The 57,671-nt window shown below is 48.1% G+C and carries 62 protein-coding genes and 2 riboswitches (1 of these 64 running past the window's edge); of the genes, 3 read left to right on the forward strand and 59 right to left on the reverse strand.

Annotated elements, in window-relative coordinates; all coding sequences use genetic code 11:
* From LUCIF_RS15620 to LUCIF_RS15730, 23 genes are all read right to left on the reverse strand, one after another.
* On the reverse strand, nucleotides 1-219 hold a 219-nt coding region (locus LUCIF_RS15620), incomplete at its 3' end, for a transposase (RefSeq protein WP_503100506.1).
* 278 nt (nucleotides 220-497) lie between these two features.
* On the reverse strand, nucleotides 498-1,046 hold the full coding sequence (locus tag LUCIF_RS15625) for a 2-oxoacid:ferredoxin oxidoreductase subunit gamma family protein (RefSeq protein ID WP_122628822.1): 549 nt from the start codon (nucleotides 1,044-1,046) through the stop codon (nucleotides 498-500).
* Nucleotides 1,043-1,795: a thiamine pyrophosphate-dependent enzyme gene (locus LUCIF_RS15630; protein WP_122628823.1), complete on the reverse strand. Its 753-nt coding sequence runs from the start codon at nucleotides 1,793-1,795 to the stop codon at nucleotides 1,043-1,045. The genes LUCIF_RS15625 and LUCIF_RS15630 overlap by 4 nt, the downstream gene beginning before the upstream one ends.
* A gap of 1 nt (nucleotide 1,796) precedes the next feature.
* A complete protein-coding gene (locus tag LUCIF_RS15635) occupies nucleotides 1,797-2,864 on the reverse strand; it encodes a 3-methyl-2-oxobutanoate dehydrogenase subunit VorB (RefSeq protein WP_122628824.1) in 1,068 nt (355 codons plus the stop codon).
* Between the two features lie 19 nt (nucleotides 2,865-2,883).
* Nucleotides 2,884-3,087 (reverse strand): 4Fe-4S dicluster domain-containing protein, encoded by a 204-nt coding sequence (locus LUCIF_RS15640; RefSeq protein ID WP_122628825.1) that lies wholly within the window; start codon nucleotides 3,085-3,087, stop codon nucleotides 2,884-2,886.
* Nucleotides 3,088-3,470: 383 nt separating this feature from the next.
* Nucleotides 3,471-3,671, reverse strand: coding sequence for a DUF4264 family protein (locus tag LUCIF_RS15645; RefSeq protein WP_207857838.1), 201 nt, complete (start codon nucleotides 3,669-3,671; stop codon nucleotides 3,471-3,473).
* Between the two features lie 14 nt (nucleotides 3,672-3,685).
* A complete protein-coding gene (pduL, locus tag LUCIF_RS15650) occupies nucleotides 3,686-4,261 on the reverse strand; it encodes a phosphate propanoyltransferase (RefSeq protein ID WP_122628827.1) in 576 nt (191 codons plus the stop codon).
* A 37-nt stretch (nucleotides 4,262-4,298) separates the two neighbouring features.
* Nucleotides 4,299-4,646 carry an ASCH domain-containing protein gene (locus LUCIF_RS15655; RefSeq protein WP_122628828.1) on the reverse strand — a complete coding sequence of 116 codons (348 nt, stop codon included), beginning with the start codon at nucleotides 4,644-4,646 and terminating at the stop codon, nucleotides 4,299-4,301.
* A 13-nt stretch (nucleotides 4,647-4,659) separates the two neighbouring features.
* A complete protein-coding gene (locus tag LUCIF_RS15660; protein WP_122628829.1) occupies nucleotides 4,660-5,835 on the reverse strand; it encodes an aminotransferase class I/II-fold pyridoxal phosphate-dependent enzyme in 1,176 nt (391 codons plus the stop codon).
* A gap of 90 nt (nucleotides 5,836-5,925) precedes the next feature.
* Complete coding sequence (locus LUCIF_RS15665; RefSeq protein WP_122628830.1) at nucleotides 5,926-7,206, reverse strand: amidohydrolase; 1,281 nt, start codon at nucleotides 7,204-7,206, stop codon at nucleotides 5,926-5,928.
* Between the two features lie 85 nt (nucleotides 7,207-7,291).
* Nucleotides 7,292-8,533 (reverse strand): adenosylhomocysteinase, encoded by a 1,242-nt coding sequence (locus LUCIF_RS15670; RefSeq protein ID WP_122628831.1) that lies wholly within the window; start codon nucleotides 8,531-8,533, stop codon nucleotides 7,292-7,294.
* A gap of 2 nt (nucleotides 8,534-8,535) precedes the next feature.
* Nucleotides 8,536-9,579 (reverse strand): S-methyl-5-thioribose-1-phosphate isomerase, encoded by a 1,044-nt coding sequence (gene mtnA, locus LUCIF_RS15675; protein ID WP_122628832.1) that lies wholly within the window; start codon nucleotides 9,577-9,579, stop codon nucleotides 8,536-8,538.
* An 18-nt stretch (nucleotides 9,580-9,597) separates the two neighbouring features.
* Nucleotides 9,598-10,392, reverse strand: a complete 795-nt coding sequence (gene mtnP, locus LUCIF_RS15680; RefSeq protein WP_122628833.1) for an S-methyl-5'-thioadenosine phosphorylase — start codon at nucleotides 10,390-10,392, stop codon at nucleotides 9,598-9,600.
* Nucleotides 10,393-10,439: 47 nt separating this feature from the next.
* Entirely contained in the window at nucleotides 10,440-11,027 is a 588-nt protein-coding gene (locus tag LUCIF_RS15685; protein WP_122628834.1) for an indolepyruvate oxidoreductase subunit beta, read from the reverse strand.
* A complete protein-coding gene (iorA, locus tag LUCIF_RS15690) occupies nucleotides 11,024-12,781 on the reverse strand; it encodes an indolepyruvate ferredoxin oxidoreductase subunit alpha (RefSeq protein ID WP_243638739.1) in 1,758 nt (585 codons plus the stop codon). The genes LUCIF_RS15685 and iorA overlap by 4 nt, the downstream gene beginning before the upstream one ends.
* A 93-nt stretch (nucleotides 12,782-12,874) precedes the next feature.
* Nucleotides 12,875-13,291 (reverse strand): TIGR04086 family membrane protein, encoded by a 417-nt coding sequence (locus LUCIF_RS15695; protein WP_122628835.1) that lies wholly within the window; start codon nucleotides 13,289-13,291, stop codon nucleotides 12,875-12,877.
* Nucleotides 13,292-13,373: 82 nt separating this feature from the next.
* Entirely contained in the window at nucleotides 13,374-14,138 is a 765-nt protein-coding gene (gene surE, locus LUCIF_RS15700) for a 5'/3'-nucleotidase SurE (RefSeq protein ID WP_122628836.1), read from the reverse strand.
* 2 nt (nucleotides 14,139-14,140) lie between these two features.
* Entirely contained in the window at nucleotides 14,141-14,521 is a 381-nt protein-coding gene (queD, locus tag LUCIF_RS15705; RefSeq protein WP_122628837.1) for a 6-carboxytetrahydropterin synthase QueD, read from the reverse strand.
* Nucleotides 14,522-14,613: 92 nt separating this feature from the next.
* Nucleotides 14,614-15,897: a glycosyltransferase family 2 protein gene (locus tag LUCIF_RS15710; RefSeq protein WP_122628838.1), complete on the reverse strand. Its 1,284-nt coding sequence runs from the start codon at nucleotides 15,895-15,897 to the stop codon at nucleotides 14,614-14,616.
* A gap of 248 nt (nucleotides 15,898-16,145) precedes the next feature.
* Complete coding sequence (gene pssA / locus LUCIF_RS15715) at nucleotides 16,146-16,820, reverse strand: CDP-diacylglycerol--serine O-phosphatidyltransferase (RefSeq protein WP_122628839.1); 675 nt, start codon at nucleotides 16,818-16,820, stop codon at nucleotides 16,146-16,148.
* On the reverse strand, nucleotides 16,817-17,455 hold the full coding sequence (locus tag LUCIF_RS15720) for a phosphatidylserine decarboxylase family protein (protein ID WP_122628840.1): 639 nt from the start codon (nucleotides 17,453-17,455) through the stop codon (nucleotides 16,817-16,819). Before LUCIF_RS15720 ends, pssA begins: the two co-directional genes overlap by 4 nt.
* A gap of 283 nt (nucleotides 17,456-17,738) precedes the next feature.
* Complete coding sequence (locus tag LUCIF_RS15725; RefSeq protein WP_122628841.1) at nucleotides 17,739-18,467, reverse strand: WecB/TagA/CpsF family glycosyltransferase; 729 nt, start codon at nucleotides 18,465-18,467, stop codon at nucleotides 17,739-17,741.
* A gap of 62 nt (nucleotides 18,468-18,529) precedes the next feature.
* The gene (locus LUCIF_RS15730) at nucleotides 18,530-20,479 is read right to left on the reverse strand and encodes a transglycosylase domain-containing protein (protein ID WP_122628842.1); all 1,950 of its coding nucleotides are present in this window, start codon (nucleotides 20,477-20,479) and stop codon (nucleotides 18,530-18,532) included.
* Nucleotides 20,480-20,598: 119 nt separating this feature from the next.
* On the opposite strand from LUCIF_RS15730, the gene LUCIF_RS15735 reads away from it, so the two are divergent.
* On the forward strand, nucleotides 20,599-21,519 hold the full coding sequence (locus LUCIF_RS15735; protein ID WP_122628843.1) for a polysaccharide deacetylase family protein: 921 nt from the start codon (nucleotides 20,599-20,601) through the stop codon (nucleotides 21,517-21,519).
* A 21-nt stretch (nucleotides 21,520-21,540) separates the two neighbouring features.
* Here the strand turns inward: LUCIF_RS15735 and guaB are convergent, their stop codons facing one another.
* The 6 genes from guaB to LUCIF_RS15765 all read right to left on the reverse strand — a co-directional run bounded on the left by guaB (nucleotide 21,541) and on the right by LUCIF_RS15765 (nucleotide 26,636).
* Nucleotides 21,541-22,995 (reverse strand): IMP dehydrogenase, encoded by a 1,455-nt coding sequence (gene guaB, locus LUCIF_RS15740; protein WP_122628844.1) that lies wholly within the window; start codon nucleotides 22,993-22,995, stop codon nucleotides 21,541-21,543.
* A gap of 163 nt (nucleotides 22,996-23,158) precedes the next feature.
* Complete coding sequence (locus LUCIF_RS15745; protein WP_122628845.1) at nucleotides 23,159-23,641, reverse strand: hypothetical protein; 483 nt, start codon at nucleotides 23,639-23,641, stop codon at nucleotides 23,159-23,161.
* Nucleotides 23,642-23,708: 67 nt separating this feature from the next.
* Nucleotides 23,709-23,927 (reverse strand): 2-hydroxymuconate tautomerase, encoded by a 219-nt coding sequence (gene thmT / locus LUCIF_RS15750; protein WP_279386967.1) that lies wholly within the window; start codon nucleotides 23,925-23,927, stop codon nucleotides 23,709-23,711.
* Between the two features lie 22 nt (nucleotides 23,928-23,949).
* Complete coding sequence (locus tag LUCIF_RS15755; RefSeq protein ID WP_122628847.1) at nucleotides 23,950-24,150, reverse strand: hypothetical protein; 201 nt, start codon at nucleotides 24,148-24,150, stop codon at nucleotides 23,950-23,952.
* Nucleotides 24,151-24,347: 197 nt separating this feature from the next.
* On the reverse strand, nucleotides 24,348-26,396 hold the full coding sequence (recG, locus tag LUCIF_RS15760; protein ID WP_122628848.1) for an ATP-dependent DNA helicase RecG: 2,049 nt from the start codon (nucleotides 26,394-26,396) through the stop codon (nucleotides 24,348-24,350).
* Between the two features lie 42 nt (nucleotides 26,397-26,438).
* On the reverse strand, nucleotides 26,439-26,636 hold the full coding sequence (locus tag LUCIF_RS15765; RefSeq protein WP_122628849.1) for a DUF1858 domain-containing protein: 198 nt from the start codon (nucleotides 26,634-26,636) through the stop codon (nucleotides 26,439-26,441).
* 200 nt (nucleotides 26,637-26,836) lie between these two features.
* On the opposite strand from LUCIF_RS15765, the gene rpmB reads away from it, so the two are divergent.
* Nucleotides 26,837-27,028, forward strand: coding sequence for a 50S ribosomal protein L28 (rpmB, locus tag LUCIF_RS15770; RefSeq protein WP_122628850.1), 192 nt, complete (start codon nucleotides 26,837-26,839; stop codon nucleotides 27,026-27,028).
* A gap of 59 nt (nucleotides 27,029-27,087) precedes the next feature.
* Here rpmB and hslO read toward each other — a convergent pair whose 3' ends face one another.
* The 30 genes from hslO to LUCIF_RS15915 form a co-directional block, all read right to left on the reverse strand.
* Nucleotides 27,088-27,957 carry an Hsp33 family molecular chaperone HslO gene (gene hslO, locus LUCIF_RS15775; protein WP_122628851.1) on the reverse strand — a complete coding sequence of 290 codons (870 nt, stop codon included), beginning with the start codon at nucleotides 27,955-27,957 and terminating at the stop codon, nucleotides 27,088-27,090.
* A 37-nt stretch (nucleotides 27,958-27,994) separates the two neighbouring features.
* On the reverse strand, nucleotides 27,995-28,459 hold the full coding sequence (gene ribH / locus LUCIF_RS15780) for a 6,7-dimethyl-8-ribityllumazine synthase (protein WP_122628852.1): 465 nt from the start codon (nucleotides 28,457-28,459) through the stop codon (nucleotides 27,995-27,997).
* The gene (locus LUCIF_RS15785; RefSeq protein ID WP_122629076.1) at nucleotides 28,456-29,676 is read right to left on the reverse strand and encodes a bifunctional 3,4-dihydroxy-2-butanone-4-phosphate synthase/GTP cyclohydrolase II; all 1,221 of its coding nucleotides are present in this window, start codon (nucleotides 29,674-29,676) and stop codon (nucleotides 28,456-28,458) included. The genes ribH and LUCIF_RS15785 overlap by 4 nt, the downstream gene beginning before the upstream one ends.
* A 13-nt stretch (nucleotides 29,677-29,689) precedes the next feature.
* Nucleotides 29,690-30,346, reverse strand: coding sequence for a riboflavin synthase (gene ribE / locus LUCIF_RS15790; protein WP_122628853.1), 657 nt, complete (start codon nucleotides 30,344-30,346; stop codon nucleotides 29,690-29,692).
* A 13-nt stretch (nucleotides 30,347-30,359) separates the two neighbouring features.
* Nucleotides 30,360-31,442 (reverse strand): bifunctional diaminohydroxyphosphoribosylaminopyrimidine deaminase/5-amino-6-(5-phosphoribosylamino)uracil reductase RibD, encoded by a 1,083-nt coding sequence (ribD, locus tag LUCIF_RS15795; RefSeq protein WP_122628854.1) that lies wholly within the window; start codon nucleotides 31,440-31,442, stop codon nucleotides 30,360-30,362.
* Between the two features lie 84 nt (nucleotides 31,443-31,526).
* A riboswitch (FMN riboswitch) is annotated at nucleotides 31,527-31,658 on the reverse strand.
* Nucleotides 31,659-31,699: 41 nt separating this feature from the next.
* Nucleotides 31,700-32,347, reverse strand: a complete 648-nt coding sequence (gene rpe / locus LUCIF_RS15800; RefSeq protein WP_122628855.1) for a ribulose-phosphate 3-epimerase — start codon at nucleotides 32,345-32,347, stop codon at nucleotides 31,700-31,702.
* On the reverse strand, nucleotides 32,347-33,225 hold the full coding sequence (gene rsgA, locus LUCIF_RS15805) for a ribosome small subunit-dependent GTPase A (protein ID WP_122628856.1): 879 nt from the start codon (nucleotides 33,223-33,225) through the stop codon (nucleotides 32,347-32,349). Before rsgA ends, rpe begins: the two co-directional genes overlap by 1 nt.
* Nucleotides 33,226-33,238: 13 nt before the next feature.
* Nucleotides 33,239-35,122: a Stk1 family PASTA domain-containing Ser/Thr kinase gene (gene pknB, locus LUCIF_RS15810; protein ID WP_122628857.1), complete on the reverse strand. Its 1,884-nt coding sequence runs from the start codon at nucleotides 35,120-35,122 to the stop codon at nucleotides 33,239-33,241.
* Nucleotides 35,123-35,136: 14 nt separating this feature from the next.
* Nucleotides 35,137-36,555, reverse strand: coding sequence for a peptidoglycan D,D-transpeptidase FtsI family protein (locus LUCIF_RS15815; protein ID WP_122628858.1), 1,419 nt, complete (start codon nucleotides 36,553-36,555; stop codon nucleotides 35,137-35,139).
* Nucleotides 36,545-37,816, reverse strand: a complete 1,272-nt coding sequence (locus LUCIF_RS15820; RefSeq protein ID WP_122628859.1) for an FtsW/RodA/SpoVE family cell cycle protein — start codon at nucleotides 37,814-37,816, stop codon at nucleotides 36,545-36,547. Before LUCIF_RS15820 ends, LUCIF_RS15815 begins: the two co-directional genes overlap by 11 nt.
* A complete protein-coding gene (locus LUCIF_RS15825; RefSeq protein WP_122628860.1) occupies nucleotides 37,816-38,532 on the reverse strand; it encodes a Stp1/IreP family PP2C-type Ser/Thr phosphatase in 717 nt (238 codons plus the stop codon). Before LUCIF_RS15825 ends, LUCIF_RS15820 begins: the two co-directional genes overlap by 1 nt.
* Nucleotides 38,533-38,537: 5 nt before the next feature.
* On the reverse strand, nucleotides 38,538-38,999 hold the full coding sequence (locus tag LUCIF_RS15830) for an FHA domain-containing protein (protein WP_122628861.1): 462 nt from the start codon (nucleotides 38,997-38,999) through the stop codon (nucleotides 38,538-38,540).
* A 1-nt stretch (nucleotide 39,000) separates the two neighbouring features.
* Nucleotides 39,001-39,801 (reverse strand): FHA domain-containing protein, encoded by an 801-nt coding sequence (locus LUCIF_RS15835; protein WP_207857842.1) that lies wholly within the window; start codon nucleotides 39,799-39,801, stop codon nucleotides 39,001-39,003.
* A gap of 19 nt (nucleotides 39,802-39,820) precedes the next feature.
* Entirely contained in the window at nucleotides 39,821-40,876 is a 1,056-nt protein-coding gene (rlmN, locus tag LUCIF_RS15840) for a dual-specificity RNA methyltransferase RlmN (RefSeq protein WP_122628863.1), read from the reverse strand.
* 31 nt (nucleotides 40,877-40,907) lie between these two features.
* Nucleotides 40,908-42,236 carry a 16S rRNA (cytosine(967)-C(5))-methyltransferase RsmB gene (rsmB, locus tag LUCIF_RS15845; RefSeq protein ID WP_122628864.1) on the reverse strand — a complete coding sequence of 443 codons (1,329 nt, stop codon included), beginning with the start codon at nucleotides 42,234-42,236 and terminating at the stop codon, nucleotides 40,908-40,910.
* Nucleotides 42,193-43,014, reverse strand: a complete 822-nt coding sequence (locus LUCIF_RS15850; RefSeq protein WP_122628865.1) for a DUF116 domain-containing protein — start codon at nucleotides 43,012-43,014, stop codon at nucleotides 42,193-42,195. The genes rsmB and LUCIF_RS15850 overlap by 44 nt, the downstream gene beginning before the upstream one ends.
* Nucleotides 43,015-43,025: 11 nt before the next feature.
* Nucleotides 43,026-43,967 carry a methionyl-tRNA formyltransferase gene (gene fmt, locus LUCIF_RS15855; protein WP_122628866.1) on the reverse strand — a complete coding sequence of 314 codons (942 nt, stop codon included), beginning with the start codon at nucleotides 43,965-43,967 and terminating at the stop codon, nucleotides 43,026-43,028.
* Entirely contained in the window at nucleotides 43,960-44,415 is a 456-nt protein-coding gene (gene def, locus LUCIF_RS15860) for a peptide deformylase (RefSeq protein ID WP_122628867.1), read from the reverse strand. The genes fmt and def overlap by 8 nt, the downstream gene beginning before the upstream one ends.
* 276 nt (nucleotides 44,416-44,691) lie before the next feature.
* Complete coding sequence (priA, locus tag LUCIF_RS15865) at nucleotides 44,692-47,115, reverse strand: primosomal protein N' (protein ID WP_122628868.1); 2,424 nt, start codon at nucleotides 47,113-47,115, stop codon at nucleotides 44,692-44,694.
* A 117-nt stretch (nucleotides 47,116-47,232) separates the two neighbouring features.
* Nucleotides 47,233-47,373 carry a hypothetical protein gene (locus LUCIF_RS26150; RefSeq protein WP_165866024.1) on the reverse strand — a complete coding sequence of 47 codons (141 nt, stop codon included), beginning with the start codon at nucleotides 47,371-47,373 and terminating at the stop codon, nucleotides 47,233-47,235.
* Between the two features lie 11 nt (nucleotides 47,374-47,384).
* Entirely contained in the window at nucleotides 47,385-47,609 is a 225-nt protein-coding gene (locus LUCIF_RS15870; protein WP_122628869.1) for a heavy-metal-associated domain-containing protein, read from the reverse strand.
* Between the two features lie 69 nt (nucleotides 47,610-47,678).
* On the reverse strand, nucleotides 47,679-48,866 hold the full coding sequence (gene metK, locus LUCIF_RS15875) for a methionine adenosyltransferase (RefSeq protein ID WP_122628870.1): 1,188 nt from the start codon (nucleotides 48,864-48,866) through the stop codon (nucleotides 47,679-47,681).
* Between the two features lie 67 nt (nucleotides 48,867-48,933).
* Nucleotides 48,934-49,040: riboswitch (SAM riboswitch) on the reverse strand.
* A gap of 55 nt (nucleotides 49,041-49,095) precedes the next feature.
* On the reverse strand, nucleotides 49,096-50,292 hold the full coding sequence (gene coaBC, locus LUCIF_RS15880) for a bifunctional phosphopantothenoylcysteine decarboxylase/phosphopantothenate--cysteine ligase CoaBC (protein ID WP_207857901.1): 1,197 nt from the start codon (nucleotides 50,290-50,292) through the stop codon (nucleotides 49,096-49,098).
* Between the two features lie 12 nt (nucleotides 50,293-50,304).
* A complete protein-coding gene (gene rpoZ, locus LUCIF_RS15885) occupies nucleotides 50,305-50,511 on the reverse strand; it encodes a DNA-directed RNA polymerase subunit omega (RefSeq protein WP_122628872.1) in 207 nt (68 codons plus the stop codon).
* 29 nt (nucleotides 50,512-50,540) lie between these two features.
* Nucleotides 50,541-51,155 (reverse strand): guanylate kinase, encoded by a 615-nt coding sequence (gmk, locus tag LUCIF_RS15890; RefSeq protein ID WP_122628873.1) that lies wholly within the window; start codon nucleotides 51,153-51,155, stop codon nucleotides 50,541-50,543.
* Between the two features lie 25 nt (nucleotides 51,156-51,180).
* A complete protein-coding gene (gene remA, locus LUCIF_RS15895; RefSeq protein ID WP_122628874.1) occupies nucleotides 51,181-51,447 on the reverse strand; it encodes an extracellular matrix/biofilm regulator RemA in 267 nt (88 codons plus the stop codon).
* Nucleotides 51,448-51,493: 46 nt separating this feature from the next.
* Nucleotides 51,494-52,375 (reverse strand): YicC/YloC family endoribonuclease, encoded by an 882-nt coding sequence (locus LUCIF_RS15900; RefSeq protein ID WP_243638746.1) that lies wholly within the window; start codon nucleotides 52,373-52,375, stop codon nucleotides 51,494-51,496.
* Nucleotides 52,376-52,515: 140 nt separating this feature from the next.
* A complete protein-coding gene (locus tag LUCIF_RS15905; RefSeq protein WP_122628876.1) occupies nucleotides 52,516-53,115 on the reverse strand; it encodes a hypothetical protein in 600 nt (199 codons plus the stop codon).
* 121 nt (nucleotides 53,116-53,236) lie between these two features.
* A complete protein-coding gene (dapF, locus tag LUCIF_RS15910) occupies nucleotides 53,237-54,070 on the reverse strand; it encodes a diaminopimelate epimerase (protein WP_122628877.1) in 834 nt (277 codons plus the stop codon).
* Nucleotides 54,071-54,114: 44 nt separating this feature from the next.
* On the reverse strand, nucleotides 54,115-56,907 hold the full coding sequence (locus LUCIF_RS15915; RefSeq protein ID WP_207857844.1) for a calcium-translocating P-type ATPase, SERCA-type: 2,793 nt from the start codon (nucleotides 56,905-56,907) through the stop codon (nucleotides 54,115-54,117).
* Between the two features lie 88 nt (nucleotides 56,908-56,995).
* Here LUCIF_RS15915 and LUCIF_RS15920 point away from each other — a divergent pair, with 88 nt between their 5' ends.
* Nucleotides 56,996-57,671, forward strand: the beginning of a protein-coding gene (locus tag LUCIF_RS15920; RefSeq protein WP_122628879.1) for an Rqc2 family fibronectin-binding protein. The gene runs 1,088 nt beyond the window's last position; 676 of the gene's 1,764 nt are visible here — the first part of the coding sequence; the start codon lies at nucleotides 56,996-56,998; the stop codon falls past the right edge of the window.

The raw sequence follows: 57,671 nt of genomic DNA on the forward strand, positions 1-57,671 counted from the left end.
CAGTTCGAAGATCGTTTTGAGCAGCAAATATTTAAACATCCGAATCGGGTCAATCGCATTTCTGCCATTATCCAGACAATAGCGCTCTTTCAATTCCTCATACACAAAGGAGAAATCAACAAGTTCGCTGATTTGTCGCAGCATATTATCCTTGGGAATAATCAAGTTATAGAGCTCTATATAGGGACTTAAAACCATGGCTTGTTGTTGTTGTATCATTTGACTCACCTGCTCCCTTTGATACCTTAATTATACAGGAAAAAAGGTACAGCCTCTTCAGTTTTATTGAGAGACTATACCTTTTTTAGCATCATAGGGACTTTTTCAGTGGCCTCCAATTGACCGGAGTATCTTTCTAAATGTATTAGAATTTATAAGTTTTAAGAGCCTGTAAGTTCTTACGGATCCAAGGACTGAAGGGATTGTGAGTAGGTTTTCCGCGCCCTGAGCCCTGCACCATGAGCCGAAAGACCCCGTTAGCGGTCTTTCTTAACCGTTTAATTGGCTTTCAAATTACTGATATGTTCCACTCCACGACGGATGGCCTGTTCATTAATCGTCTTCAGTTCCGGTTTTTTGGCAAAAATCTTAGCAAATGCCTGCAAAACCGAATCCTGTTCAACGGCGCCGGTAGCGGCAACTAAGGCACCAAGCACCACCATGTTGGTAACTTTATTATTGCCCAGTTCGGCGGCAATATCATTGGCGGGCACCCTAAATGTTTGAATATCCCGGCGTTGAGCATTTCTATCGATTAGCGAACTGTTAATGATAAGAATTCCGCCGGGCCTGAGCGAAGATTCGAATTTATCCAATGACGGCAAATTCATAGCTACCACTGTAGTAGGCTCCGAAACTACCGGGGCGCCAATGGGTTCATCGGAAACAATTACCGAACAATTGGCTGTTCCCCCGCGCATTTCCGGACCATACGACGGAATCCAGGATACGTTCCGGTTTTCCAGCATTCCGGCATAGGTTAAGAGCTGCCCCATCAGCATAACTCCCTGCCCGCCAAAACCGGCCATAATCATTTCGTGGATCATTTTGCCACCCCTTCCGGTGTTTTAAATACACCCAGCGGATAGTAAGGAATCATATTCTTCTCCAGCCAGCGGGTCGCTTCAACGGGATTCATTCCCCAATTGGTGGGACAGGTTGACAAAACTTCCACCATAGCAAAACCAAGTTGGTCCATTTGCACTTCAAAGGCTTTTTTAACAGCCGCTTTCGCTTTTGCCATATTGGCAGGATTATTGACGGCAACCCGGGCAATGTATTTTGCCCCGTCGAGCGTTGCCAGCATTTCGGACATACGGATAGGCATCCCGGCTGTTGACGGGTCGCGCCCATAGGGTGAGGTGTTCGTTACTTGGTTTACCAGGGTTGTAGGCGCCATTTGCCCGCCCGTCATGCCGTAAATGGCATTATTAACAAAAATGGTTGTAATCTTTTCGCCCCGGGCGGCCGCATGCACAATTTCCGCACAACCTATGGCCGCTAAATCCCCGTCCCCCTGATAAGTAAAAACAACGGCATCATTATGAACCCGCTTCACGCCGGTTGCTACGGCCGGCGCCCGGCCATGGGCGGCTTCAAACATGTCGCAGTTAAAATATTCATAAGCTAACACGGAGCAGCCGACGGGAGCCACGCCGATCGCTCTTTCGCCAATATCCAATTCATCAATTACTTCCGCCACCAGCCGGTGAATAATTCCATGATGGCAACCCGGACAATAATGAAATGCCATGTCTTTCAGCGCATTCGGCCTACAAAATAATTTTTCCGCCACTCTACTTGCCCCCCTTGCCATTCACTATTTTTACGATTTCATTATATATTGATTTCGGGCTGGGCATCATACCGCCGGTCCGGCCATAAAAATGAACCGGCTTGGCCCCGTTTACAGCCAGGCGTACATCTTCCACCATTTGACCGGCGCTTAATTCCACCGTTAAAAAGGTTTGGGCTTTTGCCGCCAGCCGGGCCAACGGTGCGGCTGGAAACGGCCATAACGTGACCGGCCGGAACATACCGGCTTTAATTCCTTCCGCCCTTGCCTTCTCCATAGCCGAACGGGCAATCCGGGAAGTAATGCCATAAGCCACCAGGATAATTTCCGCATCCTCCGTATATAATTCTTCATACCGTACTTCCCTGCCGGCAATTTGCGCAAATTTCTTCTGCAAATGAATATTATGCTCTTCTAATTTTTCCGGCTGTAAATGCAAGGAATTGATAATATTCGGCGTTTGACGTCCCCGTAAGCCCGTAGCCGCCCAGGGTTTGGCAATATAGCCCGTCTTTTCGGCGGCAAATTTTACCGGTTCCATCATCTGCCCCAGCGCACCGTCTCCCAGCAGCATGACCGGTGTTCGATAGGTATCGGCCAGATCAAACGATAAAATTGTCAGATCAACCAATTCCTGAACTGAGTTCGGCGCTAAAACCAGCAAGCGATAGTCACCATGTCCGCCGCCCTTTGTGGCCTGAAAGTAATCTCCCTGAGCGGGCTGAATGCTGCCTAACCCGGGACCGCCGCGCATAATATTGACAATCACGCAGGGCAGCTCGGCACCGGCAATGTAGGAAATACCTTCTTGCTTCAAGCTAATCCCCGGACTTGAAGACGACGTCATGACCCGGGCGCCTGCCCCCGCTGCGCCGTAAACCATGTTAATCGCCGCTATCTCGCTTTCGGCCTGTAAAAAGACCCCTTCAAGCTGCGGCATACGCCGGGCCATATACTCCGTCAGCTCTGTCTGCGGCGTAATAGGATAGCCGAAATAATGACGGCAACCGGCAACAATGGCTGCTTCGCCAATGGCTTCATTGCCTTTCATTAATATTTTCTCTGCCACATTGATCTCTCCCCTATGTTTATTTGTGAATCTCAATGACCATGTCGGGACAAGTTTTGGCGCAAAGCATGCAGCCGATACATTTGGACTCATCGGAGCAGCTTGCCGGCCGATAGCCTTTACTATTGAAACGATTCGCAATGATTACTATTTTTTTCGGACATACGGTGGTACATAATTCGCACCCCTTACACCTTTCTTCATTAAAAACCGGTTTTGGCATGAAATTCCCTCCTGCTCGTTTATCGTTGTGGAAAAACCAAACTCTTCAATGGCCGTACCTAGGCTTTATAGCCTTCCTGGTAAATATACCCGCAACACCCGGCGTTAAATCATACTTTTCCCCGAAAGAGATTACAAAACCCCCATTTCACATTCTGAACCTATGGCGACAATATTTTCTCCCAATCTATAGCCACAATAACTTGACATTTCGTTTAAAATTCATTAAGTTTATCCTTCTCTGGAGAAATTATTGTCGAATGACAGATGACTGCGAAAAATGGGACCAAAAAACAATCTCACTTCATATCCTCCACAGAAGGATATTCGAAAAGAACCGAAAAAATCCTGCAATTCCAGTTGAATACAAAATACCCCGTGTTATTAATCACGGGGTATTTTACCGGTTTCATAAATGACAATTGTCATCTTTTCGCCTGATTTACTGACACCAAAGATATAACCATCCCGCTTTAGAGATTTGTTCAAAAAATCAACAACGTCAACCAGGACGTTCTCGGAAGGAAAAGTCCTGCTGGCGATCATATCAAGCTTTCCCTGGTTAGTATCATTGATTGTCGACACGTTGAATCACGCCTCTATTTTATGATTTCCACCAAATCTCCCGTCTTGATCTTAGCCGCGTTGCCTTCGTCTGTGTCCACGTGCATTTCCAGGTAAAAATTTTCATTGACCCGGATGAGCACCTGGTCAAAAATCAGCGCCCGTTCACCGGGAACCGCTACTTTTACAATATCTTTGTCTTTGAGTCCCAACTTCCCGGCATCAGCGGGAGTCATATGGATATGACGGCCGGCGGCAATAACGCCTTCCTCCACGGTTACGGACCCCTTCGGTCCAACCAGGGTAATTCCCGGTGAATTGCTAATATCACCCGAATCTCTTACAGGAGGACTTATTTTTAATTTCAGGGCATCGGTGAGCGCAATTTCGATTTGCGTCTTCTTGCGTTCCGGTCCTAAAATACGCACTCCCTTAAAAGAACCTTTTTCCGTTACAATATCTACCGTTTCTTCCGCAGCGAATTGCCCCGGCTGGGACAGATCCTTTTTTACAGTAAGCTGATACCCCTCACCATACAATATATCAAGGTGCTCACGGGTTACATGGACATGGCGGGCAGAGATTCCTACCGGTATTTTTACATTGGACATAATTAAAAACACTCCTTTGCGTCAACAGGTATTGTAGTTATTCAATAATCTCGGAAAAGTAAATTACAGTTACGATATCACTGGGTATTAAGGACTTATCATAGATGGACTGCAAAAATAACAGTAAATCATCTACGCTGGTTAAATCCGGATTTTCACCCTGCAAATCGTCCATTGTCAATTGAGCAATGGGTTTCACAAGCACCCGGTCGATGACGGCCGTGTATATTTTTTTCTTTTGGGCAAACCGTTTACCGACAGTAACCCAGACAATGTCTCCTTCAGCATATTTGCCGGTCTTATCGCCAAGACGGATCGTACAGGTCTTTCGCCGGCATACTAATTGGCTGTGATAATTGGCTGAATAAAAATTAAGCGCACGCATTCAACTTTCCTCCCTATCTGTTAAGTTTGCCAAACCAGGTTTGAATCCGGTGAACCGCTTCCTTTAGCCTGACTTCCGGTTGAACCAGGGCAATGCGGACAAATCCTTCACCGCACTGGCCGAAAGCTTTACCGGGAATTACCGCCACACCGGTATTTTTCAGCAAATCAATGGTGAAATCAACCGATAACTGTGCGGCGGGAACAGGTGCCCAAATATACATGGAAGCGCGCGGACGGTCAACTGGCCAGCCGGCGTTGTTTAATCCGTCAACGAGAATATCACGGCGCCGCCGGTATGTATCGGCGGTTGCTTTTACACAATCCTGAGGTCCGGTTAAAGCGGCAACCGCCGCTTGCTGAACCGGATAAAAGATTCCATAATCAAAATTGGATTTAAGCCGCCCTAATTCGGCAATTGCCTGCGAATTGCCGACAACAAAGGCAACCCGGCATCCTGCCATATTATATGTTTTAGAAAGCGAATTGAACTCAATGCCGATTTCCCTGGCACCCGGTATGGAGAGAAAACTCTCCGGTTTATAACCGTCGAATACCAATTCGCTATAAGCAAAGTCACTGCATACTAAAAATTGATATTCATGGGCCAAAGCTACCACCCGTTGATAAAATTCCGGGGTAGCGGTGGCGGCCAAAGGATTATTCGGATAATTAATAATCATCAGCTTGGTCCGGCGCAAGACATTTTCCGGTAATGAATCCAAATCCGGCAGATAATGATTGGCCGCAGTCAGAGGCATCCTGTATAATTCCGCGCCGGCAATCGACGGCCCGGCACTGAAAATGGGATAGCCGGGATCGGGAACAAGCACTACATCGCCGGGATTGGCGAAACACAAAGCAATATGGGCCAGGCCATCCTGGGAACCCATTAGCGAGTGAATTTCGGTTTCAGGATCCAGTTTTACGTTGTAATTCTTGCCGTACCACTCTGCCACGGCAGCCAAAAAGCGGGGTGTCCCTTTGGATAGAGTGTAGCCATAACTATGCGGCTCGATAACGGCATTCTTTAATGCCTCGATAATATGCGCCGCGGGAGCCATGTCCGGACTGCCAATGCTTAACGTAATTACATCGTTGCCGGCAGCAACTTCTTTTTTGCGCAGTTCGTCAACCTCCGAAAAAATCGCCGACGTTAATCCCTGCATCCGTCGAGCCGGATTAAACATGAGAATCCCCCACACTTCGCAATTATAATACCAGTCTTTTTATAGTTATTTCCCTATGAAAAGGAACAATTCCTGCCGGCGGGGCGATAATTATCGGCAAAGCCGCATTCCTCTCGCCTGGCATTCGGCATAAATCCGTTCTTCATCCAGCGTGGTAAGGCGACGGTTCTCCATCAGAATCCGCCCGTTTACAATCACCGTATGAACATCACCGGCGGAAGCGGCATAAGTAAGCAGGGAAAGCCGGTCGTGACGCGGATACCAGTGCGGAGCCTGAATATCAAAGATAGTAATGTCCGCTTTGCAGCCCGTATCCAGCTTTCCGGTCCGGTCTCCCAGACCCAGGGCAAAGGCTCCGTTTGCCGTTGCCATTTGTAAGGCAAAAGCCGCCGGCACGGCTAACGGATCCCCTGTATTGGCCTTATGCACCAAAGCGGCCAGACGGGTTTCTTCCAGCATATCCAGATTATTGTTACTGGCAGCGCCGTCGGTTCCCAAACCGACACAAATTCCCGCAGCCAGCATCTGAGGCACCGGCGCAATACCGCTGGCCAGTTTCAGATTGCTGCCGGGATTATGCGCTACCCGGACATTTCTTTCCCGCATAATCTCAATATCCTGCAGCGACACATGCACACAATGGGCGGCTAATACGCCATGGGCCAGTAAGCCGACCTCTTCCATCAGGGCGATGGGTGATGCGCCGTATTCCTTAAGACAATCTTCCACTTCGCCGGCGGTTTCAGACAAATGCGTATGAATTTCCGCACCCAGTTTTTCCGCCAGTTGAACAACTTTTTTCAGATAAGGCGGCGGGCAGGTGTATGGGGCATGCGGCGCCAGCATAACCGTAATGCGGCCGTCGCAACTGTTATGATATTCTTTGAAAAAGGTTTCACTTTCCAGTAACGCCTGCTCCGCATTCGGCGTAACTCCGGCCATCCCCCGCGCCAACACGGCCCGTATGCCGCTTTCCTCAACGGCCCGGGCTATTTCCTGCATGGAGAAATACATATCGGCAAAAGTGGTTGTGCCGGTTTTGATCATTTCGGCAATCGCCAATAAGGTGCCCCAATAAATATCATCTTGTTCCAATTTGGCTTCAGCCGGCCAAATTTTATTTTGCAGCCAATCCATCAGTTGCATATCGTCGGCATAACTGCGAAACAGCGTCATCGCCGCATGGGTATGCGTGTTGATGAACCCGGGAACGGCTAATTTATTGGTACCGTCGATAATCCGGTCGGGCTGCCAGTTAGAATCAAGGGTTCCCGCAGCGACGATCACATCGTTATCAATGCCAATATCCCCCTGATGCACCCGGTTGTCGCTGCCTAACCATTCAATATTTTTCAATACCGTCTTTCCCATCCCAATAACCCTCCGCATGCTAGATACTCTAAGCCGGCTTCGATTCCCTTTTCAGCCGGCAATTTCAATCCGGATAAAATTTCGTTCAGGCTTGAGACAAATACTTTTTCTGTTCCGTCGACAGGCTGTCAATCTGAATTTGCATGCCTTGCAGCTTTAAATTGGCAACCCGCACATTTAATTCATCCGTAATATTGTATACCTTGTTTTCCATTGACGCCCCATGCTCCGCAATATGCAGCACCGCCAACGCCTGCATGGCAAAGGACAGATCCATAATTTCCGTCGGATGACCGTCACCGGCAGCCAAATTAACCAAGCGGCCTTCCGCCAAAAGATACAGTTTACGGCCATCGGCCAAAGTATATTCCTCAATATTTTTCCGCGCTTGTTTGCGGGCCACGGCTAGAAGATCTAAATCTTCCTTGTTGATTTCAACATCAAAGTGGCCGGCATTGGCCAACACGGCACCGGATTTCATAACCTTCATATGTTCCTGACGGATCACATCCCTACAGCCGGTAAGGGTTACAAAAATATCGCCCCGGCGGGCCGCATCCTGCATCGGCATAACTTGAAACCCGTCAAATACTGCTTCGATCGCTTTAATCGGGTCAACTTCCGTTACGATCACGTTGGCGCCAAGTCCTTTGGCCCGCATGGCGACCCCCTTGCCGCACCAGCCGTAGCCGGCAATAACCACAGTCTTGCCGGCCACCGTAAGGTTGGTAGTCCGCATAATGCCGTCCCAGGTTGATTGCCCGGTTCCATACCGGTTATCAAACAGATATTTGCAATAGGCGTCATTGACGGCAATCATAGGAAACTTGAGCCGGGTTTCCGCCGCCAAGGCCCGCAGCCGAATTACACCGGTGGTGGTTTCTTCCGAACCGCCCAGAATGTTCCGGGCCATTTCGCTCCGTTTTCCGTGCAGCAGCGATACCAGGTCGCCGCCGTCATCAACGATAATGTTCGGTTTTGTATCAAGCGCTTTATGAAGGAATTCTTCATATTCCGCCGCGGTTGAATTATACCAGGCAAATACGGTTACCCCCTGTTCGGCCAGGGCGGCCGCCACATCATCCTGGGTGGATAAAGGATTGCTTCCGGTCACAGCGACATTAGCCCCCGCATTTTTCAGCACTATTGCCAAATACGCCGTTTTTGCCTCCAAATGCATGGTAACCACCACGTTTTTACCCGCCAGCGGCCGGGAAACAGACAACTCATTATTCAAAACATTTAATACCGGCATAAACCCTTTAACCCAGTTGATTTTATCCAGCCCTTGCGGGGCTAACGCACGGTCACGAATCATGGATTCCATCTTTATTCAGGACCACCTTTCTTTATTCTGGCGATTGAAATGTCATACGGCGCCCGCAGGATACCGTATTCCGTAATAATGGCAGTAACAAGCTGATTGGGAGTTACGTCAAAGGCCGGATTGAACACGTCAACCCCTGCCGGTGCAATTGGCTGTCCTCCCAACCGAGTGACTTCCGCAGCGCTGCGTTCCTCAATCGGAATTTCGTCCCCCGTCTGCTTGGTAAAATCAAACGTAGACAGCGGCGCCGCCACATAGAAAGGAATACGGTGTTCTTTGGCCAGGACGGCAACGCTGTAAGTACCGATTTTATTGGCCACATCCCCATTTAAAGTAATGCGGTCGGCTCCGACGATAACCGCCTGAACCATGTTGTTTTTCATCACCCAGCCGGCCATGTTGTCCGTTATTAGCGTAACTGGAATGCTTTCCTGCATAAGTTCCCAGGCTGTAAGACGTGCCCCCTGCAGCAACGGGCGCGTCTCGTCGGCAAATACACGGATAATATTCCCATCGGACCAGGCCTGACGGATAACGCCCAGTGCCGTGCCGAAACCGACCGTTGCCAGCGCGCCGGCATTGCAGTGAGTCAGCACGCTGGCGGGTGCCGTAAATAACTGGGCGCCGAGGACTGAGATGCGCCGGTTAACCTGGACATCCTCGGCAGCGATCTGAATTGCTTCCTGTTCCATCGCCTGAATTAAGCCGGGCACTTCTTTTGCTTGATTTTGCTCCCAGACTCGCAGCATCCGGTCAATGGCCCAAAATAAATTTACCGCTGTTGGCCGGGTGGCCTTTAACTTTTCGGCTATAACAAACAGTTTAGACGCAAAATCATCGGGCGTATGGGTGACTTCCATGGCGCCGAGAAGCAAGCCAAACGCGGCGGCCGCTCCAATCGCCGGGGCGCCGCGAACCTCAAGCCGCTGTATAGCCGTAGCCACCCGTTGCCAGTCCGTACATTCAATATACTCCGTTTGTACCGGCAGCAAGGTCTGGTTTAACAACCGTAACCGTCCCTCTTTCCATTCTACCGCAGTGTGCAAAGCAACTCACCACTTTTACTATAATTTAAATCCGCCGTATTCCGCCAGGGCATGCCGGCAACTGCAGTCGCCGGCACCGGCGATAAGACCGATAGCCGCCATAATCAGCTTTTTAATATTTTCCGCGTTGGCCTTCATCGTTTCCAATACCTCCCCATGCGTTAACGGGTTAGGGGCTATACCGGCAGCAAAATTGGTTACCATGGAAACGGTCGTATAGCAAATCTCCGCTTCCCTGGCCAGAACCACTTCCGGCACATTCGTCATTCCCACCAGATCACCGCCTAACTTGGCAAACATCTTAATTTCCGCCGGCGTCTCAAACCGGGGGCCTTCGGCACATACGTAAGTTCCCCTTGCATGCAGGGCAATGCCGGTATTTTCACTGGCCTGGAGTAATTTTTGCCGCAAAGTGGGACAATACGGCTCGGTTACGTCAACATGAACAACGCCGCGCTTACCCCCTTCATAAAAAGTGGTGATTCTGTTTTTCGTAAAATCCAGGAATTGGTCAACCAGTACAAAATCACCGGGTTTCATCGCCGGATTCAAGGAACCGACCGCGGTCGTTGCAATGATATTTTCCACGCCCAGCTTTTTTATTGCCCAAAGATTAGCCCGGTAATTAATCAGATGGGGCGGAATGGAATGCGTGCTCCCGTGACGCGGAATAAAGGCAATTGCCTGTCCGTTAAACTCCCCGATTTTGCACTGCACGACTCCGTAGGGGGTATTTATTGTTTCTTCCCGTAAATTCTTTAATATGCCGGGGTCGTATACACCGGTTCCCCCGATAATTGCTATACGAATCATCTTTTACCACCTCGGTCAACATTTTGTCTTATATAAATAAAATTCTTTTAGACTGCCTGTAAGTTCCATCCCCGAGTAAAGGCCCCTAAATTAACCGGCAGCGCTTTGGCCGGCACCGCTTCTTCGATCGCTTGCTGCCAAACTTCCTGTTTAAAGCCAAGCAGTCTGGCCGCGACCCCGAGAAGAATCACATTGGTTGCGCGAAGTTCGCCGATTTCCCCGGCCAAGCGTACGGCCTGCACCGGAATGACGCGTATATCCTGTCGGGCTAGCTTCTCAAAAATCTGCCCGGGATACTTCGCCTCACCGGTAATAACCGGCATGGGAAGGATTTCCTGCTCATTCACAATCAGCGTCCCGCCGATCTTTAAATAATTGGCCCAGCGCAGGGCTTCCAGTTTTTCAAAAGCCAGAATCATGTCGGCTTGTCCCTTTTCGACCAACGGCGAGTAAACTTTGGCGGCAAACCGGACATACGTTACCACACTGCCGCCCCGCTGCGCCATGCCATGAACCTCCGATTGTTTAACATCCAGGCCGGAAAGCTGCGCCGCCAAACCAAGAATTTTACTGGCTAACAGGGTACCTTGCCCGCCAACGCCCACAATTAACACATTTGCCGCGGCATGATTCATGATTGGGCCTCCTTTCCGATGGCCTGGAATTTGCATATTTGCCCACACACGCCGCAGCCATTGCATAAAGCCGGATTAATAACAACCGCATCCGCTTTATTTTCAATGGCCGGACAACCTAAACGCAAACACATTTTACAATATTTACAGTTTTTATCAATTGAATAAGGGAGCCGTTTTTTATTTTTTTCTATCAGCACACAAGGCTGTCTGGTAATCACAACAGCCGGTTCCCCAGAGTGGACGGCCTCTGTCAGCGCCGCCTCTACTTCCGTCAAATTATAGGCGTTCACGGTCCAAACCTTCTTTACGCCGCAAGCCCGGACAACCGCTTCCAAATCAATCTTATTGGTAGGCTGATTCTTTACTGTAAAGCCGGTTCCCGGATGATGCTGGTGTCCTGTCATGCCGGTAATCGCATTGTCCAGGATTACCAGCGTAAGAATTCCCCGGTTGTAAACCACATCCATTAAACCGGTTACCCCGGAATGCAGGAATGTCGAATCACCGATCGTAGCCACGATTTTCTTATCCGGCAGCATTTTGGACATTCCCATGGCATTACCGATACTGGAACCCATACAAATACTGGTTTCACCCGAATTTAAGGGCGGCAAAGCGCCTAAAGTGTAACAGCCAATATCGGTTGTTACAACAGCCCCCAGTTTATTAATAACATAAAACACGCCCCGGTGGGGACAGCCCGGACAGAGTACCGGCGGTCTTGCCGGCATTTCGGGCAAGGGTTCCGTTAAGACCGCTTCTTCCTGCAGTAAAACCTGTTTAATAACGGCGGTGCTCATTTCTCCGATTCGTGGCAAGAGTTCCTTGCCAACTACCCGCAATCCCATGGCTTTAATCTGTTCTTCCAGATACGGTTCGCCTTCTTCAATCACATAAACCCGCTCAAAACGGGCAATGAAATTCTTAATTAAATTTTCCGGCAAGGGAAAAGTCATGCCCAGTTTTAGGATCGTCGCTTTTTCTCCCAGCGCTTCCTTAGTGTACTGATAAGAGATGCCACTGGTTATAACGGCAAATTCCTTACCACTTCCCTCAATCCGGTTACCGGGAAAGGTTTCGGCAAACCGGGCCAGTTTATGAAGCCGCTGTTCCAGTGAAAGACGCAACCGCCGGGCATTGGCCGGAACAACAACATATTTGGCCATATTTTTTTCATAGGGGCGCATCGGAGCAGCTGCCCGTTCTCCCAGTGTTACTAAGCCTTTTGAATGAGCAATTCTGGTTGTTGTCCGTAAAAAAACAGGTATATCGAATTGTTCGCTGATTTCCAAACCGGCAAGTACGAAGTCTTTCGCTTCCTGACTGTCCGACGGTTCCAACAATACCATCTTCATAAATTTGGCATAATAGCGATTATCCTGTTCATTCTGTGAACTGTGCATGCCCGGATCGTCGGCGGAAACAACAATAAAACCGCCGTTTACCCCGGTATAAGACAAAGAAAAAAGCGGGTCGGCGGCAACATTAACCCCAACATGTTTCATCGCCACCAGACTGCGGGCGCCGGCAAAACAGGCTCCCTGCGCCACTTCAACCGCTACTTTTTCATTCGGTGCCCACTCGCTGTAAATCTCATCGTATTGAGCAATATTCTCCAGTATTTCCGTGCTCGGAGTACCAGGGTATGCAGTAGCAGCCCGGACACCTGCCTCGTAAGCACCCCGGGCAATTGCTTCATTTCCTGACAGTAGCTTCTTAATAACCGTCACCCTTTCGCCGTATAATTCCACTTTTCACAAGTCTGTCACTCAACAGTTCAAGGTGCAAAATGTGGATATATACTGCCTACATTCACCATTTTTTGCAGGAAATCCTGCTCTCTTTCAGGATAAATTTATCCCCACTAAACCGCCTAATGCACCGGCGGCAATACCCGCTGCCAATTTATTGGCCAACACCAGTAAAGAAATGGTTTCATGGGACAGTTTCATGCCAATCGCTACGGAAAGCAAAACATAAACGACGCCGATCGTCATGCCGAGGATCAGTCCCATAGACGCCGCTTTTTGGGTGGCAAAGGCGCTGCCGATAAAGATGCTAAGCATAGTAATGGCAACCATGATATATTGGACATAATGATCCAGTCTCAAATTTTCCGCAATCAAACTGACCAACGACAACAGCAAAGTGCATATCACTGAGACAAAAAGACTCATGAAGGCACCTTTTATAATTACAGTAACCGCACTTTGGGTTTTTCGCGGTGGTGTTAAGGACGAATTCCGGCTCACTCTGGCCACACGGCTCCCCCCTTGCAGTTTTACTGTAAATTTATGCGGGACGTGGCCAAATATGCTAAGAATAAGAGGCAAGAACGGTACATTAGTTAAAGGAGAGATTCCAATTCCTTACTTCCTGTATAATCCCGTAATTAGTAAGATCAAAATGAATCGGAGTAATCGAGATTTTACCGTTTTTTATGGCCGTAACATCCGTAGCCGGGTCGTCTTCCTCATCGGCTACCTGGCCTCCCATCCAGTAGTAAATTCTGCCCCGGGGGTCCTGACGGCGTTCAAACGTATTTTCATACCGCCTTACTCCCAGCTTGGTAATCGCTACCCCCTGGATTTTATCACCCTGTAGGGAAGGTATATTTACATTAAGCAGTGTATTGGGCGGCAATGAATGGTGAGGCATTTCCAAAAGCAACCGGCGGGTAAATTGGGCCGCCGTTTCAAATTCAAACGGGTTCCCGTTATCCAGCGACACGGCAATGGCGGGTAGCCGGTGCATAGCCGCTTCAATCGCTGCACTGACCGTGCCGGAATAGAGTACGTCGGTTCCCAGATTGGGTCCGTGATTAATTCCCGAAACAACAATATCCGGGGCTGCCGGCAATAGTGCTTCCAGAGCAATTTTTACACAGTCCGTAGGGGTCCCCCCAATCCTCCAGGCACAGATAGCCGGATTCTCAATACAATGCCGGTCAACCCGGATTGGATGATGCACCGTAATGGCCTGACTGGTGGCGCTGCGCTCCACATCCGGGGCAACGACGGTAACGGTGGCAATTTCGGCAATCGCTTTCCATAGCGCCTGAATGCCCTGGGCGTTAATTCCATCATCATTAGTCAACAGAACATGCAAAATTATTGGCCTCCTTCCCGGTAGCTGACAGCCGAATAAGGAGATTCCCATACTTTAACATAGGAAACGGTAACAGCAGCCGGCAACGAAGCGCTTTTAACCAATTTTTTATAGATGTGACAGGCAATATTCTCCGCCGTAGGACAGATAGTCTGAAAGGCTGCCAGCTCATTCAGATAATAATGGTCCAACGTTGCAATTACCTTGGCAACTTCCTGCTTCAAAACTCTAAAATCAACTAACATTCCCAAATGGTCTAACCCTTCGCCACTAACAGCTACTTCCACTTTCCAATTATGCCCGTGCAGGCGCTGGCACTTTCCGGGATACTCGGGTATCCGGTGTGCCGCTTCAAAATCAGTAGTAATTGTTAATTCAAACATAAATAATCCTCCATGATTCGCTTATTATAGTTATCATCATAATTAATGTGAAAAAAGATGAGTTTAAAACTCATCTTAGAAATTGGTCAAGATTATTTAGCGGCATGTTTACTTAATAAATTCTCTTTTGAAAAATTCGACGACTGATTGATTAAAACGTCATGATACCGAATGCTGCGTGTGTGAACGGTGTGGCTCCACACCCGGTCATGCCTGTGCAAGTATCCCAAAAAAGTGATTGGTATCCAGCTATAGACGAACAAGGGATATAAGATGAGATAAAACCAGGCTTTCCAGTGAGGGCGGATTCGTGCCAGCACTATGATAGGAAAAACATACTGTCCGATGGCGATAACCGTCCATACTTCAACGGGTAATATCATATATAAAATATTGGTATAAAACGGAACTACATGATATATATAACTAAGCAGGACAAAAATTGTTGACAAAATTAAAAAATGGGGCTGCAACAGATGGATAATACCATCCAAAATCCGGATATCTCTTCTTTTAATTCCCTCAACCAACAACCGCGGAATATACCGTCCGGCGCAGTCAAAGTGACCTTGCGCCCAACGTTTTCGCTGGTTCCATGACTGCATAAAGGTAAGTGGTTTCTCATCGTAGACAATCGCATCATGGGCCCATGTCGTAGGAATGCCTTCCAGCAGAACTTTCATGGTAAATTCCATATCTTCCGTTAAACAGGTGGCTCCCCAGCCAAACTTCCGGAGTACATCGCTGGAGATACACATCCCCGTGCCGCCCAATACGCTTGAGAGTCCCAGATTATATTTTGCTAAATGCCAGATGTGGTCCACCACCCAGAAGGAAATGGCAAATGTCCCGGCAATCCAACTGTCATAAGGATTCTTGGCATCTAAATAACCTTGAATCACCTTTTCTCCTTTGCATAGCCGGTTGTTCATTTCCATTAAAAAATCCGGATGAACGAGATTATCCGCATCAAAAACAACAACACCATCGTATGTACGATCCAAATGAAACAGATTGCCGAACATCCACTCGATTGCGTAGCCCTTGCCGCGTTCCTGCTGATTATACCGTTCATAAACGAGAGCGCCGTCCGAGCGGGCAATATCTGCTGTTTTATCGGTACAATTGTCGGCAACGACAAATATATCATACAATTCGCGCGGATAATGTAAAACATGCAGGTTTTCCAATAGTTGGCCAATTACTTTTTCTTCATTGTGAGCTGCGACTACGATCGCAAATGTCTTTTGGGGGGTTAGAATCTTATGTTCTTTTCGCCGCCACATCCCAAAAAACGCGATAATAAAATAATATAATGTAAAAAAGACAATAATAAACTGCATTGGAATCATTACATAGTCAAAAGTGTAGTTCATGAAGATTATTCTCCTTTTTAAAACCACCGGCATTATGCTTCTACGGTCTTCTTAGCTTAACATAAAAACAATTGTAAATTCTGTCAGACAAACTGTCAAGACGTAGAAAGCGGATTCCGGAAGCAGAATTCCCCATTTCATCGCCGAAATGGAAATAAAACCGTTCAATATTTCGTTTTTGGGGCTGTTTGCGTCACTTACTAGATACTTTGCCCCAACCGGAACAAAAACATGAGTCCGCTGACCCGTTAAACCGATTTATTATCAAATAAACTAAAGGCGGTATTCAGGATCCCCAGTATGGAATAGGAGAAAAAAATGACAAATAATAAAGCTTTGGGCACGGTAAACAATATGTAGGCAGCCAGAAGCAGCGTCAGTATGGCAGGGAACAAACGGACCCGTTCCCCATGGCCTTTGAAATCGGGATACTTAATTGTACTAATCATTAAATACGCAAAAATGGCCACGATGACGGGAAAAGTCCAACCGGACGGCCTGACGCCCAGCGCCACAAAGGTCGCAACCACGCAGCCGCCGGCAGGTATGGGTAAACCCATGAAATAGCCCTTCACGGTTGACGTATTTACGTTAAACCGAGCCAGACGCAATGCACCGCATGTTGCAAAAGCGGCCGCAACGGCGGTGCCGGCCACACCGAAGTCTTTCAGGGAAAAAGCGTAAGCAAGCATGGCCGGAGCCACGCCGAACGAAACTAAATCACAAAGGGAATCCAGTTCCTTGCCAAAATCACTGCTTACTTTAAAGTACCTTGCTACTCTGCCGTCCATTCCGTCGGCAACCATGGCAATTACAATGAACAGCGCCGCCTGGAAAAACTGACCGGCGAACGTAGAAATAATCGCTATCATACCAAATACTAAATTTGAAGCCGTTAATAGATTGGGAATCAGGCTTTTCAATCGCGCCACCTCCCGATAATCGTTTCCCCGCCTTTTACTTTGTCACCCTTTTTCACCAGTATTTCAACACTTTGCGGAACAATCACTTCCGTACAAGAGCCAAACTTAATCATGCCGTATCGTTCTCCCAACTTAAGATCATTACCCAGAGTAACCCAGGATACAATGCGCCGGGCCAAAATGCCGGCCACTTGGGTTACCAGAACCCGCATCCGTTTGTTTTCCAAGCCAATGGCATGTCTTTCATTTTCGCAGCCGGCCGATTCTTTATACGCCGGTCGGAAGCGGCCGCAAGTATATTGTTGAAACAGGATCTCGCCGACAATCGGGCTGCGGTTAACATGCACATCAAACACGGATAAAAAGATGATAACCTTCTTGCCGTAATCATTTAAAAACTGGTCGTCATATACATCACAAACACCCATTACTTTTCCATCGGCCGGTGATACTACCAAAGTATCATCCTCCGGCACAGCCCGGTTGGGATTCCGAAAAAAGAAAGTGACAAACGCCGTCAAAACTCCCGGAATAATACTCCAATATGGATTAACAGCCAAAAATGTAATGACTGTAATTAGGGCAAGCATAGCTATATATATAAACCCTTCTTTTACAATCGGTGTTTGAACCATTTATCCACCTCCTTATGGGCAATCCCGCTTTCATAAGAAGACCGCGCGGTCTTTCGGCTTGTGGCACAAGGCGCGAGAAAACCGTCTGAAACATTTATGCAGTCTTTAAAATTTATGGTTTCTATACTTTTAGGAAAACGCCGCCGCGTTTTTCCGGCGTGCGCTCCAACGCTAAAACCGTCGAAAAAGTTACATTTTCCGGTGCCACAAAAACAGAAGCAAGCGTAAAAACTTGCCTCTCCTGTATTTCTCAACCTATTATAATATACCATATTGGCTTTGTCTAATACTTTTTGCCCGTCACAACGCGCCATACAAAGCGCGGTAAAGCTAACATCCGTATAGCCCGTTGCGGCTGGGACAGCAACCGGTATAACCATTCCATATTGGCTTGCTGCATCCATAAAGGGGCCCGTTTGACCGCACCCGCCATTACGTCGAATGTTCCACCAACCCCGATAACAACCGGCACTCCCAGCCGTGCTAAATTCTTTGCCAGCCATTTTTCCTGTTTGGGGACTCCCAAACCGACTAACAAAATCTCTGGCTGCGAGGCCTTAATATGATTGATAATCAGTTCGTCCTCCTCCGGTGTAAAAAAGCCATTTCGCCGTCCGACAATTTGTAATCCCGGATATTGTTTTTCGGCCATAGCCTTCGCCCTATCGACAATTCCGGGTGCACCGCCAAACAGGTATACCTTGTATCCTTTACCGGCCGCGGCCGACAACAGCCGCTGGGATAAATCAAATCCGGCCACCCGTTCCGGCATGTCAACCCCTAAATAACGGGCCGCCCAAACTACCCCTGCACCATCCGGTATCACCAGGGAAGCCTGGGTCAGAACCGACGCCAGCTCGCGGTCTTTCTGGGCCATCATAATCATTTCCGCATTTGCCGTGGCAATTAAGTGCGGCCTGCCATCCCTGATAAACTGCTCCAGAATCGACAAAGCTTCCTCCATTGTAACCGCATCAACCTGAACATTTAAAACGTCTACTTGCTTCTCCACGGATTCTGTTCTCCCTCTCCTAGTCTATGACATATTTTAACACAATCCGAAGACCCCGGCAATCACCACCAGGGAGAGAGCTTCCAACGGGGAGTATCCTTGTTTTGGTCCGGTCCAAAGGCAGGCGGCCCGGCTTCTTTACGGTGATCCGGCTCTGTCGGCTCCGTGCCTTTGATGAAGGAACAATATTCTATTTCCCGAGTGCGGGGAGTAGCCAGTTTGCCTGTATTGGCCGCAATCGGAACCCCGGTAATCACGTTAGGAGGAACCGGAAAATCAACCGGTTTACTGTCTTTCAGTGCCTGCTTCATCATCGTGCCCCACATTCCGGCAACTTCCGCCCCCGATATACCCACCGGCGTATGATCGTCATTTCCCACATAAATGCCTGTCAGCAAATCCGGTGTAAATCCCACAAACCAAGCGGTTTGAAAATTATCGGTCGTTCCGGTTTTGCCGGCGGACGGACGGCCAATATTGCCCGCTTTGCCGGTGCCGTTCTCCAGTACCCCTTTCATCATATCCATTAAAATATAAGCCATCTCCGGTTTTAAGACAGCTTGTTGATGCAAATTGGTTTCTTCCAGAACCTGACCATTTTGATCCAGTACTTTTAAGATGGCAATCGGGCGGGATAAAATACCGCCATTGGCAATTGCACTATAAGCCGTAGTCAGTTCCATCAGATTGACCCCTTGCGTCAGTCCGCCTAACGCAGCAGCCAGATTATTGTCACCGGGGACCAGAGTCGTAATTCCCATGGATTTGGCCAGGTCAAGAACGTGTTCGACCCCCAGCTGCTGCGCCAGTTTTACGGCTACAATATTAATTGACAGCCGTAACGCTTTTTTTAAAATCATCGGACCATGAAATTTTTCATCGTAGTTATGCGGTGCGTAACCATCAATATTAATCGGCTCATCAACAATAACCGTATTGGCCGCCAATCCCCGGTTTAAAGCCGTGGCGTAAACAAAGGGCTTAAAAGCAGAACCGGGTTGGCGGACTTCGGTTATGACCCGGTTAATTTGACTCTCGGCGTAATTTCGTCCGCCTACCATGGCTTCAATATAACCTGTGCGCGGATCCAGCGCCAGAACAGCTCCTTGATATTTTCCCAACGCCCTTTCCGCGGCTTTCTGCACATTGCTGTCCAGGGTTGTGTAAACCTTTAACCCGCCTTTATAAACCCGGTTAGCCCCATATCGTCCAACCAGTTCATTGGCAATATAATCCAAAAAATACGAAGCTTGTACGGTACGCTTTTTCCGGCCGGCCAGCTTCAATGGTTCGGCGGCCGCCCGCTGCGCTTCCTCTTCGGTAATATCTCCTGCCTTGACCATTCCTTCCAAAACAACCTGGCGGCGCTGCAAAGCGGCTTTCTTATCAACATAGGGAGAAAAAATATTAGGTCCTCGCGGCAGTCCGGCTAACATAGCACTTTCACCTAAAGATAATTCAACGGCATGCTTACCGAAGTAAACTTGCGAGGCGGCCTCTACTCCATAGGCTCCTTCCCCGAAATAAATCTGATTCAGATAGGCCTGTAAAATCTCTTGTTTGGAAAACTTACGTTCAATAATAATTGCCAGCAGTGCTTCCTTCAATTTACGGCTTAGTGTTTGTTCCTGGGTCAAAAACATATTTTTGGCCAATTGCTGCGTAATTGTACTTCCTCCTTCCACGATGCGGCCGTGCAGCAAATCAATCCACAAGGCGCGAAGAATCCCAATCGGGTCGACGCCCATGTGACTGTAAAAACGGGTATCTTCATTATCAATAATTGCTTCCTGGATATATGGCGAAATATTATTAATGGAAACGACGATACGATTTTCTTCAAATAATTTTGATATAAGCTGCCCATGTATATCAAAAACCTGGGTCGCAGTCATTAATTTAAGATTTTCCAAATTATTGACTTCGGGAAGTCCCCAAAAGGCACAGCCACTTACAACCAGGCTACTGACAACAAACGCCATTATAATGATTGACCGGATAGAATGCCGCATTGCCTTGTTCCCTCCTTCTTGCCTGTAGTATATCCATTCCTTGACAAGTTTAACGCGCAGAGGAATATCCTTGCGGGCCGGCGAATAAAGTAGCTAAAATTATAAGCAGGAGCATCTTCATGACCAAGTCCGCCTTCGTCTTTCGTGTGCTTTGTAGCTTAAACATTTTCTTTATTATAATTGCAGTCTTTCCTTTCTATATTCCGCCGGTTAATGTTTCCGCAGCCACCGGGCCGGCGCCGGTTATTACGGATTCCAGCCCGCCCCCTTCCTTTTCGCCGGACCGGCCGGAGCAAAATTCCGCGGTATATCTGCTGCCGGCAATGGCAACCGACGGCGCGGATACGGATAAACCGGTTTATGACCCATACACTGTAACGGAACGAAAAGAAAAAAAGTTACCCGCCGCGCTACCCGATGTAAAACCGTATTATGGCGTCAAAACAGTTTATTTAACGTTTGACGACGGCCCGGATCGGTACAATACCCCGCTTGTCCTGGATATTCTTAAAAAGAACGGAATTAAAGCTACCTTTTTTGTTGTCGGAACGCAGGTGGAAAAATCCGCGCCGTTATTAAAACGTATTTATAACGAGGGCCATGCCATCGGCAATCATTCTTATAATCACATATACCGGCAACTCTACCGGTCGCCGGCGGCTTATATGGAACAACTCCGGCATAATGACCAAATTATAAAGCGTATTCTTGGTGTACGTCCCCGCATCGCCCGGGCTCCGGGCGGTACAGTAGGCAGTTTTACCAAACAATATTGGACTTTATTAAAAGAAGAGGGATATACCGATATAAGCTGGAATGTCAGTTCCGGTGATGCCTCCCGCGCCAAGGCGGCGGATCTGGTGCAAAATGTAATCTATCAAATGCAGAACAAATATTTATGGAGCCATGCCATCGTTTTAATGCATGATGGCCCCGGGCACGGCGAAACTGTGAAAGCCCTGCCTTCGATCATCAAGTATTTTAAAGACAATGGTTTTGAATTTAAAGTCGTAAACCTAAAAACACCGCCAGCCTGGTAGCTGACGGTGTTTTTATATATTTTACAAACTGTAGTTGGGAGATTCTTTGGTAATGCTGATATCATGGGGATGACTTTCCTTGAGTCCCGCTCCGGTAATACGAATGAACCGCGATTTTTTTATTAAATCCTCGATAGTAGCTACGCCGCAATAGCCCATGCCGGCGCGGAGACCGCCAACGAGTTGAAATACCGTATCGGCCAGCGTTCCCTTATAAGGAACCCGGCCTTCAATCCCTTCCGGAACCAGTTTATCCATATTCTCCTGGAAATACCTGTCCTTACTGCCCTGGGCCATGGCCCCCAGTGAGCCCATTCCCCGGTAAACCTTGTAGCTCCGTCCCTGATAAATAACGGTTTCGCCAGGGCTTTCTTCGGTACCGGCAAATAAATTTCCCACCATTACAACATTAGCGCCGGCAGCAATGGCCTTGGTTATATCACCGGAATATTTTATGCCTCCGTCGGCGATAACGGGAATTTTAAACGCCCGGGCCGCAGTGGCACAATTATAAACAGCCGTAATCTGCGGTACACCGATACCGGCAATCACTCTGGTGGTACAAATCGAACCGGGACCAATGCCGACTTTCACCGCATCGGCTCCCGCCTTAATTAAATCAACCGTCGCTTCCGCTGTGGCAACATTGCCGGCAATAAGGTCAACAGCAGGAAAGGAGGCCTTAATTTTTCTTACGGCTTCCATAACGCCGCGGGAATGGCCATGAGCCGTATCAATAACAATCACATCGACTTTCGCTGCGACAATTGCTTCCACCCGCTCCATCATATCGGCACTGACGCCAACTGCCGCCGCCACCAGCAAGCGGCCTTTTGAATCTTTGGCTGAGTTGGGATACTTTTGGGCTTTTTCAATATCTTTGATTGTAATTAAACCTTTTAGCTTACCGTCGGCATCGACCAATGGTAATTTTTCAATCCGGTGTTTTCTTAATATTTCTTTCGCTTCTTCCAGCGAAGTCCCAACAGGAGACGTGATCAGATGCTCGCGGGTCATACAATCACCGATTTTTCTGCCTAGTGCAGTTTCAAAGCGTAAATCCCGGTTGGTTAATATCCCCACCAGCCGGTCGTTGTCCGTTATCGGCACCCCGGAAATATGATATTTTTCCATAAGATCATGAGCATCCTGCAACGTATTCGCGGGAGATAAAAATATAGGATCAACAATAATGCCGTGCTCGGAACGTTTTACTTTATCAATTTCATTGGCCTGTCTCTCAATAGGCATATTTTTATGAATTACACCCAGCCCGCCTTCCCGGGCCATAGCAATCGCCATTCTCGCTTCGGTCACGGTATCCATGCCGGAGCTGATAACCGGTATATTTAATTTGATACGCTGCGTCAAATCGGTACTGACATTCACTTCCCGCGGTAAAACTTCTGATTTTGCCGGTACCAGTAAAACGTCATCGAAAGTTAATCCTTCCGGGCCAAACTTATTCTCAAACATCAATTTTACTCCTTTCAACAGGCTACTATGTATTTCAAATATAATAACACAAATAAACTAGCCCAATCTACTACTTTTTATGTAATAACCAAATATTCTGCCGAGGTATTGGGTAAATTATCAATTCAATTTCCTACCCCCACGCTGGGTTGAGCATCATGTACTAACTCAGGGTGAACGGGGCAAAACCAAGCTCGGACCAAAGCCGGTTATTGGCTATGCTCTCAAAACCCCGGATGCGTAATTTTATAATACTTTTTAGCTCGTAAACAGAACGGAAAAACCGCCTTTCTAACGGGTAAGCCGTATTGTTGGCAGCCTGCCGGTAAAAAGCGGCGGAATTTTCAATAAAGCCGGTCAACGTCCATAGTATCGTCATATGTGCTACGTTAGGATCAATCCTTGCGGCATAAGCCTGATACATTTGCTGCCAGGCCGCATCTGTCCCTAAACAACTTATAACTTCTATATCCGGTAAACAGTTACTCTGACTATTAAAGCTTTGCAGAAAAGATACCATACGCTCCTGAACGGCATGCAATTGATTAAAAAGCGGTACCAGTTCAATAGGAGCGGTAGACTGCAACCGGTCCATATCTTGCCGGATTGCTATTTCCAGGGTCATTGCAAAATCAATTATGGCCATGTTTCATCCCCCCCTTATTGCAACAGCCCATTTCGTCGTTAGCGAAATGGGCTGTTATCATTTTGTACTACTTGTCGGACATTAACACGCCTGCTTTAGCAATATTTTGTTTGGTAGTTTCCCGGATCACAATGGTAACTGCTTCTGCCGGGCACTGGGCAGTTTCAACAATGGCTTCCGTTACTTTCTTGGCCAATGCTCTTTTTTGCTCGGCCGAACGCCCTTCCACCATGTCAATTTGTACGATTGGCATTTTCTCTTTCCTCCCCCCGTTATATAAATTAATAGATTTGGTTCTTCACCACTTTTTACTTTCCCTGCAACTCTCTTTGAAAAATTTCACAACTGCCGTCTAGCCAGTTGACACAGTCACTGCAACGGCGGACAAAATCATCCGGCGATACATTAAGCCAAGAATAGCCGTAACCCATGGCGTTAATAATATGTTCAAACTCCCGGCACTCCGCTGCAATCGTAATCAGTTGTTCCTCCTCATAACCAACCGGCATACACCGTTCACCACCTTTTAAATTTTTGAGATTAGTGTATGTTTTCGATTATGAAAATAATTTTAAAAATTTTTCCAAAGCCCGTATAAAAGGAACCAAATAGGAGCATAATGAGAATGTAAATTTTCTCCTCTCCCATAATTAGGCGGCCCTATGGCCGCCCTCTTTTTTTGGCAGCTTTCTTGGTCAGTTAGTAGTCAATTACGGAATATGAAGCTGAAATAATCACCAAACCGTTCTTGTAAGACGGCTTGCATAGAAAAAATAGCCTGCGGGTCATTCGCCGTCGTAAGAGCGGCCCGCCTGGCCTCGATCAATACCTGTGTATCTTTTACTATATCAGCGATTTTTAAATCGGGAAGGCCATGCTGCCGGGAACCAAAAAACTGTCCGGGTCCCCGTAATAATAAATCTTTTTCCGCTAACAAAAACCCATCACTTGTTTGCGCTAGAATCTTTAGCCTTTCTTTCGTTTCGGCATTCCGGCTGTCCGATAGTAAAACGCAATAGGATTGATGCTGCCCCCTGCCGATCCGTCCCCGAAGCTGATGCAACTGAGCCAAACCAAACCGTTCCGCCCCTTCGATTACCATCACCGTGGCATTCGGTACATTGACACCCACTTCGATCACGGTAGTAGCAACTAGCACCTTACATTCGCCCCGGCAAAAAGCCTCCATAACCGCCTCTTTTTCCGTTGCTTTTAATTTGCCGTGTAAAAGGCAGCAGGGAATATTGCGCAAGTAAGTCCGGGTTAGCTGCTCATATACCTGAACCGCCGATTGAGCATCGATATTCTCCGATTCCTCCACCAGCGGACAGACTACATAGGCTTGCCGACCGCTTTCTACCTGCCGGACAACCAGGTTCCGGTAAACCCGTTCCCGCATTTGATTACTTTCCGCATAGGTCTTGATTTCCTTCCTTCCCGGCGGTAGTTGACGGATCACCGACACATCAAGATCGCCATAAACAGTTAATGCCATGGTACGGGGTATCGGCGTTGCCGTCATAACCAGCACATCCGGCATGCCCCCTTTGGACTGTAAGAGAGACCGCTGTCGGACGCCAAACCGGTGCTGCTCATCGGTTATCACCAATCCCAGACAGTGAAAGCTAACATCGTCCTGAATCAAAGCATGTGTCCCCACAACGACATCAACCAGACCGTCACGAATTTGCTCCAGGGTTTCTTCCCGGGCTCGCCGGGTTAATTTTCCGGTTAACAGGGTAAGCTTCACACCCAGGGGAGCTAAAAATTGTGCCAAAGTATGATAATGCTGTTCCGCTAAAATTTCCGTCGGTACCATCATGGCGCCCTGATAGCCGTTTTCAATCGTTTTGGCCAACGCCAGGGCGGCAAGCACCGTTTTGCCTGATCCCACATCACCCTGGATTAAACGCTGCATAGGAACGGTGTCTTCCATATCGAGCTTAATTTCCTGCCAAACCTTTTTTTGGTCTTCCGTTAATGTAAAAGGCAATTGTCTTTCCAGGCGGGAAACCAATCTGCCGTCAGGTAAATGCTTGATCCCGGTATAACCGCTTTTCTTATATCTTTTTATAAAGGCAAGTCCACATTGCAGCAAATACAATTCTTCAAAAACCAGCCGGTATCGCGCTTGTTCCAGCAAGTCCATGTTCGCCGGAAAATGAATATTTTCCAATGCTTCTTTGCGGCTCAACAAATGGAACCGGGTTATAATATCAGCCGGCAATGGCTCCGAAACCGCCGTCGTTCCATCCAGCACCTGCCGGATCAGCGAACGCAGAAAACGTTGCTGAATCTTTTCACTCGCCGGATAGACCGGTACGATACAGCCGGCATTTACCCGGTCATTACCGTCGGCTAATTCTATTTCCGGATTATGAATTTCCGTTTGAAACCGCCGTTTCACTTTTCCGGCTATAATAAGTTTCATCCCTATTTTGAACCATTTTTTCCGGTAGGACTGGTTAAACCAGACTAATTGAGCCGCTCCGGTCGCGTCCCGGACCAATACTTTGGTAATTGTCAGACCCCGCCTTGGTTTACTCTCTTCAATCCCGGTGACCGTCGCCGTAAAGGTCTCCCAGGTATCATCCGCCAATAACTGAATTGGCTTCAATTGGCGCCGGTCTTCATAACGACGCGGGAAATGCTCCAATAAATCGCCGGCGGAAAAAATATTCAATTTTGCCAACAGAGCCGCTCTTGCCGGGCCAATTCCCTTTATTTCTTTTATTGGTTGTAACCATTGCAGCAAAAAATACCACCCGCATTATAATAGGCAAAGTATACTCTTTGCCTATTTTTCCGATTTAAGACTATTTAATTCCGCCAGTAAAGCATCAATATTGACCCCATGAATTTTGGCGGCATTGGCAATTGTTTCGGTAGCTGATCCCATGCAGCCGCTACAGGACATTCCATGGCTGACTAACACCTCTTTAGCCTGTATATGGGAGCGCAGTACAACAATAATTGGGGTTTCTTTCGTAATCATGTTCTCTTCCCCCCAACCAAACCTTCTTTTTTATTTTCTATTTTCAATATATTCATGGCAATTCCTGCATGTGTTTACATTTTTGCGAATTATTCCGGTATTTATTTCTTAAATACTTGCATACTCTAACTAATCTGTGCTAAAATATTGATGTTATTGTAATAAGGATGATCTTGTCCCCACTAAAGGAGGTGGAATAGATGGCAAACGTATGTGAAATCTGTGGTAAAGGTGAACTCAGCGGTTTTAATGTCAGCCACTCCCATCTTAAGACGAAACGCAGATGGAAACCCAATATTCAGCGCGTTAAGGCATTAGTTAACGGCGAAATAAAAAAGATCAACGTTTGTACCCGTTGTTTACGTTCCAACAAAGTAGCCCGGGCAGTATAACAAACAAAAAAAGTAAGGACTATGATATGAACATCATAGTCCTTTTTCTTTTCCCTTCCCTACTTATTATCCAGGCGTTTTAGCAAGTCTTCCAATTCAGCCCGTTCAAAGATATACTTCTGATTGCAAAAGTGACAGATTAGTTCCGCCTGGCCGTCTAAAATAATATCTTCCAGTTCGCTTTTACCTAAACTGATCAGTACATTCTCCACTTTCTCCTTCGAACAAGGACAGTTAAAAGCCAGCGGATACGAATCATAAAGATTGACCGGCAAGCCTGCAAATACTTTTTCCAGCATGGCGGCCCCGTCGTAGCCCTCAGTCACTAACTGAGAAACAGCCGGCAACCGGGCCAGATTTTCTTCCACAGCAGCTACTGTTTTGTCGTCTGCTCCCGGCATGGCCTGAACTAACAAACCGCCGGCCGCCGTCACCGTAAGGTCGGGCTGCACCAGAACCCCTACCGCAACCGTTGACGGGGTCTGCTCTGAAAGCAGGAGGTAATTGGCCACGTCTTCACCAATCTCTCCCGTTAATAGCGGAGCACTGCCGGAAAATGGCTGTTTCAGTCCGGTAAAGCGGGTAAGCGTAATGGTGCCGCTGCCGACCGCTTTACCGACATCCAGCTTTCCTTCCCGCAAGGGCAAATGAATTTGGGGATTTTTCACATATCCCCGTACCGCTCCGCGGGAATTGGCATCGGTTACCACTGTGCCAAGCGGGCCGTCGCCCTCAATGCGGAGCGTAAGGGTTTCTTCGGTCTTTAAATTGGCTGCCAGCATAAGGGCAGCAGTCATCGTTCGTCCCAGGGCGGCAGACGCCACGGGATAGCAATCATGGCGCCGCCGTGCTTCTTCCACTAATTCCGTAGTAACTGCCGCAAAAGCGCGTATGCCGGGTGTAGTAGCCCGGATGAGATGGTCTCGCATGAATACGTATCCTCCTAAAATATTTCCTGGAAATATTTTACATATCAGTCAGCAAATTCGCCATTTCAATGGCCGCTACCGCAGCATCAAAGCCCTTATTACCCGCCTTGGTCCCGGCCCGTTCTATGGCTTGTTCAATATTTTCCGTTGTTAAGACGCCAAAGATGACCGGTATACCGCTGTCTAACGCTACGTGAGCCACTCCCTTGGATACTTCGGCACAAACATAATCATAGTGTGAAGTACTGCCCCGGATTACGGTTCCTAAACAAATTACGGCATCGTATTGTTTACTGTCAGCCATCTTTTTGGCAATCAGCGGAATTTCAAAGGCTCCCGGTACCCAGGCAACGGTAATATTGTCTTCCGGCATCCCGTGGCGCGTAAGGGCATCCAGCGCGCCTGTAAGCAGCTTGCCGGTAATGAATTCATTAAATCTTGCCACGACAATTCCTACTTTTAGATTTTTCGCAATCAACTGGCCTTCCAATATTTTGCTCATTTAGATTCCTCCTCATATTGTTTTAAAATATGCCCCAATTTAGATTTTTTAGCCGACAGGTAGCGTTGATTGAAGGGATTGGCTTTCATCTCAATGGGAACCCGTTGGGAAATTGTCAATCCGTACCCTTCCAGCCCGGCCCGTTTTTTGGGATTATTCGTCAGCAACCGGATCGAGGTAAGTCCAAGGTCCGAGAGAATTTGCGCCCCAATTCCGTAATCTCTCAGATCGGGAGCAAAGCCGAGCAGTTCATTGGCCTCCACCGTATCTTTACCCCGGTCTTGCAGGGCATAGGCCTTTATTTTATTAGCCAGACCGATGCCCCGTCCTTCCTGGCGCATATAAAGCAGAACGCCCCTGCCTTCTTTCTCAATCCTTTCCAGCGCTTTCGCCAATTGTTCTCCGCAATCGCAGCGGAGCGAACCGAAAACGTCTCCGGTCAGACATTCGGAATGAACCCGGACAAGCACATCCTTGGCATCGCGGACATCGCCCTTTATCAGCGCCACATGGCACTGGCCATCGGTTTCCGACTCATAGGCGATCAGACGAAACGTCCCGTAGCGGGTAGGCAGGTTGGTTTCCGCCGCCCGGACAATAAATTTTTCATGCATCATACGGTATTTGATTAAGTCTGCTATGGTAATTATTTTTAAATTGTGCTGACTGACAAACTCCATGAGCTCCGGTACCCGGGCCATGGTCCCGTCGTCCTTCATAATTTCACAAATTACACCAGCCGGATACAACCCGGCCAGTTTAGCTAAATCGACCGCGGCTTCGGTATGGCCCGTCCGCCGCAATACCCCGCCTTCCCGGTAACGCAGCGGGAAAACATGACCGGGACGCCGGATATCCTCCGGCTGCGTATCCCGGTTAAGGACAGCCTGGATGGTCAGAGCCCGCTCATAAGCCGATATGCCTGTAGTAACACTGCCGGCATCGATCGACACGGTGAAAGCCGTGCCATGACTGTCTGTATTCTTGGTTACCATGGCACCAATTTCCAATTCGTCCAGCCTGCTGCCGACAATCGGCATACAAATTAAGCCGCGGCCATGGGTTGCCATAAAATTAATCGCTTCGGGAGTAACTTTTTCCGCCGCCATTAAAAGGTCGCCTTCATTTTCCCGGTCTTCATCATCCACAACCACAATCATTTTACCATTTTTTAAATCCTCAATGGCTTCTTCAATACGATGAAATTGCACTTGTATTCCTCCTAATCGTTTAACCTGTGAACCCGTGTTCACTTAAAAATTCCAGGCTGATTTTCGGTCCCGCCTGGTCCGCGGCAGCACCGCTTCGTAAAAGTTTTTCCACATATTTTCCTAATATATCCGTTTCTAAATTTACCATATCCCCGGCTTGTTTAAAACCCAATGTTGTCTGTGCCGCCGTATGGGGAATTAACGAAACGGTGAACCAGCTTTCGTCGCACTCTACGATGGTAAGACTAGTCCCGTCAATTGCGACGGAACCTTTTTTCACAACGTAATGCATGATGGCCGGTTCCGCTATAATGCGAATGATAACGGCGTTATCATTTTTTTCTTTGGCGGCGATTTGGCCGGTTCCGTCAATATGGCCGCTAACCAGGTGCCCCCCTAGACGGTCTCCCAATCTCAAAGCCCTTTCCAGGTTAACGGCCTGACCGGTGCTAAGCTGCCCCAGGGCGGTACGGTCCATGGTCTCCGGCATCACATCGGCGGAAAACCAATTTGACGCAAAGGAAACAACGGTAAGACAAATTCCGTTTACAGCAATACTGTCGCCTTGTTGAACATCACCGAGTACTTTCCCGGCCGCAACGGTCAGCCGGATCGACTTAGGACCTTTTTGGATGGCCGTCACTTTACCTAATTCTTCCACAATCCCGGTAAACATTTCATTCCTCCCGCTATACGATATACCCGCTAACCAATACATCTTCACCGACTTGCTGGATAGCAGTATTTTTAAGTAAAATAGCGGCATCCAGGCAGGATATTCCCTCTCCCCCGACGGGACCCGGCGCGCTAGTTCCGCCAATGATTTTAGGGGCAATAAACCAATACACTTTATCCACAACATTGGCGGCCAAAGCCGATTGATTCACCGCCGGCCCGCCCTCTATCAATATGCTGCTAATACCGCGCTTACCCAGTATCTGAAACAAACTTTTCAGATCAATGCCTGTTTTTCCTCTTGGGACAACAACAACGTCAACGCCTTTCTTTTGCAGTGCTTCCCTTCTCTCCGGCGGCGCCTCCGGCAATACGGCAACAATTGTCGCCGCCTCATCATTGACAACTTTCGCCGTCAGCGGGGTCCGGGCCAAACTATCGGCAACAATCCGCACGGGATTTTGCGTTGCCTGGGGCAAACGGGCGGTCAGGGCCGGATCATCGGCCAACACCGTACCGATTCCTACTAAAATTCCGTCATAACGGTCCCGCAGCGTATGAACGAACTGCCGTGCCGGGGGCCCCGTGATCCATTGGGATTGCCCGCTTACGGTTGCAATTTTGCCATCCAGCGTCATTGCCGTCTTTAAGATGCCAAAGGGCATTCCCGTGGTAACCCATTTAATAAACACTTCATTCAGTCCGGCGGCTTGGCCGGCTAAAATCCCCTCCACAACCTCAATCCCTGCCGCCCGGAGCTTTTCCAGTCCCTTGCCGGCAACCAGCGGATTGGGATCAACCATCGCAACGACAACTTTTTTGATGCCGGCCTGAATTACGGCATCCGCGCAAGGCCCGGTCCGGCCATAATGCGAACAAGGCTCCAAAGTAACATAGAGGGTAGCTCCCCTGGCCAAATCGCCGGCTTGGGTCAAAGCATGGATTTCGGCATGGGGTGTCCCGGCCTTTTTATGCCAGCCTTGACCGACAACGGTGTTGTCACGGACAATGACGGCGCCAACCATGGGATTGGGACGGGTCCGTCCCAGACCGCGCTCAGCCAAAGCCAGGGCCTGTCTCATATAATATTCATCCATAAGACCTCCAAATAAAAACCCCACAGATAGTATCTGTGGGGCAGTTTTCCTAAGGCATATAAGTTATAACAAAACAACCGGAATGCCAGCCTTTTTCCATCCAGACTATACTGTCGGTTCCGGAAATTAACCGGATCAGCCACATATGGCTCGCGGACTTTACCGCCGGTCAGGAATTAAAAGATTGCTCTTTTTCACCTTGCCCCAAAGGCTTATATTAGATTATAAAGATATAATACCACTCTTTTTCCCAATAATCAAGAGCCGCGCAATTCCCGGATTGCCCGCGAAATGTCCGGAGCTCCATAAACGGCGGAACCGGCCACTAGTATGTTCGCTCCTGCCTTAATTACTTGCGGCGCCGTTTGCGAATTAATTCCTCCGTCCACCTCAATGTCAACCTGTAAATGCCGTTCTTCAATCATGTTTTTCAGACGGGTAATTTTATTCAGGGAAGAAGCAATAAAGGACTGCCCCCCAAAACCGGGATTCACGCTCATAATAAGTACCATATCAATGTCAGGTAAAACTTCTTCCAGAACCGTCAGGGAAGTAGACGGATTCAGGGATATGCCGGCCCGGACACCGGCGCTTTTAATTTGTTGTATCAACCGGTGCAAATGACAGTCCGCCTCTGCATGGACGGTAATGATATTGGCTCCGGCCTGGATAAAAGAGTCAAGAAACTTTCCCGGATTCGCAATCATCAAATGCACATCTAACGGCAGTTTGGTCACTTTCTGGATGGCCGCTACCACAGGAGCGCCAATGGAAATATTCGGGACAAAATGTCCATCCATTACATCAACGTGCAATAAATCGGCGCCGCTTTTTTCTACCTTTTGAATGTCTGTCGCCAGATTGGCAAAATCGGCTGCCAATATGGAAGGAGCAATCTGAATCATCATTTGTAATCCTTTCTCTTTTCTTTTATTTCCGCCAGTAGTTCAAGATACGAATGATAGCGGGCCCGGTCGATTTCTCCTGCCTGCACCGCCTGTTTTACTGCGCACTGCGGTTCCTTGTCATGCAGGCAGGACGTGAACTTGCATGCCGGGGCCAGGGCTGCAATCTCGATAAAACAATGCATCAATTCCAGCTCGCTCAGATTGTTAAACTCGGTTAGGCTGAATCCCGGCGTATCAACCACGAAACCACCGGCCGCAAGCGGCAATAATTCGGCAAAACGGGTAGTATGCTTGCCGCGTCCAATCTTACGGCTTACTTCGCCGGTAACTAATTTCAACCCCGGCTCAACAGCGTTCAAAATGGTTGATTTACCGGCGCCGGAAGGTCCGGCAAGAACAGTAGTTTTATCATAGAGTAAGGTTCTGAAGTCCTGTATGCCCATTCCGGTTTTGGCAGAAAGCAAAATAACCGGATAGCCGATCCGTTGATAAATATCGGTTAAGGCAGTAAGCTCAACAGGATTGGCCAAATCGATTTTATTGACGCAAAGATTGATTTTCAGTCCGGACAATTCGGCCAAAACAAGAAAGCGGTCAATCAATACGCCGTTAATGTCCGGATTTACGGCGGCAAAGGTAAGCATCACCTGGTCAATGTTCGCGACCGTTGGCCGCAGCAATCGATTGCGCCGGGGAAGAATCTCCTCAATGACCCCTTTGTCGCCGCCACTCATTGTATATAGCACCAAGTCCCCCACTAAAAGGGAAAATCGTTCTTTCTTAAACCGTCCGCGCAAAGTACACATGGTGACTTTGTCTTCCGACTGAACATAGTAATAACTATTATAGGCTTTGACGATAACCCCCTTTAACACAAAGTATTGCCTCCTACAATGTTTGTTCTTGAATTAATACGCCGTTGATATATACCTGTACCCGTACCTGACCAGTTCCCTCCACGGTTTTTTCTATTTTTTCACCGGGTTTATGAGTGCCCTCATAAATCACACGCCGGCCATTGGAATCGGTAACAACAATCTGGATTGTCTGATTCGGCGGACCGGCCGGCACCGCAATTTGAACAACCGCCCGTTTGGTCGTACCGGATACATTTTTGGCCACGGTAAAATCAATTGCCGCCCCTTCCGTAACTTCTGCCGCCGGCGCCGGATTCTGGCCGGTAATAGTTCCGGGCGGATATTTGTCACTGGCCGCTTCGGTTATCGTTCCCATCTTCAGTTTTAAACTTTCAAGCTGCGAGTTTACCGTATTTAACGGCGTCCCCCGGAAATCGGGCAACACGATTTTTCGCGGTCCCGCTCCCTTGCTGATTACGAGGTCGATGGCTGCGCCTTTATTCACCTGCGCCGGCGGGCGGGGATTCTGATTCACGACCGTATCAGCCGGAGCATCGGGAGAAAATTGCTCATCAACCCGGCCTAATACCAGTCCGGCATTACGAAGCTGCAATTCCGCGTCCCGCCGATTCATTCCCCGTACATCAGGTACTACGGTTATTTCACCGCCCTTGCTGACAATCAGAGTTATCATTCTTTGTTCCTTGACAACCGATCCCGGTTCAGGCAGTTGGGAAATAACGTATCCCGCCGGTACTTTATCATTAAATGCATCGGAAACGGTAACCCGTAGATTGCTGTTTAATAAAATATTGCGGGCAATATCAACCTGCTTGCCTACTACATTGGGAACCGTCACATCGTTGGGACTCCAAAACTTGCCATAAGCAAGGAACATGCCGGTTAAGAATCCCAATAGTAATATTAACAGCAAAATCCATAGCCAGGCTTTGGATCTTTTCGGCTTGTTTTTATTGCCGTGGGCCGTAGCCTCGCCATGTTTGTCGGCAAGACCGTCAAGGGGCGGTGTAACTGCCGGCAAAACCTGGGTAGGGAAATCTTCTTTCGACATACGCCGCGTACTGTCGTCCCTGAGACAATTCTGGGCCAGTTTCAAATCCGTAATCATTTCCGTAATATCACTAAAGCGGTCGCCGGCATTTTTAGCCATGGCTTTTAAGACAATTGCCTCCACCAACGGCGGAATATTGGGATTCATCTCACGGGGTGGCCGCGGCTCCTCCTGAATATGCTTTAAAGCAATGCTAATGGGCGTTTCCCCATTGAACGGGACGGTACCGGTAAGCATTTCATACAGCACAACCCCCAGCGAATAAATATCCGATTTGGCATCCACGGCCGCTCCCTTAGCCTGTTCCGGAGAAAAGTAGTGAACAGACCCGACGATTGTGCCGGAATGGGTCATTGTTGCCGAGGTAACGGCCCGGGCAATGCCGAAGTCCGTAACTTTAATCCGGCCGGCCCGGGTCACCAGAATATTATGTGGTTTAATATCACAGTGCACCAAGTTGTTCTGATGGGCGTGTTCAAGAGCCTCCGCAATTTCCAATGCGACCCGAACCGCCAATTCAACCTTTAGCGGTGCATCACGCTGAATCTTATCCTTAAGCGTTTCACCGGAAATATATTCCATTATGATATAGTATGTATCTTCATCATGACCAACGTCATAGATGTTGACAATATTAGGATGAGACAGCCGCGCTGCGGCTTGGGCCTCCCGCCGGAAGCGCGTTACAAATTCTTCATCATTCGTAAACTGAGACCGCAGTACTTTCACCGCTACCGAGCGATCCAACAGTTCATCGTGAGCCCGGTATACATCAGCCATCCCGCCGCCGCCTATATGTTCAAGAATGGTGTAACGGTCATCAAGAGTACGGTTTATTAGCATGTGATGTCACCTCCTTAACGTAATACCTGCGCAAATAATTGACGGGCAATCGGTGCAGCCGCGTCACCGCCATATCCCGCATTTTCCACAATGACCGCAACCGCAATCTGCGGATCCTCCGCCGGGGCAAAGCCGATAAACCAGGCGTGGGGACGGCCATGCGGATTTTCCGCCGTCCCGGTCTTTCCCGCAACGGAGACGCCGGCCAGTTGCGCCGCTTTCCCCGTTCCTTGATTTACTACCGCCACCATCATTTTTTTTACCGCATCCGTCCAGCGTCGATCCAAGGGTCTCAGCCATTCCTGCGGCGTAAACTGTTTAATAACCGCGCCGTCCGGTGCTACGATTTTACTGACAAGATAAGGTCTCTTCATGACGCCCCCGTCGGCAAACGCTTCCGCCAACATAGCCATTTTTAAAGGAGTAACCAGTAATCTTCCTTGTCCAATACCGGTCTGAGCCAGTTCGCCCTCGCTAAGTTTAGCAAAATCCGGCAATTGGCTGGGAACTTCCTGTAATTCAGGATTGGCAACGCGGGAGAATCCAAATTGTTCAAAGGTGTTGGCCATTCTTTTAGCCCCCAGTTCCATAGCTATTTGGCCAAAGGTTACATTGCAGGACACGGTTAGCGCTTCTGACAAATCAATTTTACCATGCGCAACATTTTCCGCATCGTGCAACACATAGTCCGGTCCGATTTTCAGCGCGCCATTGCACAAGAAAGTCCGGTTTAAATCAGTAATCCCATCCGCTAAAGCGGCTCCGGCCGTCATGATCTTAATGGTAGATCCCGGCGGATACAGCCCTTGCACGGCTCGGTTCAAAAGAGGACTGTCGGTAGAGCGCGAAACAGTTTGCCAATTCCGGTCAACTGTATTAGGATCAAAAGAAGGTTTGCTGACTAACGCTAAAATGGCTCCCGTACGAGGCGACACGGCAACTACGGCGCCTCGGTGATTTCCCAAGGCCCTGTATGCCAGTTGCTGTAAATCGGCGTCAATAGTCAATATGAGGTTATTTCCCCGGTTCTTGGTCCATAAATGGGAAACCGGACCTAATTTGTACTCCGGGTTATTAAAACCGGACAAATATTCATTATACGTTGCTTCCAGTCCGGCCTGACCATATTTTTTACTGTCATATCCTACAAGCTGTGCCATAATTGCCCCATAGGGATACTTACGGTAAAACTGCCCGGTGTTATTCTGAATGCTGACAGCCAGTTGCTTGCCGTTCCGGTCCAGGATTTGCCCCCGTTCAATCCGGCCGGAAAGTTCTGCGCTGCGGCGATTTAAGGGATTGGCAGCCAAAAAAGGGGCTTCAATAATTTGAATGTAAGAAACATACAGCATAAGGATAACCAGTAAAAGAAGCAGGCAATATGCTACATTACGGGCATTTTTACGCAAAAAGTCAACTTCATTATTCTTCATCCAGCGGCCTCATTTCTGAAATGGCAAACAGTATACCAAATAAAATATAATTGGATATCATGGAACTGCCGCCATAACTGACCAAAGGTAAAGGCATACCGGTAAGGGGAAAAAACTTAGTCACTCCCCCGATAATGAGAAAAACCTGTAGTCCGACTATGACCGATAAACCGGCCGCTACCAGGAGACTGAACGAACCGGCGGTTCTCAGCACCGTCCGGAAAGAACAATAAAGCAAAAGAATATAAGCAATTAGGATTGCCGCAGTGCCGATAAAGCCAAGTTCCTCGCCAATCGCAGCAAAAACAAAATCAGTATGCACCTCCGGAATCATAGTCGGAAACCCATAGGTCAGGCCGCTTCCCCATAAGCCGCCGGCAGCAAAGGCAAACAGCGACTGGACAATCTGATACGCCTTGCCATTCGGATCCGACCAGGGATTTAACCAGATATCAATTCTGACTTGAATATGAGAATACAAATAATAACAAAGAAAAGAACCGGCAAAAAACAAGGCAAGTCCAATCAGAACATAATCAATCCGATTGCTGGCAATGTACAGCATGGCCACGGCAACTCCAAAAAACAAAAGGGCTGAACCTAAATCCCGCTGCACAACAAACATTACCATGGTAAGCCCCCAGACAACCAGCAAGGGAGCAATAAACCGGGGTGCCGGCAGGGTAAGCCAGCCGTATCGTTTGCCGGCAAACGTTAACACCTCACGCCTTTCATCAAGATAAGCCGCTAAAAAGAATACAATAAAAAGCTTGGCAAACTCGGAAGGTTGAAAATGGACAGGTCCAAGAATAATCCAACTTTTATGTCCACCGATATTCACACCAAAAAGAATCGCCGACAATAACAGTCCAATTCCCAGAATTCCGTTAATATATTTATACTGGGCCAGCGTTTCCAACCTGCGAAAAAAAAAGGTGGCGAACGCAAAAGCGACTAATCCGGTTTCGGCCCAAATGGCCTGGGCCCAGAACAAATTGGGTGCCAACCGTAAAATCATGACCAATCCAATCGCCGTAAGAAATGCGGCTAAGGGAAAGATAAGCGGATCTCCCCGGCGAAACCGGCGGCGAATGATTGCGTGTACCATAAACCAGCTAAAAATAATCCCTGCAGTAACGCCCCAAATTTTTATATCCAGTTTGCCGGCAGCTAAATTCAGGACCAATATGCCGTTAATCAAAATAAAACTGGCAATCCCCAGTAAGGTAAATTCATTTCTGGGCTGTTGTTCTATCACCATTACGACTCTCCATTTTGCAGTAAAATGCCGGTGATATTGTCTAATCCGCCCGCAGCATTGGCCTCTCTTACCAGTTGGTCCAAAACTTCCCTGCCTTCACCGGCCCTGAGCAGCAACTGGCATATATCCCCGTCACTTACCATATTGGTAAGACCGTCGGTACATAAAAGCAACATATCCCCCGGCTCCCAAAGCGCCGTACCGGTATCAATTTGAATGTCTTCATTCGTGCCTACGGCCCGGGTTAAAATATTGCGGTGCGGGTGGGTCAGCGCTTCCTCGGGTGTAATATTACCATTACGAACTAAATCTCCCACCAAAGAATGGTCATCGGTCAGTTGTTTTAATTGACGGTCATGCAATAAGTAAATACGGCTATCCCCCACATGAGCCCAAAAAATATCCGGCCCGTCAACAATCACCGCAGAAACGGTTGTTCCCATACCGGTATATTCCGGTTTGCTCTGGGCAATCTGGAAAATAGTCCAATTCGCCTGTTGAATTGCTTCCTTTATTACTGTCTCAGAGCAATCAACCTGATTATGAGCTGCTACATATTCACGAATTGTATCCGCCGCTAACTTGCTGGCTATTTCGCCAGCAACATGTCCACCCATCCCATCGGCTACGGCAAAAAGACGGGGAGGAAGAAAAACGTAGTTATCCTCATTGGTCTTGCGTACCATGCCAATATCGGATTTTGCATACGCCAGCAATTGAATCACCCCTCAAACTTAAAAGTTACCGAACCAATTCTAATCAAATCCCCATTATGCAAAAACGCTTCCTGAGTGATGCGCTGGCCGTTAAGAAAGGTTCCATTGGTACTATGTAAATCATCCAGCCAATACCCCTCTTTATATTTACTGATACACGCATGCTCATAGGACACGACCGTTTCGGCAATCACAATATCATTTTCGTCGTTACGGCCGATAGAAGTCGTTTCATTCAGTTCAAAATAATGTTGCGCCAAAGCAACCGCTCCTTGATCTAAAACAATCATCCGGGCCCGTTCCTGTTTTACACGGCGCCGCTCCGGGACACTCTCCCCGGCGACGGCAGGTTGCAAACCAACATACGCAATCCGAATCGCTCTGTATAGAAAGTAGTAAATCAGTAAAACCAAGCTATACTGTAAGACAACCGTCACAATATTTAACAACCACATCGTACTGGGCAATTCACTTCACCTCATACAAAATCGTTGTGTTCCCCACTTTGATGCGGTCCCCCGGTTGAAGCCGGCGCCGGACAATCCGGTGTCCATTCACATAGGTCCCGTTTAAACTCTTGGCATCATATAATACATGCTCGCCATCTTCAAAAACAATATAGGATTGCAACCGGGATGTATTCATATCGGAAAGCGGCAGCTCATTGCTTTCCCGCCGGCCTATGTTTACCCGGTTACTGCCTAAATCAGTTCTCATACCGGCATCCATGCCGTCAATTACGACCAGTGCTCCGGCCAAGGAAGTACTTTGACTAGTATTTACCAGATTTCCTTTTTTAAAAATAAGCGTATCGGAGAATTGTTCCGGTTGATTTGCTGTAGATTCACCCTTTTCTCCTAGGTCCGGCGGCTCGGTAAATGCGCTGGTGGTACGAAAAATCCCCGTTGATAATGCCGCATCCTCAGCCAAAACAATCTCGATGGCCCCTAAAAAAGTATATTCCTTCTGTCCGGCATACTGGGTCAAAAATTGCGCTAATTCCTGCTTGATTGCTTGTTCATAGGGCTTTATCCGCTCATAATCGGCCGAACTGATCTGTACGGTATACTGATTGGGAACAAAGATTTGAGAAACGCCTACCGTTTTTTGATTCTCCATTTCCCTCCCAAGCTGTTTGCCGATTTCAACAGGCTGGAGACCGCTTTTAAACTTTTTACTGAAAAAATCTTCAATATGTTTTTCAAAAAAGTTCTCCACATTCCGGAAAAGCTTCACGTTGAACACTCCATTACACAATATCAGATTCATTATATGCGATTTTGCACTGTTAGTCAAAATTATCCAGTTGTTTCGCTAATAATTCATGCCGCAACTGGCCGCAAGCAGCCTGAATATCTACCCCCATTTCCCGGCGAATGGTGGTATTGACTTTCTGTTTTTTCATTACAGCAAAAAACCGCTCAATCGTTTCGTCGTCAGGACGCAGCAGACCTCTTTCCGGCACGGGATTCACGGGAATAAGATTGACATTGGCAATGCGTCCTTTAATTAAGGACGCCAATTGCCGGGCATGTTCCGGCCGGTCGTTAAGTCCGGCGATTAAAATATATTCATAGGTCACGCGGCGGCCTGTCACTTCCGTGTAATAATCCGCCGCCGCCATGACGTCGGCAATGGAATAAGACCGGTTAACCGGCATCAACTGCGAGCGCAGGTCATTATTGGGTGCATGGAGCGATATGGACAGGGTAACGGGCAGTTTTTCCGCCGCTAATTTATAAATTTCCGGAACAATTCCCGAAGTGGATAACGTTATGTTGCGATAACTCATATTTAAACAATACGGTTCATGACATAAACGCATAAACCGAAGTACATTTTCATAATTGGCCAGCGGTTCTCCCGAGCCCATAATTACAATCGAATCGACGCCGCATTGTTCCCGGGCAAGCTGATTCTGAATGAACAGCACCTGGGCCAGAATCTCGCCACCCGCTAAATTGCGGGTTACGCCCCGCAGTGTGGAAGCGCAAAAAATGCAGCCCATTGCGCAGCCTACCTGGGTGGAAATACAGACACTGTTGCCATAGGGCTGCCGCATTAAAACCGTTTCCACAGCGGCCCCGTCCGGATAAGACAACAAAAATTTGCTGGTCTTCCCGTCCCCGGAGACTCGCGATGCGACGGTCGTTACGGTTTGTACGGAAAAATGAGCCGCCAGTAATTCCCGTTTCTGCCGGGATAAATTGGTCATATCCTCAAAACATTGTTTACCCTGCCGGTATATCCAGGCGGCAATTTGTCCGGCTCGATAGGGTTCCAACCCATACGGTTTGATTTCCTCTTCGATTTCTTGCTCAAACAAGCCAAAAATATTTTTCAATCCCTCGCGGCCTCCCGCTAACAAATCTTGATTATCCTTTTCTTTGCATCCGGGCTATAAAAAAGCCGTCCACGCCATCCTGCTGCGGCCAAAGCTGAACCATTTTTTCCGTTCGCTTCACCGGTAAATACTGGCCGGTAACTGCCAGCGCAAAACCGGGATTCTCCGACAAAAACCATTGTACTACCGCCTCATTTTCTTCCGGTTCGGTGGTGCAAGTGCTGTAGACAAGCACACCGCCGGGTTTCACACAACAAGCGGCGCTTGCCAGAATAGCTTTTTGCAGCGGCGGCAGTTCTCTAAGTATTTCTGAACTCTTGCGCCAACGGGAATCCGGCTTACGGCGTAATACACCGAGGCCGGAACACGGCGCATCTACCAGGACCCGGTCGGCCTGCCCCGGATAGTGTTCCCCCAAGCGGGTGGCATCCATCACCTTGGTTTCTATAATCGTAATACCCAGACGCCCGGCATTATCCCGGGTCAATTCCAGTTTATGTTCATAGATGTCTGTTGATAAAACGCGGCCCCGGTTTTGCATCAGGGCGGCAATATGAGTGCTTTTCCCTCCGGGGGCGCCGCAGGCGTCAATGACAAATTCCCCTGACTGCGGCGCCAATACATGGCCTACCAGCATGGAGCTCTCGTCTTGAACCTGAAACATTCCCGCCTTTAAAGCCGCCAGGGATGAAAGCGCCGGATATTCGGAGCAAACAATTCCTTCCGGCGCCCATTCCGACGGATTGCAAACAACAGCGTCCTGCCGCAACCGCTCCAGCAAACTGTCGCGGTTGGTTCTCAGGGTATTGGTACGAATGGATAACGGCGGCGTACCATTATTGGCCTGACACAGCCGTTCACACTGCTCGGCGCCTAACCGGCCGACCCATTTTTGAACCAGCCAGGCGGGGTGGCAATATTTTAATGCCAAATAGTCTGTAAGCTGCTGTTCCCTGTCCGGATAAACAACCCTTTCCGGATAACGGGCAGCATTCCGCAGCACCGCATTCACAAATTTGACCGTTCCGCCATGTCCATATTTCTTGGTTAGCTCGACAGCCTGATTGCAGGCCGCCGAAGGAGGCACCCTGGACAAAAAAAACAGTTGATATATTCCCAAACGAAGAATATTCCGGATAATAACCGGTACTTTGGTTAAAGGCCGGTTCAAATAAAATGATAAAAGCCAGTCCAGTGTTTTTCCCGCTTTTACGGTACCGTAAACCAATTCGGTAACAAAACGGCGGTCCAAATCAGACAGCTTATGACGGTTTAATTCTTGCGCTAAAACAATATTGGCGTAGGCACCATGGGCATCAATTGCCTGAATTACTTTCAGCGCTATTTCCCGGGCGTTCATTGTCGTTCACCACTTTTTCCTCAATGAAATAGCCGATGGCAGCTTCAACCTGAGCTATATCGACTTTTGTATTACAGCATGGTCCACAGGGACGTTCGTTCAATATGCCTAAAACCGGCAGAGGAAATACATCCTGAATCCCACTCGTCAGGTCTCGCTCACAGGCTATGGCCAATACGGCATGGGGGCGCAAGGTTTTGATCACCTTGCGGGCTAGTGTTCCTCCCGTAACTACGGCCAGATGAACACCATACTGGTTGGTCAGGGAAATTAAGCTGCCAATCTGGCATTGGCCGCACCCTTTACAGTTGGCGACATCACGGGTAATCTTATGGGGACAAGCTTCATTCTGAATGCAATGAGGTACAAGAATCAACAGTTTTTCCGGTAGCACGGTAATATGTTTTTGCCGGACTAGATGATTGCTTACCTCAATAAAGGATCTCTCGATCCGCTCCTTATCGACGTCAAACAGTTTGCCGATGCGGATTGCCATCGGAAATAGTAAGTTAATCGTCGACCAGGCAGCTCCCTGAAATACATCCAGGGTATGAAATCCTAATATAGCCAGAATAATTCCGGTTACGCCACTGCCTATGACAAACAGGATCAGGGCCAGCAAAACACCGAATATAAACGGCAAATACCTGCTGATATTGGCCAACCCGGAAAAACTGACCATCCATAGTCCATATGTGGATAGAGCCGCTACTACCAGGCTTACTAAAATTAAGGCCAAAAACAATCTCTTTTTAGGACGTGCTACCACTTCAATCACGTTTACACCCTCTATTCAAACATTTCATTCACATTCAGTTTATGGCCTTTGATAAAATCCGCCGCCGTCATCCGTTTCTTGCTCTCCGGCTGCAGTTCCGTAATTTCCAGAATCCCGTCGCCTGTTTCAACCTGCACCGAACCGGAATCAAATCCGGCAATTCGCCCGGGCCGCCCGTTTAGGGAATTAGCTTTTCCAATGCCGGTGCACCATATTTTTAATACCTTTCCCCGGTATAAACAATAAGCACCGGGCCAGGAATTGAGGCCGCGCACCAAGTTGTGCAAATTCCGCGCCGAATCGCACCAGTTGATTTTTTCCAGTTCTTTTTTGAGCAACGGCGCATAGGTTGCTTCGCCGTTATCCTGCGGTATACGGGGCGCATTTCCCCGGGCAAGGAGCTGCAGTGTTTTCGACAAAGTTTGGGCACCCAGCCCCTTTAGCCGGTCATGTAATTCCGCCGTTGTCTCTGTTGGGCCGATCGGGGTGGTTTCTTTCAAAATCATATCGCCCGTATCCATGCCCGCATCCATAAACATGGTAGTAATCCCGGTAACCGCTTCTCCCCGGATCACTGCCCAATGAATGGGAGCGGCGCCACGATATTGGGGCAGCAGCGAAGCGTGAACATTGACACAGCCCAGTGGCGGGATTTTCAAAACGGACAGGGGTAAAAACTGGCCATAAGCAACAACAATAATAATATCAGGCTGCAATTGAGCTAATTGGGAAACAATAGCAGGGTCCTTGATTTTCTCCGGAGTCAGTACAGACAAACCATGGTGCTCGGCAAACATCTTAACCGGCGAAGGCATCCGCTTTTGTCCGCGCCCCTTGGGCCGGTCGGGCTGGGTGACTACCGCAACCACCTGATAGGACTCGGTTAAAAGCATATCCAGACATGGAACAGCAAACTCCGGTGTCCCCATAAATACTGCCCGTATATCACCCATTGCCTTTCCCCTTATGCAAAGATTTTGCCAATTCGATAAACAAAATTCCTTCCAGATGGTCCAGTTCATGCTGTAAGGCTCGCGACAGCAAACCGGTTCCCTGAATCCGCACTTTTTTTCCCTCCCGGTTCAGCCCTTCCACCGTAACCTTCTCATATCGTTCCACTTCCCCGTAGATTCCGGGAATACTCAGACAACCTTCCGTACCAGTCTCACGGCCTTCCATTTCCACAATAACCGGATTAATCAATTCCAGCAGTCCGTCACCGGCATCAATCACAACAACCCGTAACGATACGCCAACCTGCGGGGCTGCCAAGCCAACTCCCTCGGCGCGATACATTGTCTCGGCCATCTCATCAAGCAACCTTTTAATTTTCCGGTCAATCTTGGTAACCGGTAACGCTTTTTCTTTCAGTATTTTATCGCCGGCTTTGCGAATCTCCATACGGCTCTAAAAACCTCCTTTATAAATAAAAATGCCACAAATTACTGCCCAAATTTTAACACAAAATTAAAGAAAAATCCATGTCGCCAAAAAATCAATCGCGGCAAACTAGTGGTCTGTAAACTCTAGAGCGATAGGATGAATTGCGAGAGGTTTTTCGTCCTGCGAGGCGGAGGAGGTGCGCATATCGGGAATATGTAAGCCGACGACAACAAAGCAGGGCGGAAAACTTCTCGTAAGAACACTATAGAATTAGGGTTCACAGACCACTAGAGGTTACATGGTTGTAAGCGGGTCAATATCAATCAAAATTTCTTTTGCATTTAGCCAGTCAAGCTTACGGATCGAATCACGAACCGCCCTTAAATTAGTTGTTTTCACCAGAATAATAACCCGGTATAAATCGTTAATTTTAGCAACCGGAGCAGTAAACGGCCCGATTACTTCCCCAGGATGGCTTCCCCCCAGCAGGCCGCGTAAATCGGCCGCCGCCCGCTCGGCAGTTTGCCTGGTTTTTCGCTCATTTTTATCTTGTACAATTATTTTGACAAGCCGGCAAAAGGGAGGATAGTTTAATTCTTGCCGATTTTTTATTTCTTCCTGATAGAAGAGACCATAATCCTGCCGCAGTCCGGCCAGAACGGCATAATGTTCCGGATTATAAGCCTGAACAACTACCCGGCCCGGTTTATTGCCCCGACCGGCTCTTCCCGCCGCTTGGGTCAGTAAGCTAAAGGTTCTCTCCGCCGAACGGAAATCGGGTAAATTAAGTACTGCATCCGCGGAAAGGATTCCGACGGCCGTCACATTTTTAACGTCATGCCCCTTGGCTACCATCTGGGTTCCCAATAAAATGTCATATTTTCCCCGGGCAAAATCATCCATAATTGTGTCATGGGCCATTTTTCCACCCGTTGTATCCTGATCCATTCTGACAATTCGCGCCGCCGGAAACAATTTTGCCATTTCTTCCTCCACCTTTTGAGTACCGGTGCCAAAATAACGAATATAATGACTGCCGCATTTAGGACACACATTCGGCACGTTTTGGGTTACCTGACAATAGTGGCAGCGCAATAGATTGCCGGCATGGTGATAAACCAAAGAAGCGGCACAGTGGGAACAGCGGATAACATGGCCGCATTCCCGGCATAAAATAAAGGTTGCGTAACCGCGGCGGTTCAACAAAATAACGGCTTGTTCCCGGCGGGCCACAGTTTGTGTTAAAAGCTCCTGCAACGGCAGCGATAGTACGCTCCGCCGGCCGAGCCGCAATTCTTCTCTCATATCCACTACGGTAACTTCCGGCAAGAGGGCATTATCCACCCGGGCCGTGAGAGTAAGCAGTTTATGTTCCTGGCGCAGGGCGTGATAATAGGTTTCCACCGCCGGGGTCGCACTGCCGAAAATAACGACAGCATCTTCTAAAGCCGCTCTGGCCAGCGCAATCTGGTGAGTGTGATAGCGGGGAGACTCTTCCTGCTTATAAGTAAACTCATGTTCTTCATCAATAATAATAATTCCCAGCCGGACTACGGGAGAAAAGATGGCGGACCGGGCGCCGATGACAATTCCCGCTTGCTGGCGGCGAAGCCGCTGCCAGGAATCAAATCTCTCGCCAACGGATAATTTACTGTGCATTACCACAACATCATCGCCAAAACGCGCTTTAAACCGGGATATGATTTGACCGGTTAAGGCAATTTCCGGCACCAGCACAATGGCTTGCCGCTGTGCTTGCCGGACTGCAGCCACGGCTTCTATATAAACCTGGGTTTTGCCGCTGCCGGTAATCCCGTGCAAAAGGAAAGACTGTCCCTGTTTTTTATTAATATAAGGAATGATGTCGGCCAAAACCTTTTTTTGTTCGGTAGTTAAAACAATGTCAGCGGGACAATGTCGCCTGCCGGCATAACTGTCACGGCGGATTTGTATTTGCCGGGTAGTAACCAGTCCCGACGCAACCAGCCGTTTTACCGTATCGTGACCGATCCCCAGATTCCGGACTTCATCCGGCCCCAACTGACTTTTTGTTAATAAAGCGGTCAACAACCGGCATTGGGCCGGATATCTTGCGCTTGCCTGCAGCCGGGCCTCAACCGTCTCTGCAGGAACAGCCAGTTCAATAACCGTTTTCAGTTTAGGCCGCATCACCTGACTTGTTGCATAGTCAAGCCGGATCAGTTGATGACGCAAACACTGCTGCACCAATTTTGCCGTCTGGGGCCCGAATTGCTTTTCTAATTGGGTACGGCTGACGGCGCCCTGCTGAAGAATGGACTCATAAAGCAGCCGGGCTGAAGGACTTACCTTTCCTAAATAAGCTTCAGCCTGGTTTGGATCATCCCATTGGGCAGTCCGGTACAAGACTTTACTTTTTACACCTGATTTCCCCGGAATAAATAAACGCATTGCCTCTGCCAGGGAGCATAAATAATGTTCGCTGATCCACCTCGCCATGGTAAGCATATGCTGGTCAAACCACGGCCCCTCATCCAAAATGTCAATAATTGATTTTAACCCGCTGCTTTCGGCATCAATTATTTCGACGATAAAACCTTCCAGCCGACGATTGCCGAAGGGTACCAGAACGCGCCAGCCTACGCCTACATTGCCAAGCGGTTCCGGAATTTGATAAGAAAACATTTTATTGATCGAACGAGCTGGAATATTAACAATAATTTGTGCTATTAAGCTCATTTATAATCACCACTTATACCGCTGGAAATCTAAAATTGCCGCCGGTTTCTGCTAAATAGGTAAACAGAAGGGAACCGCAAAGGTTCCCTTATCCGTTTACCTATCTACTTAATTCTCTTACTTAGCCGGGTTGTCTTCATCAACGGCTTTCCAGACGAGAGGAGAAGCAAAATTCCAGTCCAAACCGGTATCCATTGGCAGACGTTTAAAAAAACGTTGTACATGACGTTTTCCCAAGGAAGAATAGCGGAATCGCATTGTATCCACTCCTAACCCTGAATAGAATAACCCAAAGTCTGCAGCGTTTCCTCAATATACCCGTCGGAAATTACGGCGGAATCATACCGAACCGCAACCTGTTTCCTGTTTAAATCAACATTAACGCCGGTGATACCCGTAAGATGAGACAACGTATGTTCAATACGGTCGCGACAATGGTCACCCTTTAAGCCTCCGACCTGATATATGGACTCTCTAACTGTTGTTGAATTCATACGGAACACCAACCCCCTGTGAAAAAATTTCAGCTGCTGAAGGTAGTATTCCCGATATAAGGAACTAAATTATAGATTTGCTTCCCGCCGCAAAATTTCCGCTTTGTCCGTATTTTCCCATGGCAAATTAAGGTCTGTCCGGCCAAAATGTCCGTATGCCGCCGTTTGTCGATAAATGGGCTGCCGTAAGTTCAAGGTTTTAATGATACCGGCAGGACGTAAATCGAAATGCTTTTCAATCAGCTTAGCGATGAGTTGTTCATCAACCTTGGCCGTGCCAAAGGTTTCCACCATGATGGAAACCGGCCGGGCAATCCCGATCGCATAAGCCAGCTGAATTTCACACTTATCAGCCAGACCGGCTGCAACAATATTCTTCGCCACATAACGGGCGGCATAGGCACCGGAACGGTCAACCTTCGTTGGATCCTTGCCGGAGAAAGCCCCGCCGCCGTGGCGGGCCATGCCGCCATAGGTGTCAACAATAATTTTCCGTCCTGTCAGTCCCGCGTCACCCTGCGGCCCGCCAACTACGAAGCGGCCCGTAGGATTAATATAATATTTGGTCTGAGCATCCATCATCGCCGCCGGTACAATTGGCCGGATCACTTTTTCGATGATGTCTTTCTCAATAGTGCCCAGATCTACTTCCGAGCCGTGCTGAGCGGCAATTACGATGGTATCCACCCTCACCGGTTTGCCGTCAACATATTCAATGGTTACCTGGGTTTTACCGTCGGGACGCAAATAAGGAAGTTCACCGGTTTTGCGCACTTCTGTCAACCGCAGCGCCAGTTTATGGGCCAAGGCTGCCGTCATTGGCATATATTCAGACGTCTCATTCGTAGCATAACCAAACATCATCCCTTGGTCACCGGCACCAATGGCCTCAATTGCATCCATCATGCCTTTTTTGCCTTCCATGGCACAGTTGACACCCATAGCAATATCAGGCGATTGTTCATCAATGGAAACCATTACCCCGCAGGTTTCCCCGTCAAAGCCAAATTTAGCCCGGGTGTAGCCGATATCCCGGATCGTTTCCCGGGCAATTTTGGGAATATCCACATAGCAATTCGTCGTAATTTCTCCGACAATATGTACTAACCCGGTTGTAACCAATGTTTCACATGCCACCCTGGCCATTGGATCCTGGGCGATAATCGCATCCAGAATACTGTCTGAAATTTGATCGGCCATTTTATCAGGATGGCCTTCGGTAACTGATTCCGAGGTAAATAAAACTCTTTTTTCCATAACGTACCTCCTTGTATTCTCCCTGGTAAATAATAAAAACCCTCCGCAATGAGGGTGATTGTTATCACACCCATCTCGCGTATCCGCCGGAGTTGGCACCGTTTGATATTTTTTAAATATCAATGGTTGCCGCGGTTTCATTGGGCCAGTCCCTCCACCAGCTCTTGATGAGTATCTTTGCTATTTTCTTACCAAAGCAATTTTAATGCATTATAAATAAAAAATCAATCTATTTTGATATATGTTCACAAATTTTCGCCAGTATTTTTTCCGCCAGCTCTATTTTGGTCATTTGCGGTAATTCCTCCCGGTGCCCATCCCGGTACAGCAGTTTAACAATGTTGGTATCGGCATTGAACCCGGCCCCCGGCAGTGTCACATCGTTGGCTACCAGCATATCGAGATTCTTTTTCTGCAATTTTTCCGTCGCATACTCCAGCAAATTCTCCGTTTCGGCGGCAAACCCTACCAGGAATTGATGCGTTTTCTTGGCGCCCAATTCTCGCAGGATATCAGGGTTTTTTTCCAGCGTCAGCGTTAATTGTTCTTCACTCTTCTTTATTTTTTGCGGTGATGCCAATTGCGGGCGATAATCGGCAACGGCCGCCGCTTTAATGACTAAATCACTGTCATCATATTCGGCAAGTACGGCTTGACGCATCTGAGCCGCCGTTTCCACCTTTTTCACGCAAACCCCCGGAGGGTCGGGCAAACTGGTGGGCCCGGCAATCAATACGACTTTTGCCGCCATTTGGGCCGCTTTGACCGCTAAGGCATACCCCATTTTCCCACTGGAGCGATTACCGATATAACGTACAGGGTCAATGGGCTCCCGCGTCCCCCCCGCCGTTACCAAAACTTTTTTACCGGCTAAAATAGTAGCGGCAGGTGCCAAAAACCGGATTACCTGCCGAACAATTTCCGCCGGTTCCGGTAAGCGGCCCGGCCCCTCGGTGCCACATGCCATACGGCCGTAGCCAGGTTCGAGAAACCGGTAGCCAAGATTGGACAATTTAGTAATGTTTTGCTGAACAATCGCGTTCCGATACATATTCGTATTCATGGCCGGGGCAAACACAACTGGTGCGGTAGTGGCCATTACAGTAGTCGACAACATATCGTCGGCAATGCCGTTGGCAATTTTGCCGATAATATTGGCAGTAGCTGGCGCAATCAGGAACAAATCAGCCCAGGAAGCCAGGGCAATATGTTCCACATTCCACCGCTTCGGTTCTTCCCACATAGTAACAATAACCGGATTGCCGCTCATTTCCCGGAAAGTTAAAGGGGTAACAAACTGGGCCGCCGCCTGGGTCATGATAACCTGAACGTCAGCCCCTTCTTTCTTTAGCCGGCTTACAATTTCAACGGCTTTATAGGCGGCAATTCCCCCTGTCACACCCAGAACAATGCGCTTTTCCTGCAGCATGGTTGCCTCCTATTTTATCCCCGTCTTGGTTCGCTCAAAAGCAACCTTGGACTGGGCAACCTCCTCCAGGGCAACGGTTACCGCTTTATTGGACTTGCTTTCAGCCATAGCCTGGTCCCCGCTCATAATTTCCCGGGCCCGTTTGGCTGCCAAAACAACAAGCGTATATTTGCTATCTACTTTACTTACCAATACATCTAAGGATGGATGAATCATACATATCCCCCTACCAGGTCCAGTTGAAATTAGTCAACCAAACGAAGAATTTTATTTATTAAATCCAGATTCCGTTCAATACGGCATTTTTCCGCTGTAATAATACTTTCTACGGTATGTACGGCTCTTGGTACCTCATCATTTACAACCACATAATGATATTCATGCGCACAAGACAGTTCGGCCGTTACATTACTAAGCCGTTTCCGTATGGCGTCCGGCGTTTCCGTCCCTCTTTTATATATACGTTCAGCCAGTTCATCCAGTGAAGGCGGTATGATATATATAAAAATGCCTTCCGGAAATTTGTGCTTTACTTGCATAGCTCCCTGTGTATCAATCTCCAAAATAACGTCTTTTCCCGCTTCCAATAATTCCATAACATAGCGGCGGGGCGTTCCGTAATAGTTTCCGTATACTTCAGCCCACTCCAACAGTTGGTCTTCGGCAACCATGGATTGAAATTCGCCATGGGACATAAACCAATAATTAATCCCGTCAACTTCTCCCTGCCGCGGCGAACGGGTAGTAGCGGAAATCGAATAATGCAGTTCGGGATGGCTACGCAGCAATTCTTTACAAATCGTTCCTTTCCCGGTTCCGGAAGGACCGGACAATACAATCAAGATTCCTTGCTGCGTCAAAATATATGCTCCTTTCGCTGCTCAATCATTCTGCAGCATCGTCACTGGTATCTTTGCTGGCTAACCTATGGGCCACTGTTTCCGGCTGCACCGCCGAAAGAATAATATGGTCGCTGTCAGTAATGATGACCGCTCTCGTACGGCGGCCGTAAGTTGCATCAATCAACATACCACGGTCACGAGCTTCCTGGATAATCCGTTTTATAGGCGCCGATTCAGGGCTAACAATGGAGACAATTCGATTTGCTGACACAATATTGCCAAAACCAATGTTAATGAGCTTGATTTCCATAGTAATAATTCCCCCTATTATTTTGTAGATCCGTTTCATCTCTATATTACTCTATGTTTTGGATTTGCTCTCTGACCTTCTCTATCTCACTTTTAATTTCAATCACAAGATTGGCAATACTAAAATCATTGGCTTTGGAAGCAATGGTATTGGTTTCCCGGTTAATCTCCTGAACAATAAAATCCAGCTTCCTGCCTATGGCTTCATCCGTCAAAAGAGTTGCCCAGAACTGGTCCAGATGACTGCGCAGACGAACCAGCTCTTCCGTAAAATTAGTCCGGTCGGCAAATAAAGCCGTTTCCTGCAATAACCGGCTTTCGTCCGGTTCCGTTCCGACTGAGGCAAGCAGCTCCCGCATCCGGTTCAACAATCTGGCCCCGTATTCATCCAGTATTTGCGGGGCCCGGCGTTCAATCGCCTCAACCTGTAGTTTCAACTTGTCAATCCGCGCCAGTAAATCTTTTTCAATATTACTTCCTTCAGCCAGACGCATCTGCATTAGATTGGCCACAGCGGCGTCTACAGCCTGACAGAGTTTAGGCCATAAAGCCGAACTGTCTTCCTCTTCTTCCTCCACTTTTAAAACATCGGGATATTTTGCTATATGATAAACACTGTCGTTCATAGGCGAGGAAAATAAGGACGCTAATTCTCTCATTGCATTATGGTAAGCGATTGCCAACTCTTTGTCAACCCTGACGCTATGTTTTTTTAGCCCGTACTGATCCATCGTAATAAATATGTCAATCCGGCCTCTGACAAGCATATTCGATACCCTTCGCCGGATTTTGTCTTCCAATGCGCCAAGATTTTTCGGCATACGTACTACGATCTCATTGTACCGGTGATTTACTGCTTTAATTTCCGCTATAAAACGTAAATTCTGATCCAGATATTCACCACGACCAAAACCGGTCATGCTTTTCATCACGCTCTGCTGCACCGTCCTTCGCGTATGTTATTATTAACTGTAAAAATTATTATTAATCGTATTTTTTTTAATTAGTTCGCCTTATTTCGCTTAATTCCTTTTTCCGAAAAATAAAAAGGGCCGAAGCCCTGTAGTGATTACCGTATTTTAGCGATATCAAAATAGAAGCGGCGTACTTTTTTATTACCCGTAGTAACTGCCAGTATTACCGGCTTCAAGGAGGATAAATCTTTGGCTGAAAAGTAGAAATAACACTGCGCCATATAAGCGGCATCTTTCGAATTCCAGCCCGTTGGCGACGCTTCGGACGGTATAACGGACTGGGATGCCTTTAACAGCTTCGGTCCCTGTTGTAGAACTGCATTGCCGTCCTGAGTAAAATTAATATTATCACCAAATAAAGTAACGCTGAATACCCAAAATCCGGTGTAATCCGTAATAATTTTTTCGCTGTCTTCCAATGTCACGCTAAGTTTCTTTAATGTCTTATCCCTGGCGTCGGCAGCAATCAGTAAAAAGGGGGTATAAAAATAAGCACGTTCCGTTGCCGCGTTCAATTTGGCGGCATTTTCCTCATAGGATGTCCAGTCAAGAGAAAAATCGTTCCAGTTCATCTGATCATATTTCTTGCCATAATCTTGCGCCGCCTGTATCGTATCCTTGTTAATTGGTGAAATTGCATAAGCCTGGTTAAAGCAAATCATTAGCAGCAGCAATACCATGCCGGCAATTCTCATCCAAACACCTCCCGGTAATTTCTAATATAAGTAATTACGCCAAAAATAAAAATAATCCTCTATTGCCGGTCCCCCCGCATCTCCTTATTCGCCCGGCTTTGTTGCCCGTTGTACTCTTAAATTAAACCGGGTATTCTCCCCTAAACACTTCTTGGGCCGGCCCGGACATATAGATATGATTGTCATTGCCCCACTCAACGGCAAGATCTCCTCCATCCAGATGCACCGTAATCCGGCGTTCCGTTTTCGTAGTAAGAACGGCTGCCGCCAGGGTAGCGCTGGCTCCCGTGCCGCACGCCAGCGTTATACCGGCACCCCGTTCCCAAACCCGCATGCGGACTTCATGGCGGTTCAGCACCTGAACAAATTCAACATTCGTTTTGCGGGGAAACAGCGGAGCCGTTTCAATCTTAGGTCCGATGGCGGTTAAGTCGACAGCATCGACATTGTCGACAAAAATGATACAATGAGGATTCCCCATGGAAATACAAGTCCCGTAGAAAAGCTGATTTTCCAGTTGAACCGGTATGTTAATCGCCTTTTCGTTTTTATCGCCCGTTACCGGAATTTCGCCCCGGTTTAAACGGGGTTCTCCCATATCTACACGGACACTGGTTACCCTGTCATTTTCGAACAATAATTCCGGCTTTATAATACCGGCCAAGGTCTCCAAAGAAATTTTATTTTTTGGGGTCAGGCCATGTTCATATACATACCGGGCTACACAACGGCTGGCATTCCCGCACATTTCCGCCTCACTGCCGTCCGAATTAAAAATACGCATTGTAAAATCAGCCTGTTGGGACGGTAAAAGAATTACTAATCCGTCCGCACCGATGCCAAAATGGCGGTCGCAGATTTGCTGCGCCAATTGACTGAAGTTATTTACTTTCTCCTTTAAACCGTCAATAATGACAAAATCATTGCCTTGACCATGCATCTTACTGAATTGCAATCAAACTTCCCCCTATGTCTTTGGAATAGAATCCGCTATGTTTATTATACACGACTGAAACGGGAACGGACAGGCGCATGCCGGCGCAGCACTAAATATTTTAGGCCGCTTAAAATAAACGTCCAGCCCGCAACGGTCAGCACCATCAGCCAGTCAAATAATGACATGGGCGCCGTAGCAAATACTTCCCGCAAAAAAGGCTGATAAATAATGGCAAGCTGCATGCAGGCGGAACATAGAACTGCCATTAATAAATATTTGTTCGACCAGAAACCAATTTCAAAAATGGTGAAAATTTCCGAACGGCAGTCAAATACGTGAAACAACTGGCAAAATACCAGGGTACAAAGCGCCATTGTCCTGGCCAGGGATAGATCATTCTGGTAAAAATACGTCAACGCAAACACCAGTAAAGTACTAAAGCCGATTTGCAGACCGCGGGAAACAATTTTCAAGCCCAGGCCGCGGGAAAAAACGCTTTCCGCCGGATTTCGCGGCGCCCGGTACATAATATCGTTTGAATTGGAGTCTACTCCCAGTGCCATAGCCGGCAAACCGTCGGTCACCAGGTTAACCCATAAAATCTGTACCGGCAACAGAGGCAGCGGCAATCCCAGCAAAGCGGCAACAAACATCGTTAAAACCTCACCGATATTGCAGGACAATAAATAGCGGATGAACTTGCGAATATTATCGTAAATACCGCGCCCCTCTTCGATCGCGGCGACAATGGTGGCAAAATTATCATCCGCCAAAATCATGGAAGACGCTTCCTTGGTTACATCGGTACCAGTGCCGCCCATAGCCACTCCAATATCCGCTTCTTTTACTGCCGGTGCATCATTGACCCCGTCGCCGGTCATGGCTACGATATGGCCTTTGGCTTTGAGAGCCTTTACGATCCGCAACTTGTGCGCCGGTGAAACGCGGGCGTAAACGGTAACATTGTTTATAATTCTGGCCAGTTCCAGGTCGTTTAACGCATCCAGCTCTTTCCCCGTTAACGCTTTATTGCTGTCCTCTTTAAACATTCGCAGTTCCGCGGCAACGGCAGTCGCCGTGTTCGGATGGTCGCCGGTAATCATAACCGTTTTTATGCCGGCCTGCCGGCATAAAAGAATGGCTTCCCTGGCTTCTTCCCGTGGCGGGTCAATCATGCCGACCAAACCGGCAAATACGAGCTTCTGTTCCCAATCCTCGGCCGATAAATCATTTTCACTGGGGAGTACAGGTTTATAGGCTACCGCTAGTACCCGCAGCGCCTGAACGGTCATTTCTTCATGGGCTTTGGTGATCTCGGCCTTATTCTCCGGCAGGAGATCCTTTACCCCTGTACCGCTGTCATATTTTGTACATAAATCCAGAATCGTATCCGGCGCACCTTTTACATAGAGAACTTGACTTCCATTTTCTTGCCGGTAGACTACGGACATACGCCGCCGCTCCGATTCAAATGGAAACTCCCGGATGCGGCGCATTTTCTTTTCCAGCTCGTCACGCCAAAGACCGGCTTTGGCCGCCGCAACCAGTAATGCGCCTTCGGTCGGATCCCCTTCAATCGACCAGCCCATAGTATCCCTTTTCCGCCATAAACCGGTTATGGGCACATTATTCTGCTTTAATACACTATTATTGCATAAAGATCCAATCAGCAGGCATTGCCGCAATTGTGCTTCCTGATTCACGTTGCTTTCCTGATTATTGTGAGTAAATTGTCCCTTAATATCATAACCGGCCCCAGTAACGTCATACGCCCGTCCGGCGGTATAAATCCGGCGGGCCGTCATTACATTTTGTGTTAAGGTTCCTGTTTTATCGGAACAAATTACCGTCGTGCAGCCTAATGTTTCAACCGCCGGCAATTTGCGAATAATCGCATTGCGCCGGATCATGCGCTGCACCCCCAGAGCCAACGCCACCGTAACAATAGCCGGCAACCCTTCCGGAATGGCGGCTACAGCCAGGCTAATGCCGGACATGCACATTAAAAACAGGGATTCTCCCTTAAGGACGCCGGTAAATACGACAACCAGACAAATTGCCAGACAACCCCATACCAGCCAATGTCCTAAATGTTCCAACCGTTTTTCCAGCGGCGTTTCCTCACTTTCCGCCGCCTGAATCATCCCCGCAATATGACCGACTTCCGTCATCATCGCCGTGGCGCAAATCACCGCCCGGCCCCGGCCGCGGGTTACACTGGTGCCGGCATATACCATATTCTTACGGTCGCCAAGGGCTATGTCCTCACTGTACTGTTTGTCGGCAAACTTACGGACCGGCAGCGATTCCCCCGTTAAAGCCGCTTCCTCCACTTCCAGATCATGGACTTCCGTCAGCCTGCCGTCGGCCGAAAGTTTGTCACCCGCTTCCAGAGCCAAAATATCCCCTGGAACCAATTCCCGGGCCGGAACTTGCTGGACAAATCCGTTGCGAATCACCCTTGCCGTGGGAGCTGTAAGATTCTTCAAAGCCTGCATGGACTGCTCCGCCCGGTATTCTTGAAAAAAGCCTAAAACGGCATTAATAATTACAATGGCTAATATGGTAACCGCATCCACAAATTCTCCCAGAAGGGCCGATATTAAAGTTGCTCCCAACAACACAAGCACCATAAAATCCTGAAACTGGAACAGAAGTTTTTTCCACCAGGCAACTGTCTCTTTTTCCGTCATTTCATTCAACCCGTATTTATCTAACCTTTTTTTCACTTCATTTGAGTTCAAGCCTTCAACCGGATTGGTTTGCCAGAAAGCAACCACTTCTTCTGCCGTGCGTGCAAACCATTTCTCCATATTCATTTCAGCCACCTCACTAACATGTTGTTCTTGTACCATGTTATTCCTGAAATAGCTTTATTAGACCAAATTGACCGGGCATCTTATTGGTGCTATACTAAATGGGAATTTATGACGGAGGTTATTTATGAGTCTGGACGGACTTTCCCTTGCACCGTTAATTGCGGAACTGAATCAAAACTTAGCGGGCGGACGAATTGAGAAAATATTTCAACCGGAAAAATTGACTTTATTATTCTGGATACGTCAAGCCGGCCAAACGCTGCGGCTACTCATTGCCGCGAATCCGGATAACCCGCGGATACACCTGACAAAAACAACCGGTGAAAACCCGGCAACGCCGCCCAGCTTTTGCATGCTGCTCAGAAAACACCTGGAAGATGGCCGGATTGCTAAAGTGGAACAGCATGAACTGGACCGGATGATACGCATTCCGGTGGATGTCCGCGGCGAACGCGGCAGGATCCTGACGAAATATTTGCTGATTGAGCTCATGGGTAAACACAGCAATATTATTTTTGTCGAACAGGACCTGATTATAGATGCAATAAAGCGTGTAAATAGTCATATGAGTCAGTTCAGGCAAGTTCTGCCGGGATTGCCCTACCGGGTTCCCCCCGGGCAGAACCGTCTGAATCTGTTAGCCGTAGAACCGTCGCATTTTGTGCAAGTATTGCTGTCAACCCAAAAAGGAAGCCTGCTAAAAGCCGTTATCAGCACCGGTTTGGGAATTGGCCCCGTAACCGCCAGGGAAATAATCTGGCAGGCCGGGCTGCCCTTAGACATTGCGGTGGAAGAGGTAA

Source organism: Allolucifera butyrica (genome assembly GCF_900476375.1).
GTDB classification, from domain to species: Bacteria; Bacillota; Negativicutes; order Sporomusales; family UPPP01; genus Lucifera; species Lucifera butyrica.

Excerpts from the sequence above, each read along its gene's own strand:
- LUCIF_RS15625 (WP_122628822.1), bottom strand. The coding sequence starts at position 1,046 with ATGATCCACGAAATGATTATGGCCGGTTTTGGCGGGCAGGGAGTTATG.
- LUCIF_RS15640 (WP_122628825.1), bottom strand. The coding sequence starts at position 3,087 with ATGCCAAAACCGGTTTTTAATGAAGAAAGGTGTAAGGGGTGCGAATTA.
- pduL (WP_122628827.1), bottom strand. The coding sequence starts at position 4,261 with ATGTCCAATGTAAAAATACCGGTAGGAATCTCTGCCCGCCATGTCCAT.
- LUCIF_RS15655 (WP_122628828.1), bottom strand. The coding sequence starts at position 4,646 with ATGCGTGCGCTTAATTTTTATTCAGCCAATTATCACAGCCAATTAGTA.
- LUCIF_RS15660 (WP_122628829.1), bottom strand. The coding sequence starts at position 5,835 with ATGTTTAATCCGGCTCGACGGATGCAGGGATTAACGTCGGCGATTTTT.
- LUCIF_RS15665 (WP_122628830.1), bottom strand. The coding sequence starts at position 7,206 with ATGGGAAAGACGGTATTGAAAAATATTGAATGGTTAGGCAGCGACAAC.
- LUCIF_RS15670 (WP_122628831.1), bottom strand. The coding sequence starts at position 8,533 with ATGGAATCCATGATTCGTGACCGTGCGTTAGCCCCGCAAGGGCTGGAT.
- mtnP (WP_122628833.1), bottom strand. The coding sequence starts at position 10,392 with ATGATTCGTATAGCAATTATCGGGGGAACCGGTGTATACGACCCCGGC.
- LUCIF_RS15685 (WP_122628834.1), bottom strand. The coding sequence starts at position 11,027 with ATGAATCATGCCGCGGCAAATGTGTTAATTGTGGGCGTTGGCGGGCAA.
- queD (WP_122628837.1), bottom strand. The coding sequence starts at position 14,521 with ATGTTTGAATTAACAATTACTACTGATTTTGAAGCGGCACACCGGATA.
- LUCIF_RS15710 (WP_122628838.1), bottom strand. The coding sequence starts at position 15,897 with ATGAACTACACTTTTGACTATGTAATGATTCCAATGCAGTTTATTATT.
- LUCIF_RS15720 (WP_122628840.1), bottom strand. The coding sequence starts at position 17,455 with ATGGTTCAAACACCGATTGTAAAAGAAGGGTTTATATATATAGCTATG.
- LUCIF_RS15730 (WP_122628842.1), bottom strand. The coding sequence starts at position 20,479 with ATGCGGCATTCTATCCGGTCAATCATTATAATGGCGTTTGTTGTCAGT.
- LUCIF_RS15735 (WP_122628843.1), top strand. The coding sequence starts at position 20,599 with ATGACCAAGTCCGCCTTCGTCTTTCGTGTGCTTTGTAGCTTAAACATT.
- guaB (WP_122628844.1), bottom strand. The coding sequence starts at position 22,995 with ATGTTTGAGAATAAGTTTGGCCCGGAAGGATTAACTTTCGATGACGTT.
- LUCIF_RS15745 (WP_122628845.1), bottom strand. The coding sequence starts at position 23,641 with ATGGCCATAATTGATTTTGCAATGACCCTGGAAATAGCAATCCGGCAA.
- LUCIF_RS15755 (WP_122628847.1), bottom strand. The coding sequence starts at position 24,150 with ATGCCGGTTGGTTATGAGGAGGAACAACTGATTACGATTGCAGCGGAG.
- LUCIF_RS15765 (WP_122628849.1), bottom strand. The coding sequence starts at position 26,636 with ATGATTACGAAAGAAACCCCAATTATTGTTGTACTGCGCTCCCATATA.
- rpmB (WP_122628850.1), top strand. The coding sequence starts at position 26,837 with ATGGCAAACGTATGTGAAATCTGTGGTAAAGGTGAACTCAGCGGTTTT.
- hslO (WP_122628851.1), bottom strand. The coding sequence starts at position 27,957 with ATGCGAGACCATCTCATCCGGGCTACTACACCCGGCATACGCGCTTTT.
- ribH (WP_122628852.1), bottom strand. The coding sequence starts at position 28,459 with ATGAGCAAAATATTGGAAGGCCAGTTGATTGCGAAAAATCTAAAAGTA.
- ribE (WP_122628853.1), bottom strand. The coding sequence starts at position 30,346 with ATGTTTACCGGGATTGTGGAAGAATTAGGTAAAGTGACGGCCATCCAA.
- ribD (WP_122628854.1), bottom strand. The coding sequence starts at position 31,442 with ATGGATGAATATTATATGAGACAGGCCCTGGCTTTGGCTGAGCGCGGT.
- rpe (WP_122628855.1), bottom strand. The coding sequence starts at position 32,347 with ATGATTCAGATTGCTCCTTCCATATTGGCAGCCGATTTTGCCAATCTG.
- pknB (WP_122628857.1), bottom strand. The coding sequence starts at position 35,122 with ATGCTAATAAACCGTACTCTTGATGACCGTTACACCATTCTTGAACAT.
- LUCIF_RS15815 (WP_122628858.1), bottom strand. The coding sequence starts at position 36,555 with ATGAAGAATAATGAAGTTGACTTTTTGCGTAAAAATGCCCGTAATGTA.
- LUCIF_RS15820 (WP_122628859.1), bottom strand. The coding sequence starts at position 37,816 with ATGGTGATAGAACAACAGCCCAGAAATGAATTTACCTTACTGGGGATT.
- LUCIF_RS15835 (WP_207857842.1), bottom strand. The coding sequence starts at position 39,801 with ATGAATCTGATATTGTGTAATGGAGTGTTCAACGTGAAGCTTTTCCGG.
- rsmB (WP_122628864.1), bottom strand. The coding sequence starts at position 42,236 with ATGAACGCCCGGGAAATAGCGCTGAAAGTAATTCAGGCAATTGATGCC.
- fmt (WP_122628866.1), bottom strand. The coding sequence starts at position 43,967 with ATGGGTGATATACGGGCAGTATTTATGGGGACACCGGAGTTTGCTGTT.
- def (WP_122628867.1), bottom strand. The coding sequence starts at position 44,415 with ATGGAGATTCGCAAAGCCGGCGATAAAATACTGAAAGAAAAAGCGTTA.
- priA (WP_122628868.1), bottom strand. The coding sequence starts at position 47,115 with ATGAGCTTAATAGCACAAATTATTGTTAATATTCCAGCTCGTTCGATC.
- LUCIF_RS26150 (WP_165866024.1), bottom strand. The coding sequence starts at position 47,373 with ATGCGATTCCGCTATTCTTCCTTGGGAAAACGTCATGTACAACGTTTT.
- LUCIF_RS15870 (WP_122628869.1), bottom strand. The coding sequence starts at position 47,609 with ATGAATTCAACAACAGTTAGAGAGTCCATATATCAGGTCGGAGGCTTA.
- metK (WP_122628870.1), bottom strand. The coding sequence starts at position 48,866 with ATGGAAAAAAGAGTTTTATTTACCTCGGAATCAGTTACCGAAGGCCAT.
- rpoZ (WP_122628872.1), bottom strand. The coding sequence starts at position 50,511 with ATGATTCATCCATCCTTAGATGTATTGGTAAGTAAAGTAGATAGCAAA.
- remA (WP_122628874.1), bottom strand. The coding sequence starts at position 51,447 with ATGGAAATCAAGCTCATTAACATTGGTTTTGGCAATATTGTGTCAGCA.
- LUCIF_RS15900 (WP_243638746.1), bottom strand. The coding sequence starts at position 52,375 with ATGAAAAGCATGACCGGTTTTGGTCGTGGTGAATATCTGGATCAGAAT.
- LUCIF_RS15905 (WP_122628876.1), bottom strand. The coding sequence starts at position 53,115 with ATGAGAATTGCCGGCATGGTATTGCTGCTGCTAATGATTTGCTTTAAC.
- LUCIF_RS15915 (WP_207857844.1), bottom strand. The coding sequence starts at position 56,907 with ATGGTACAAGAACAACATGTTAGTGAGGTGGCTGAAATGAATATGGAG.